The 57,671-nt window shown below is 72.3% G+C and carries 48 protein-coding genes, 1 pseudogene and 1 riboswitch (1 of these 50 running past the window's edge); of the genes and pseudogenes, 32 read left to right on the top strand and 17 right to left on the bottom strand.

All coding sequences use genetic code 11. The features are described from left to right. Nucleotides 1-295, top strand: partial view of an ROK family transcriptional regulator gene (locus HNQ79_RS13330; RefSeq protein ID WP_185030496.1) — the final stretch only. 869 nt of this gene lie to the left of the window's left edge; the window shows 295 of its 1,164 coding nt (coding positions 870-1,164); the start codon falls outside the window, past its left edge; it ends in the stop codon at nt 293-295. Between the two features lie 151 nt (nt 296-446). On the opposite strand, the gene HNQ79_RS13325 is transcribed toward HNQ79_RS13330, so the two are convergent. Continuing rightward, entirely contained in the window at nt 447-2,831 is a 2,385-nt protein-coding gene (locus HNQ79_RS13325) for a chitinase C-terminal domain-containing protein (protein ID WP_229923565.1), read from the bottom strand. A gap of 249 nt (nt 2,832-3,080) precedes the next feature. Continuing rightward, nucleotides 3,081-3,211, top strand: a riboswitch (FMN riboswitch). Nucleotides 3,212-3,431: 220 nt separating this feature from the next. Here HNQ79_RS13325 and ribD point away from each other — a divergent pair. The 10 genes from ribD to HNQ79_RS13275 all read left to right on the top strand — a co-directional run bounded on the left by ribD (nt 3,432) and on the right by HNQ79_RS13275 (nt 12,123). Continuing rightward, complete coding sequence (ribD, locus tag HNQ79_RS13320; RefSeq protein ID WP_185031082.1) at nt 3,432-4,499, top strand: bifunctional diaminohydroxyphosphoribosylaminopyrimidine deaminase/5-amino-6-(5-phosphoribosylamino)uracil reductase RibD; 1,068 nt, start codon at nt 3,432-3,434, stop codon at nt 4,497-4,499. 2 nt (nt 4,500-4,501) lie between these two features. After that, nucleotides 4,502-5,119, top strand: coding sequence for a riboflavin synthase (locus HNQ79_RS13315; protein ID WP_185030493.1), 618 nt, complete (start codon nt 4,502-4,504; stop codon nt 5,117-5,119). After that, a complete protein-coding gene (locus tag HNQ79_RS13310; protein ID WP_185030490.1) occupies nt 5,116-5,772 on the top strand; it encodes a nicotinamide mononucleotide transporter family protein in 657 nt (218 codons plus the stop codon). Before HNQ79_RS13315 ends, HNQ79_RS13310 begins: the two co-directional genes overlap by 4 nt. Then, nucleotides 5,769-7,145 (top strand): bifunctional 3,4-dihydroxy-2-butanone-4-phosphate synthase/GTP cyclohydrolase II, encoded by a 1,377-nt coding sequence (locus HNQ79_RS13305; RefSeq protein ID WP_185030487.1) that lies wholly within the window; start codon nt 5,769-5,771, stop codon nt 7,143-7,145. Before HNQ79_RS13310 ends, HNQ79_RS13305 begins: the two co-directional genes overlap by 4 nt. 51 nt (nt 7,146-7,196) lie before the next feature. Beyond that, complete coding sequence (ribH, locus tag HNQ79_RS13300) at nt 7,197-7,682, top strand: 6,7-dimethyl-8-ribityllumazine synthase (RefSeq protein ID WP_185030485.1); 486 nt, start codon at nt 7,197-7,199, stop codon at nt 7,680-7,682. Nucleotides 7,683-7,717: 35 nt separating this feature from the next. After that, complete coding sequence (locus tag HNQ79_RS13295; protein ID WP_185030482.1) at nt 7,718-7,990, top strand: phosphoribosyl-ATP diphosphatase; 273 nt, start codon at nt 7,718-7,720, stop codon at nt 7,988-7,990. A 56-nt stretch (nt 7,991-8,046) separates the two neighbouring features. Next, nucleotides 8,047-8,895, top strand: a complete 849-nt coding sequence (gene hisG, locus HNQ79_RS13290; RefSeq protein ID WP_185030479.1) for an ATP phosphoribosyltransferase — start codon at nt 8,047-8,049, stop codon at nt 8,893-8,895. Nucleotides 8,896-8,946: 51 nt separating this feature from the next. Continuing rightward, nucleotides 8,947-9,405 carry a PH domain-containing protein gene (locus tag HNQ79_RS13285; RefSeq protein WP_185030476.1) on the top strand — a complete coding sequence of 153 codons (459 nt, stop codon included), beginning with the start codon at nt 8,947-8,949 and terminating at the stop codon, nt 9,403-9,405. A gap of 214 nt (nt 9,406-9,619) precedes the next feature. Beyond that, the gene (locus HNQ79_RS13280) at nt 9,620-11,017 is read left to right on the top strand and encodes a hemolysin family protein (protein ID WP_185030474.1); all 1,398 of its coding nucleotides are present in this window, start codon (nt 9,620-9,622) and stop codon (nt 11,015-11,017) included. Next, a complete protein-coding gene (locus HNQ79_RS13275; RefSeq protein ID WP_185030471.1) occupies nt 11,014-12,123 on the top strand; it encodes a hemolysin family protein in 1,110 nt (369 codons plus the stop codon). The genes HNQ79_RS13280 and HNQ79_RS13275 overlap by 4 nt, the downstream gene beginning before the upstream one ends. A 200-nt stretch (nt 12,124-12,323) precedes the next feature. Here the strand turns inward: HNQ79_RS13275 and HNQ79_RS13270 are convergent, their stop codons facing one another. Then, nucleotides 12,324-14,210 carry an AAA family ATPase gene (locus HNQ79_RS13270; RefSeq protein WP_185030468.1) on the bottom strand — a complete coding sequence of 629 codons (1,887 nt, stop codon included), beginning with the start codon at nt 14,208-14,210 and terminating at the stop codon, nt 12,324-12,326. A 424-nt stretch (nt 14,211-14,634) separates the two neighbouring features. After that, the gene (locus HNQ79_RS13265) at nt 14,635-15,219 is read right to left on the bottom strand and encodes a uridine kinase family protein (RefSeq protein ID WP_185030465.1); all 585 of its coding nucleotides are present in this window, start codon (nt 15,217-15,219) and stop codon (nt 14,635-14,637) included. Nucleotides 15,220-15,768: 549 nt separating this feature from the next. On the opposite strand from HNQ79_RS13265, the gene HNQ79_RS13260 reads away from it, so the two are divergent. The 4 genes from HNQ79_RS13260 (at nt 15,769) to HNQ79_RS13245 (ending at nt 19,254) form a co-directional block, all read left to right on the top strand. Further along, on the top strand, nt 15,769-17,022 hold the full coding sequence (locus HNQ79_RS13260) for a C39 family peptidase (RefSeq protein WP_229923564.1): 1,254 nt from the start codon (nt 15,769-15,771) through the stop codon (nt 17,020-17,022). 111 nt (nt 17,023-17,133) lie between these two features. Beyond that, nucleotides 17,134-17,286, top strand: coding sequence for an SCO1431 family membrane protein (locus HNQ79_RS13255; RefSeq protein ID WP_185030462.1), 153 nt, complete (start codon nt 17,134-17,136; stop codon nt 17,284-17,286). 493 nt (nt 17,287-17,779) lie between these two features. Further along, a complete protein-coding gene (locus HNQ79_RS13250; RefSeq protein WP_185030459.1) occupies nt 17,780-17,923 on the top strand; it encodes a hypothetical protein in 144 nt (47 codons plus the stop codon). A gap of 158 nt (nt 17,924-18,081) precedes the next feature. Further along, nucleotides 18,082-19,254 carry an acyl-CoA dehydrogenase family protein gene (locus HNQ79_RS13245; RefSeq protein WP_185030456.1) on the top strand — a complete coding sequence of 391 codons (1,173 nt, stop codon included), beginning with the start codon at nt 18,082-18,084 and terminating at the stop codon, nt 19,252-19,254. A gap of 62 nt (nt 19,255-19,316) precedes the next feature. Here HNQ79_RS13245 and HNQ79_RS13240 read toward each other — a convergent pair whose 3' ends face one another. Continuing rightward, a complete protein-coding gene (locus HNQ79_RS13240; protein WP_185030453.1) occupies nt 19,317-19,751 on the bottom strand; it encodes a hypothetical protein in 435 nt (144 codons plus the stop codon). Nucleotides 19,752-20,039: 288 nt separating this feature from the next. On the opposite strand from HNQ79_RS13240, the gene HNQ79_RS13235 reads away from it, so the two are divergent. From HNQ79_RS13235 to fxsA, 4 genes are all read left to right on the top strand, one after another. Continuing rightward, nucleotides 20,040-20,480, top strand: coding sequence for an Lrp/AsnC family transcriptional regulator (locus tag HNQ79_RS13235; protein WP_185030450.1), 441 nt, complete (start codon nt 20,040-20,042; stop codon nt 20,478-20,480). A gap of 89 nt (nt 20,481-20,569) precedes the next feature. Further along, nucleotides 20,570-22,228 (top strand): amidohydrolase, encoded by a 1,659-nt coding sequence (locus tag HNQ79_RS13230; RefSeq protein WP_185030447.1) that lies wholly within the window; start codon nt 20,570-20,572, stop codon nt 22,226-22,228. A gap of 475 nt (nt 22,229-22,703) precedes the next feature. Next, nucleotides 22,704-23,471 carry a polyprenol monophosphomannose synthase gene (locus HNQ79_RS13225; protein WP_185030445.1) on the top strand — a complete coding sequence of 256 codons (768 nt, stop codon included), beginning with the start codon at nt 22,704-22,706 and terminating at the stop codon, nt 23,469-23,471. A 115-nt stretch (nt 23,472-23,586) separates the two neighbouring features. Beyond that, nucleotides 23,587-24,201 (top strand): FxsA family membrane protein, encoded by a 615-nt coding sequence (gene fxsA / locus HNQ79_RS13220; protein ID WP_185030441.1) that lies wholly within the window; start codon nt 23,587-23,589, stop codon nt 24,199-24,201. 125 nt (nt 24,202-24,326) lie between these two features. Here fxsA and HNQ79_RS13215 read toward each other — a convergent pair whose 3' ends face one another. From HNQ79_RS13215 to yczE, 3 genes and pseudogenes are all read right to left on the bottom strand, one after another. Next, the gene (locus HNQ79_RS13215; RefSeq protein ID WP_142215978.1) at nt 24,327-24,701 is read right to left on the bottom strand and encodes an RNA polymerase-binding protein RbpA; all 375 of its coding nucleotides are present in this window, start codon (nt 24,699-24,701) and stop codon (nt 24,327-24,329) included. A gap of 422 nt (nt 24,702-25,123) precedes the next feature. Next, nucleotides 25,124-25,861 (bottom strand): annotated as a pseudogene (locus HNQ79_RS13210) (glycerophosphodiester phosphodiesterase family protein); the annotation flags it as partial. Nucleotides 25,862-25,889: 28 nt separating this feature from the next. Then, complete coding sequence (gene yczE / locus HNQ79_RS13205; protein WP_185030438.1) at nt 25,890-26,603, bottom strand: membrane protein YczE; 714 nt, start codon at nt 26,601-26,603, stop codon at nt 25,890-25,892. Nucleotides 26,604-26,666: 63 nt separating this feature from the next. Between yczE and HNQ79_RS13200 the strand changes: the two genes are divergently transcribed. Then, nucleotides 26,667-28,166 carry an SCO1417 family PLP biosynthesis transcription factor gene (locus HNQ79_RS13200; RefSeq protein ID WP_185030436.1) on the top strand — a complete coding sequence of 500 codons (1,500 nt, stop codon included), beginning with the start codon at nt 26,667-26,669 and terminating at the stop codon, nt 28,164-28,166. Here the strand turns inward: HNQ79_RS13200 and HNQ79_RS13195 are convergent, their stop codons facing one another. Next, nucleotides 28,167-29,813: a hypothetical protein gene (locus HNQ79_RS13195; protein WP_185030434.1), complete on the bottom strand. Its 1,647-nt coding sequence runs from the start codon at nt 29,811-29,813 to the stop codon at nt 28,167-28,169. 37 nt (nt 29,814-29,850) lie between these two features. Next, complete coding sequence (locus HNQ79_RS13190) at nt 29,851-30,045, bottom strand: hypothetical protein (RefSeq protein ID WP_018534760.1); 195 nt, start codon at nt 30,043-30,045, stop codon at nt 29,851-29,853. A gap of 260 nt (nt 30,046-30,305) precedes the next feature. On the opposite strand from HNQ79_RS13190, the gene HNQ79_RS13185 reads away from it, so the two are divergent. The 5 genes from HNQ79_RS13185 (at nt 30,306) to HNQ79_RS13165 (ending at nt 40,090) form a co-directional block, all read left to right on the top strand. Continuing rightward, a complete protein-coding gene (locus HNQ79_RS13185) occupies nt 30,306-30,698 on the top strand; it encodes an ankyrin repeat domain-containing protein (protein WP_185030431.1) in 393 nt (130 codons plus the stop codon). A 280-nt stretch (nt 30,699-30,978) separates the two neighbouring features. Beyond that, on the top strand, nt 30,979-32,397 hold the full coding sequence (locus tag HNQ79_RS13180) for a HEAT repeat domain-containing protein (protein ID WP_185030430.1): 1,419 nt from the start codon (nt 30,979-30,981) through the stop codon (nt 32,395-32,397). A gap of 137 nt (nt 32,398-32,534) precedes the next feature. Next, nucleotides 32,535-34,067, top strand: coding sequence for a hypothetical protein (locus HNQ79_RS13175; RefSeq protein WP_185030427.1), 1,533 nt, complete (start codon nt 32,535-32,537; stop codon nt 34,065-34,067). 58 nt (nt 34,068-34,125) lie between these two features. Continuing rightward, nucleotides 34,126-35,016: a hypothetical protein gene (locus tag HNQ79_RS13170; protein WP_185030424.1), complete on the top strand. Its 891-nt coding sequence runs from the start codon at nt 34,126-34,128 to the stop codon at nt 35,014-35,016. A 37-nt stretch (nt 35,017-35,053) separates the two neighbouring features. Beyond that, complete coding sequence (locus tag HNQ79_RS13165) at nt 35,054-40,090, top strand: coiled-coil domain-containing protein (protein WP_229923563.1); 5,037 nt, start codon at nt 35,054-35,056, stop codon at nt 40,088-40,090. Between the two features lie 128 nt (nt 40,091-40,218). Here the strand turns inward: HNQ79_RS13165 and HNQ79_RS13160 are convergent, their stop codons facing one another. After that, complete coding sequence (locus HNQ79_RS13160; protein WP_373312577.1) at nt 40,219-40,851, bottom strand: hypothetical protein; 633 nt, start codon at nt 40,849-40,851, stop codon at nt 40,219-40,221. A gap of 243 nt (nt 40,852-41,094) precedes the next feature. On the opposite strand from HNQ79_RS13160, the gene HNQ79_RS13155 reads away from it, so the two are divergent. From HNQ79_RS13155 to HNQ79_RS13140, 4 genes are all read left to right on the top strand, one after another. Then, on the top strand, nt 41,095-44,022 hold the full coding sequence (locus HNQ79_RS13155; RefSeq protein WP_185030421.1) for a nitrate- and nitrite sensing domain-containing protein: 2,928 nt from the start codon (nt 41,095-41,097) through the stop codon (nt 44,020-44,022). After that, the gene (locus HNQ79_RS13150; RefSeq protein WP_185030418.1) at nt 44,019-44,459 is read left to right on the top strand and encodes a roadblock/LC7 domain-containing protein; all 441 of its coding nucleotides are present in this window, start codon (nt 44,019-44,021) and stop codon (nt 44,457-44,459) included. The genes HNQ79_RS13155 and HNQ79_RS13150 overlap by 4 nt, the downstream gene beginning before the upstream one ends. Before the next feature lie 149 nt (nt 44,460-44,608). Then, nucleotides 44,609-45,025, top strand: a complete 417-nt coding sequence (locus HNQ79_RS13145; RefSeq protein WP_229923585.1) for a DUF742 domain-containing protein — start codon at nt 44,609-44,611, stop codon at nt 45,023-45,025. 119 nt (nt 45,026-45,144) lie between these two features. Continuing rightward, nucleotides 45,145-45,759, top strand: a complete 615-nt coding sequence (locus tag HNQ79_RS13140) for a GTP-binding protein (RefSeq protein ID WP_185030412.1) — start codon at nt 45,145-45,147, stop codon at nt 45,757-45,759. A gap of 160 nt (nt 45,760-45,919) precedes the next feature. Here the strand turns inward: HNQ79_RS13140 and glpK are convergent, their stop codons facing one another. The 4 genes from glpK to HNQ79_RS13120 all read right to left on the bottom strand — a co-directional run bounded on the left by glpK (nt 45,920) and on the right by HNQ79_RS13120 (nt 49,807). Continuing rightward, complete coding sequence (gene glpK / locus HNQ79_RS13135; protein ID WP_185030409.1) at nt 45,920-47,440, bottom strand: glycerol kinase GlpK; 1,521 nt, start codon at nt 47,438-47,440, stop codon at nt 45,920-45,922. 66 nt (nt 47,441-47,506) lie between these two features. Continuing rightward, nucleotides 47,507-48,241 (bottom strand): MIP/aquaporin family protein, encoded by a 735-nt coding sequence (locus HNQ79_RS13130; RefSeq protein ID WP_185030407.1) that lies wholly within the window; start codon nt 48,239-48,241, stop codon nt 47,507-47,509. 216 nt (nt 48,242-48,457) lie between these two features. Then, entirely contained in the window at nt 48,458-48,802 is a 345-nt protein-coding gene (locus tag HNQ79_RS13125; protein WP_185030404.1) for an Mpo1-like protein, read from the bottom strand. A gap of 183 nt (nt 48,803-48,985) precedes the next feature. After that, the gene (locus HNQ79_RS13120; RefSeq protein ID WP_185030401.1) at nt 48,986-49,807 is read right to left on the bottom strand and encodes a M15 family metallopeptidase; all 822 of its coding nucleotides are present in this window, start codon (nt 49,805-49,807) and stop codon (nt 48,986-48,988) included. A gap of 639 nt (nt 49,808-50,446) precedes the next feature. Here HNQ79_RS13120 and HNQ79_RS13115 point away from each other — a divergent pair. From HNQ79_RS13115 to HNQ79_RS13105, 3 genes are all read left to right on the top strand, one after another. Beyond that, nucleotides 50,447-50,947 carry an NUDIX domain-containing protein gene (locus HNQ79_RS13115; protein WP_229923561.1) on the top strand — a complete coding sequence of 167 codons (501 nt, stop codon included), beginning with the start codon at nt 50,447-50,449 and terminating at the stop codon, nt 50,945-50,947. A gap of 891 nt (nt 50,948-51,838) precedes the next feature. Then, the gene (locus tag HNQ79_RS13110; protein WP_185030395.1) at nt 51,839-53,845 is read left to right on the top strand and encodes an acetoacetate--CoA ligase; all 2,007 of its coding nucleotides are present in this window, start codon (nt 51,839-51,841) and stop codon (nt 53,843-53,845) included. Nucleotides 53,846-53,923: 78 nt separating this feature from the next. Next, entirely contained in the window at nt 53,924-54,853 is a 930-nt protein-coding gene (locus HNQ79_RS13105) for a DUF8829 domain-containing protein (protein ID WP_185030392.1), read from the top strand. Between the two features lie 69 nt (nt 54,854-54,922). Here HNQ79_RS13105 and ptsP read toward each other — a convergent pair whose 3' ends face one another. The 3 genes from ptsP to HNQ79_RS33225 form a co-directional block, all read right to left on the bottom strand. Further along, a complete protein-coding gene (gene ptsP / locus HNQ79_RS13100; protein WP_185030389.1) occupies nt 54,923-56,593 on the bottom strand; it encodes a phosphoenolpyruvate--protein phosphotransferase in 1,671 nt (556 codons plus the stop codon). Between the two features lie 77 nt (nt 56,594-56,670). After that, the gene (locus tag HNQ79_RS13095; RefSeq protein ID WP_185030386.1) at nt 56,671-57,120 is read right to left on the bottom strand and encodes a PTS sugar transporter subunit IIA; all 450 of its coding nucleotides are present in this window, start codon (nt 57,118-57,120) and stop codon (nt 56,671-56,673) included. Nucleotides 57,121-57,410: 290 nt separating this feature from the next. Further along, nucleotides 57,411-57,671: hypothetical protein (locus HNQ79_RS33225; protein WP_221507679.1), on the bottom strand; the 261-nt coding region annotated here is incomplete at its 5' end.

Raw genomic sequence — 57,671 nt, 5'->3', positions numbered from 1 at the left:
CCTGGGGGCGGGCGAACGTGCGGAGCCGTTCCTGGACGCCCTCACCGAACGGCTGGCGCTGGGCGCCGCGTCGGTGGCCGCCGTCCTCGACCCGGGATGCGTGGTGCTGGGCGGCGAGCTGGGGCTGGCGGGCGGCAAGGTCCTCGCGGCGCGGGTCGAGGCGCGTCTCGCGCAGCTCTCCCCGCTGCGCACCGAGGTGCGGGCCGGGGAACTGGGCGGCGGCGCCGTGCTGGGCGGCGCGCTGCTCGTCGCCCGCGAGGCGGCCCAGGACGAACTGTTCGCCCCCGCACGCTAGCCGGGCGCGAAAGGCTCCCGGGCCCGGCCGGCCGGGGCGCGAAAGACTTCCTTCCCGACTCCCCACCCCCGGCGGGGGCACGGGAAACACCTCCGCCCCGGCTCCCTCCGCGAGAGGGGGGAACCGGGGCGGAGCGGGTGGGCGCGGTGCGTCAGCAGGCGCCGAGGTCCTGCCACACCCCCCATTCACCGGTGGTGCCGGGTTCCGCGCCTTGCGTCCACCACTTGGCCTTCCACTGGCGGCCCTTGTGCGACACGGTCGCCCCGCCGCCGTACGCGGTGGCCGCGACGTAGGCGGGCGCGGCGCACGCACCCGGGGTGGGCGTGGGGGTGGGAGTGGGCGTCGGGTCGGGGCCCGGACCCGGGCCCGGGCCCGGCTCCACCTGCTCCGTGCCGCGCGCCAGGTCACCGGCGAGGGCGTACGACGTGCCGCCGATGTTCACCGTCCAGTTCCACGGCGTGGACACCGGCAGGTAGTAGTTGAAGGACAGCTCGACGGATGCGCCGGGCGCCAGCGACTGCCAGGCCGGGAGCTTCAACGAGGCCCGGTGGAAGTCACCCTTCAGACCGCCGATGTTGCTGCCGGTGTGATCGCTGCTGATCACCTTGGTGCCGAAGCCCGACTGGTCGGACGCGTTGGCCGGGGCCGACGTCGAGTAGTCGAACTGGAACTCCGTGCCGCCCGGGAGGGCCGTCTTCGTACGGTTGGTGATCTTCAGCTTCGGAGTGATCGGGTAGTTGGAGTCGCCCAGCTTGAAGTCGCCGAACTCCACACCGATGTCGACGGTCTTCTTCGGCAGCGGCTTGTTCGACACGGCCGCGCCGTACGGCTTCGCCGCCTTGAACTTGTCGTACATCAGCGAGGTCAGCGTGGAACCGGGGTCGTACTGGCCCTTGGCCGCGTTCCAGCCGTAGTCGCCCGCCAGCTCCCAGATCATGGTGCCGCCGATGCCCCGGTCCACCACGTAGTCGGCCTTGGCGCCCACCGACTGCTCGTCCTCCGTCGACAGGAAGACCTTCTTCTCCGCGTTCCACAGCCACGGCGCGACCAGCGTCGAGTCGTACTTGCGGACGTAGGCGCCCGTCAGCCTGGTGCCGGTCGGGAAGCCGTAGGTGGTGACGTAGTCGCCGACGATCCCCTTCTCCAGGTTCTTCGCGTGCCACATCGGGTTGGAGCCCGCCGGGGACTCCTGGCCGTTGTCGTCCTTGTCGTGCCACAGGTTGTCGATGCCGACCGCGCCGTCGCCGCACTTGGTGAGGCCCGACCCGGCCGGACAGGAGGTGGCGGCGGCCTTGCCCCACAGCCCGTCCGTACCGCCCTGCACGTTCTTGTGTCCCCGGGTGTAGTACGGCAGGCCCACGTTGATGCGTCCCGCGGGCATCGAGCCGCGGAAGTAGTGGTACGCCCAGTCGGTGTTCAGGTAACCGATCCCGCCGTACTGCGCGCTGCCGTAGACGTTGGCGGCGGCCAGTTCGCCGTCCTTGCCGTTGTCGAAGAGCGCGGCGTTCGGGCCGACGTGCTCGTTCCAGGCGCCGTGCAGGTCGTACGACATGATGTTGACGTAGTCCAGGTACTTCTGGACCTGGAAGGTCTCCATGCCGCGCAGCAGGTAGCCGGAGGAGGGGGCGGCGACGGTGAGCAGGTAGTGCTTGCCGTCGGCGGCGCCCGCCCGGTCGAGCTTCTCGCGCAGCGACTTCATCAGCACCGCGTAGCCCTTGACCAGACCGCCGCGCCGCGCGTTGGAGATCGGGAAGTCCGCCGGGTGTCCCGCGTCCTTCATCGACGTGGGGTATTCGTAGTCGATGTCGAGGCCGTTGAAGCCGTACTTCTTGATGAAGGCGACGGCGGAGTCGGCGAAGGTGTTGATGCCGGCCTGGTTCACCGATCCGTCGGCGTTGGTGGCCATCGTGTAGAAGCCGCCGGAGCCGACGCGCTTGCCGTCCTCGCCGAAGTAGCCCCCGGACTCCGCCCAGCCGCCCACCGAGACGAGGGTCTTGACGTCCGGGTGCTTCTTCTTGAACTTGTTCAGCTGGTTGAAGTGGCCCTTGTACGGAAGCGCGGGGTCCATCTCGGAGCCCGCCACGCCGGGCCAGGTCATGCCGGTGGCGGCGTTCTTCTCGCCGTCCGCGCCGACCGAGATCCTGTTGTCGCCGCCGATGTGCGCGAACGCGTAGTTGAGGTGGGTGACCTTGTCCCAGGGGATGTCGGACGCCAGGTAGGACGGCAGGCCGTCCTTGCCGGTGCGCCAGCCGGTGAAGTAGCCGATGATGCGGCGCTGGTGGTCGGCGCCCATCTTCTCGCGGCCCTCGGTGTCGTAGACCGAGCAGTACGGGACGTCCACGCCCGGTGTCCTGTGGAGCCCGTCGGGCCTGCAGGTCTCGTGGTCCACGGCGGCGGGGGCGGCCGGTGCGGCGTGCGCGGCGAGGGTGCCGGCGAGCAGCGCGGCGACGGCCGCGGTCGCGGTGCCCGCGGCGATCAGGGAGCCCCGGGCGCGCGGGGCGCGGGAGCGGCGGGTGGGTCTTGTGGGGGACAGCACGTCAGGTCCTCCTGGGGAGGCTCGGCGTCACACGAGGGGACGGGGGATGGTCCGTGTTGCGTGCCCGGGGTGTGCGCACACCGGCGGGCTGTCTCCGGGAGGTGACGCAGACGTTAAGAGGACTAGACCAGCGCGTCAATAGGTCTGGACCTTTAAATGTGATCCGGCCCACAGGTGCTGTGAGTCAATCCACAGGTCCCTCCGGCCCACGCCGCGGCCGGGCGTGGCACACTTGCCGTGTACCAGCAGCAGCGCACTCCGGGGTCGGTGTAATTCCGAACCGGCGGTTATAGTCCGCGACCCGGTCACCTCCAGTGACCGGTTGACCAGGTGTAATTCCTGGACCGACGGTGAAAGTCCGGATGGGAGGCAGTGCGCGGCGGGCCGTCACAGGTCGTTTGGTACGCCGCCGTCGGCGGGTGGTCCGTGCAGGCACATGACGTGCGCGCGCGGAACGACCCTCTGTTCCGGCCCGGCGTGGCCGTGCTTCCGCATCCCGTGACGTGTGCCCGCTTCCTCTGTCGTCATCGACAGGCCCCGGAGTCCGTGCCCGAAGAGGCAGGAGACCCGGTGGCAACCGCCGCAGCAGACCGGACCGCGATGCGCCGAGCGATCACGCTCGCAGCGCGCGGCCTCGGCGCCACCAGCCCCAACCCGGTCGTCGGATGCGTTCTCACGGACGCCTCGGGCCGGATCGTCGGCGAAGGCTTTCACCAGCGGGCCGGCGGCCCGCACGCCGAGGTCCACGCCCTGCGGGACGCGGGGGACAGGGCACGGGGCGCCACCGCCTTCGTCACCCTGGAGCCCTGCAACCACACCGGCCGCACCGGCCCCTGCGCGCAGGCCCTCCTGGACGCCGGAGTCGCCCGCGTCGTCTACGCCGTCGCCGACCCGAACCCGCAGGCCACCGGCGGAGCGGACACCCTCCGCGCCGCCGGGATCCAGGTCGAGCAGGGACTCCTCGAAGCGGAGGCCGCCGAAGGGAACGCCGCCTGGCTCACCTCGGTGCACCGGGGCCGCCCGTACGTCCTGTGGAAGTACGCGGCCACGCTCGACGGCCGGATCGCCGCCGCCGACGGCACCAGCCGCTGGATCTCCTGCGCCGAGTCCCGCGCCGATGTCCACCGGCTGCGCGCCGAGGCCGACGCCGTGGTGGTCGGTTCCGGGACGATGCGTGCGGACGATCCGCACCTCGCCGTACGCGGCGTCGACGGCGCCGTTCAGCCGTTGCGCGTGGTCCTCGACACGGACGCGCGGGCGGTCGGGCCCGGTGCGCGGGTCCTGGACGACGCCGCACCGACCCTCGTCGCGGTCGCCGAGGACGCGCGGACCGACCTCGCCGACGTCGTACGCGTGCCCCGCGCCGACGGCGGACTCGACGTCCGCGCCCTGCTCGCCGAGCTGTACGCGCGCGGCGTGCGCTCCGTACTGCTGGAGGGCGGACCGACCCTCGCGGGCGCGTTCGTCGCTGCCGGAGCCGTCGACAAGGTGGTCGGCTACCTCGCCCCCGTCCTGCTGGGCGCCGGCCCCGCCGCCCTCGGCGACGCCGGAATCAGCACCCTCTCCGACGCGTTGCGCCTCGATGTGACCGAGACGGTCCGCATCGGTTCCGACCTCCGCATCACCGCCGTCCCCACCGTCACCCCCGCCGCAACGAAGGAGCGCTGAGCGTGTTCACCGGAATCGTCGAAGAACTGGGTGAGGTCACCGCCGTCGAGAACCTCGGCGACTCCTCCCGCTTCCGTCTGCGCGGCCCCCTCGTCACCGAGGACGCCAAGCACGGCGACTCGATCGCCGTCAACGGCGTCTGCCTGACCGTCGTCGACACCGCGGACGGCGAGTTCACCGCCGACGTGATGGCCGAGACCCTCAACCGCTCCAGCCTCGGCGCCCTCGTCGTCGGCTCGCGCGTCAACCTGGAGCGCCCCATGGCGCTCGGCGGACGCCTCGGCGGCCACCTCGTCCAGGGCCACGTCGACGGCACCGGCACCATCGTCGACCGCAAGCCCTCCGAGCACTGGGAGATCGTCAAGGTCGCCCTCCCCGAGGGGCTGTCCCGGTACGTCGTAGAGAAGGGCTCGATCACGGTCGACGGCGTGAGCCTCACCGTCGTCGACGCGGGCGACGACCACTTCACCATCAGCCTCATCCCCACCACCCTCGCGCTGACCACGCTCGGCATCAAGCAGGCCGGAGACCCGGTCAACCTCGAAGTCGACGTCCTCGCCAAGTACGTCGAGCGCCTGCTCGGCACCCGCGCCGCCACCCCCGAGGAGACCGTGAAGTGAGCGCCTTCGCCTGGCTCAACGCCGAAGCCTTCACGGCCTTCGGGCAGCACATCCTGTGGTCCGACATGATCGGCAACACCGTCGGTCTGCTGGCCCTCGCCCTCGGCTGGCGGCGCTCCATATGGACCTGGCCCGCCCAGCTCGCCTCCGGTGTCATCCTGGTCGCCGCCTACGCGTCCGTGCAGCTCAGCGGCGGGGTCGGGAAGCAGCTGCTGGTCATCGGCGTCGCCCTGTGGGGCTGGCGGCAGTGGCAGCGCGGCAAGCAGCAGGCCCAGGACGGGACGATCGCCGTCCGCTTCGCCACCTGGCGCGAACGCGGCCTGCTGATCGGCGGCGCGGTGCTCGGCACCCTCGCCGTCGGCGGCCTCTTCACCCTCTACCCGAACCTGTCCTGGAGCCCGTGGGCCGACGCGTACATCTTCGTCGGCACGCTCGCCGCGATGGTGGCCCAGGCACGCGGTCTGGTCGAGTTCTGGTTCGCCTGGCTGCTGGTCGACCTCGTCGGTGTCCCGCTCGCCTTCAGCAGCGGACTCGCCTTCTCCGGATTCGTGTACGTCATCTACCTCGTCCTCGTCCTGTGGGGGATGCGGGACTGGTGGCTGCGCTCCCGCGCCGCCGTCGCCCCGCCCGCACTCGAAGGAGCCTCGGCATGACCACCGCTCTGACCCCCGTCGACACCGTCCCGACCCCCGCCCCCTACGACAGCCGGGAGGCACTCGTGAGCCACGACAGCCACGAAGACCTGCGCCTCGACCCGGTCGAGCAGGCGATCCGCGACATCGCGGCCGGCCGCCCGATCGTCGTCGTCGACGACGAGGACCGCGAGAACGAGGGCGATCTGATCGTCGCCGCCGAGAAGATCACACCCGAGATCGTCGCGTTCATGATGAGCGAGTGCCGCGGCCTGATCTGCGCCCCCATGGAGGGCCCGGAGCTGGACCGGCTCGCCCTGCCGCAGATGGTCGAGCACAACACCGAGTTGATGCGCACCGCCTTCACCGTCTCCGTCGACGCCTCCGGCGCACACGGCGTCACCACCGGAATCTCCGCCTCCGACCGCGCCACCACGCTGCGGCTGCTGGCCTCCGGCGACAGCACCCCGGTCGACTTCGTCCGGCCCGGCCACATCTTCCCGCTGCGCGCCCGTCCCGGCGGCGTCCTGGTCCGCAACGGCCACACCGAGGCCGCCGTCGACCTGGCACGCCTCGCGGGACTGCGGCCGGCCGGGGCCATCGTGGAGATCGCGGACGAGGACGGCGTCATGCTGCGGCTGCCCGAACTGGTCCCGTTCGCCCGCAAGCACGGCCTGACGATCATCTCCATCGAGGACCTGGCCGCCCACCGCCGCGCCACCGAGTTCGCTCCGGCCCCGACGGTCGCCGAGGAGACGGACGCACCCGTCGTCCGCCGCGAGGCCGAAGTGCACCTGCCCACCACGTTCGGCGAGTTCACCGCGTACGGCTACCGCGCGCTCGCCGACGGCGTCGAGCACGTCGCGCTCGTCCACGGCGACCTCGGCGACGGCGAGGACGTCCTGGTCCGCGTCCACTCCGAGTGCCTCACCGGCGACATCTTCCACTCCCAGCGCTGCGACTGCGGCCCCCAGCTGGACGCCTCCATGCGCCGCGTCACCGAGGAGGGCCGCGGCGTCGTCGTCTACCTGCGCGGACACGAGGGGCGCGGCATCGGCCTGCTGTCCAAGCTCAGGGCCTACGAACTCCAGGAGCGCGGCGTCGACACCCTCGACGCCAACCTCGAACTGGGCCTGCCCGCCGACGCCCGGGACTACGCGGCCGGTGCGCGGATCCTCGCCGACCTCGGCGTGCGCAGTCTGCGTCTGATGACGAACAACCCGGACAAGATCACCGCGCTCGTCCGGCACGGACTCGTCGTCGGCGGACGCGAGGCCATGCCCGTACAGGCCGGCGAGCACAACCTCCGGTACCTGCGCACCAAGCGGGACCGGATGGGCCACGACCTGCCCTGGCTGGACGGCGCCGCCGCCCCCACCTGCGGCAACCAGTAACACCTCCGGACCACCACACAGACGTACACCACCACACAGAGGAGAGAGCGCGTGAGCGGCAAGGGTGCACCCGAACTGAGCGTGAAGAACTGCAACGACCTGCGGGTGGCGGTCATCGCGGCCCAGTGGCACGAGAAGATCATGGACGGCCTCGTCGACGGCGCCCTGCGCGCCCTGCACGAGCTCGGCATCGACGAGCCGACGCTGCTCAGGGTCCCCGGCAGCTACGAGCTGCCCGTCGTCGCCAAGGTCCTCGCGGGCCGCGGCTACGACGCGATCGTCGCCCTCGGGGTCGTCATCCGCGGCGGCACCCCCCACTTCGAGTACGTGTGCCAGGGCGTCACCCACGGCCTCACCCAGGTCTCCGTCGACACCGGCGTCCCCATCGGCTTCGGCGTACTGACCTGCGACACCGAGGAGCAGGCCCTGGACCGGGCCGGGCTGGACGGCTCCACCGAGGACAAGGGGCACGAGGCCGTCACCGCCGCCGTCGCCACCGCCACGACGCTGCGCACGGTCGCCGAACCCTGGCGCTGAGTGCCGGAGCGGCACCCCGTACTCTAAGGACCATCATGGCCAACAAGACTTTCGAAGAGCTCTTCACCGAGCTCCAGCTCAAGGCCGCCAACGGCGACCCCACCACCTCCCGCACCGCCGAGCTGGTGGAAAAGGGCGTCCATGCCATCGGCAAGAAGGTCGTCGAGGAGGCCGCCGAAGTCTGGATGGCCGCCGAGTACGAGGGCAAGGAAGCCGCCGCCGAGGAGATCTCGCAGCTGCTGTACCACGTCCAGGTGATGATGGTCGCGCGCGGGATCTCGCTCGACGACGTCTACGCACACCTCTGAGCCCACGCCCCACCCCACCCTCCGCTGTTCCCTTCGCACCAAAGGAAGCTGACCTCATGCTGCGCATCGCCATCCCGAACAAGGGCTCCCTCTCCGGACCTGCGTCGGCGATGCTCCATGAGGCCGGCTACCAGCAGCGCAAGGAGTCCAAGGAACTCGTCCTGGTCGACCCGGAGAACGAGGTCGAGTTCTTCTACCTCCGCCCCCGCGACATCGCCATCTACGTCAGCTCCGGCAAGCTCGACATCGGCATCACCGGGCGCGACCTGCTGCTCGACTCCGGGGCCAGCGCCGAGGAGATCCTCCAGCTCGGCTTCGCCCGCTCCACCTTCCGCTACGCGACGCGCCCGGGCACCGCGACCGGCGTCCAGGACTTCGGCGGGATGACGGTGGCCACCTCGTACGAGGGCATCGTCGCCAAGCACCTCGCCGACGAGGGCATCGACGCCTCCGTCGTCCACCTCGACGGCGCGGTGGAGACCGCCATCGAGCTGGGCGTCGCCCAGATCATCGCGGACGTCGTCGAGACCGGGACCTCGCTGCGCAACGCGGGCCTGGAAGTCATCGGCGAACCCATCATGAAGTCCGAGGCCGTCGTCATCCGCCGCACCGGCGCCCCCGCGGACGACCCCAAGGTGCAGCAGTTCCTGCGCCGCCTGCAGGGCGTCCTGGTGGCCCGCTCGTACGTGATGATGGACTACGACTGCCGGGTCGAGCACCTGGAGAAGGCCGTCGCGCTGACCCCCGGCCTGGAGTCCCCGACGATCTCCCCGCTGCACCACGAGGGCTGGGTCGCGGTCCGCTCCATGGTCGCCGCCAAGGAGGCCCAGCGGATCATGGACGACCTGTACGCGCTGGGCGCCCGGGCCATCCTCACCACGGCCATCCACGCCTGCCGTCTCTGACTCCGTCCGGACCCGTCCGGTCCGTTCAGTTCCCCGTACGTACGCAGAAGGATGCAGTCCGCCGTGTCGCAGCCCGAACTCCCCGCCCTGCCGGTCACCTTCAGGCCCAACCGCACCCGTGCGGTCCTGCTGACCATAGGGGTGCTGATGTTCGCCGTGATCTCGGCGGTCGGCCTCCTGCTGGAGACGCTCAGCCCGGGGGAGCGCGCCAGCTTCGTCTTCACCGGCGCGCTCATGTTCGGTGTGCTGCTGCTGCTCAGCCGGCCCAAGGTGGTCGCCGAGGAGTCCGGTGTCACGGTGGTGAACCTCACCACCAGGCGCCGGCTCGCCTGGGCGGAGATCCTCCAGGTGAACCTGCGACCCGGCGACGCCTGGGTCTTCCTGGACCTCAGCGACGGCACCAGCCTGCCCGCCCTCGGCATCCAGCCCGGCATCGCCAAGGAGAAGGCCATCCGCGACGCCCGCGCCCTGCGCGCCCTCGTCGAGGCCCACGGCACGCACGCCGACTGACGCCTGCCCCGCCCGCGCCGGGGGGCCGGGCCCCGGCCCGCCGACGGGCCGTCCTGTCTACTCTGTGGGGCGGAGGGCCCGTGCCCTCCGCCCCGCACGTACAGCCCTCGTGGCCCGCGGGGTCGCACCTTCGACCCAAGGAGTGACTCCCTCCAGCAATGGACGGATCGTCCGGCAGTACCCGCGCCGCCCTCTTCCTCCACGAGGCGGCGGCATGACCGTTCCGCTTCTGCTGCTCGCCGCAGCGTTCCTCCTCATCCTCGCCAACGGCTTCTTCGTGGCGGCCGAGTTCGGCCTCGTCACCGTGGAGCGCCCCGACGCCGAACGAGCCGCCGCCACCGGCGACAAGCGCGCCGGCCGGGTCGTGCAGTCCCTGCGCGAGCTGTCCTTCCAGCTCTCCGGCACCCAGCTCGGCATCACTGTCACCTCGCTCGTCGTCGGCATGCTCGCCCAGCCCGCGCTCGCACAGCTCCTGCACGGGCCGCTGACCGCGACGGGCATACCGGCGGGCGCCGTCCCGGGCGTCGGCGTCGTCACCGGCATGCTGCTCGCCTCCGCCGTGCAGATGGTGATCGGCGAACTGGTGCCCAAGAACTGGGCGGTGTCCAGGCCGCTCCAGGTCGCCCGCTTCGTGGCGGGCCCGCAGCACCTCTTCGCGACCGCCCTGCGCCCGGTGATCATCTTTCTCAACCGGGTGGCCAACCGTCTCGTGCGGGCCCTGGGCGTGGAACCGACGGACGAACTCGCCTCCGCCCGCACCCCCGTCGAACTCGTCTCACTGGCCCGGCACTCGGCGCGGGCGGGGACACTGGAACAGGACACCGCCGACCTGTTCGTACGGACGCTGTCGCTGGGCCACCTCACGGCCCAGCACGTGATGACGCCGCGCGTGAAGGTCATCTCCCTCCAGTCGTCGGCGACCGCCGCCGACGTGATCAACCTGACCCGGGCGACCGGGTTCTCGCGCTTCCCCGTCCACCGGGAGCGCATCGACGAGATCGTCGGCGTGGTGCACCTCAAGGCCGCGCTGGCGGTGCCCGCGCACGAACGCATCCGGGTGCCCGTGGGCCGGATCGCCGTTCCGCCGCTCCTGGTGCCCGGGACGCTGCCGGTACAGCCGCTGCTGGAGCGGCTGCGCGGCGAACAGCCGATGGCCGTCGTGGTCGACGAGTACGGGGGCACCGCGGGCGTCGTCACTCTGGAGGACATCGTCGAGGAGCTCGTCGGCGAGGTCCGCGACGAGCACGACGCCGTCGGCGCCGACCGGCCCGAACTGCTCCCGCTCGCCCCCGAGGACGGCAGCCCCGCCTGGGAGGCCGACGGCAGCTGCCGGGTACTCACCCTGCACCGGATAGGACTCGACGTCCCGGACGGCCCGTACGAGACGGTGGCGGGCCTGGTGGCCGATCTGCTGGGCCGCATCCCCGCCCCCGGTGACCGAGCCGAACTGCCCGGCTGGAAGCTGACCGTACGGCAGGTCGACCACTACCGCGCGGAGCGCGTGCGGCTGGTGCACGTAGCCGGTGCGGGAACCGTCGGCCGGCCCGTCGAGGACGCCCGGCGCACAAGGGACGTGCACCGCACCCAGCAGCTCGTGGAGGCGGCCCGATGAGCGCCCTGCAACTCCTCGTCGCCCTCCTGCTGGTTCTGGCCAACGGCTTCTTCGTCGGTGCCGAGTTCGCCCTGGTGTCCGTACGGCGCAGCCAGATCGAGCCCCTCGCGGCAGCCGGTTCGGCCCGCGCCGGGCAGGTCGTGCACGGGCTCGAACACCTCCCGCAGATGATGGCGGCGGCCCAGCTCGGCATCACTGTCTGCTCGTTGACGCTGGGCGCGGTCGCGGAACCGACCGTCGCACGCCTCCTGGAGCCCGTCTTCCAGGCGGCGCGCGTTCCCGACGGCCTGATCCATCCCCTCGGCTATGCGATCGCCCTCGCCGTCGTGGTCTTCCTGCACCTCGTCGTCGGCGAGATGGTGCCCAAGAACCTGGCGATGGCCGCCCCGGAGAAGACTGCCCTGTGGTTCGGCCCCGGCCTCGTGGCCTTCGCACGGCTGTCCCGGCCCGTCACGGCGGCGCTGGGCTGGTGCGCACGTCTCGTGCTGGGACTCTTCCGGGTCGAGTCCCGTGAGGAGGTCGCGTCCGTCTTCACGAGCGAACAGCTCAACCGGCTGGTCGGGGACTCCGGCCAGGCGGGTCTGCTGGAACCCGGCGAGCAGGAACGGCTCGAAGACGCACTGGGGCTGGGCAGCCGTCCCCTCACCGACGTCCTGCTCGGCAGGTCGGCACTGGTGACCGTCGACCCGTCGGTCACCCCCCGCCGGATCGAGGAGCTGACGGTACGCACCGGCTTCTCGCGCTTCCCGGTCTGCGCCCCCGGCCCCGCTGGGGCCTTCATGGGATACATCCACGTCAAGGACGTGCTGGACCTGGACGACGCCGAGGGGGCGGTGCCGCATCAGGTGTGGCGCCCGATGACGACGCTGCGGGCCGAACTGGCCCTCGACGACGCCCTGTCGGTGATGCGGCGGGCGGGAACGCACCTGGCGCAGGTGGCGGACGGATCGGGGCGGGTGCTGGGGCTGGTCGCGCTGGAGGACGTGCTGGAGATGCTGGTGGGCGAGGTGCGCGACCCCGCGCACCGGGTCGTCCCGCTCGTCGCGGTACGAACCCGCCCGACCCGCCCCCGCCCCGAAACCCACCCCCAGGCCCTCACCGGCTGACCCCCGTCGGCCACCGGGGCGGGACGGGGCGGAAGGGCGCGGTGCACGTCCGGCGGGGGCCGCCCCCTTGCCCGCCCGTTCCGCCCCCGGGGGCCCCGCCGCCCAGGAAGGTTGACGTGGGGACGTCCCGCCGCCCCAAGGGCTGACGTAGGGGCGGCCCTGCCGCCCGAGCGAACGCGGCCCCCACCGGACGCCGCCTCCTACATCCCTCCCCCCACCGGCCCCCGCCCCGACAGCACCTCCCCGTACGCCTGCATCAGATCCGGCAACCGCAACGTCGCCAACTCGTCCCGCGTCGGCGTCGACGCGTACCCCGACAGCCGCAGATCGCGGTACGCGCAGCTCTTCTCGTACAGCGTCCGCAGGAACCGCCCGTTGCCCAGCTCGTCGATCCATCCCTGCTCGACGACGTGCGCGCTGATGCTCCGCAGCTCCTCCAGCGCCTCCTCGTCCCAGGCGTCCCCGTTGTCCCCGGCCAGTACCTCGCCGATGCTCGTCAGTTCGAGCGGGCGGTAGCTCGGGAAGTCGACCCGGGTGGTGAACCTCGACGAGAGCCCCGGGTTGACGGCCAGCAGCCGGTCCATCCCCTCCGGGTACCCTGCGAGGATCACCACCAGGTGGTCCCGGTTGTCCTCGGCCCGTTTCAGCAGGACCTGAAGGGCCTCGTCGCCGTACGCGTCGCCCTTGCTGTAGCCGGAGTTGGCGAGACTGTAGGCCTCGTCGACGAAGAGGACACCGCCCATCGCCGAGTCGATCAGCTCGTTCGCCTTCACGGCGGTCTGGCCGAGGAACTCACCGACCAGATCCGCCCGTTGCGCCTCCACCAGGTGGTCCCCGCCCAGCAGCCCCAGGGCGTAGAAGACCCGCCCCAGGATCCGGGCGACCGTGGTCTTCCCCGTCCCGGAGGGGCCCGAGAAGACAAAGTGACGTTTCGGCGGCTGGACGGGCAGTCCCTGGCCGGCCCGCAGCCGGGCCATGTTCAACTGCGCGGACAGCGCGCGCACCTGGCGCTTCACCGGTTCCATGCCGACCATCCGGTCCAGTTCCCCGAGCGCCTGCTCCAGGAGCGCCGGATCGGACGGCCCGGCCGGGAAGGGCGGCAGCCCGGCGGGCAGCGGCGGTCCCGGCTTCTCCCGTACCCCGGTGGGTGGCCCCGGCGGTACGGCCCCGCCGAACGGGAGCTGTCCGTCTCCCCCCAGCCGCAGATCACCGCCGTCCGGCGGATCCGCGTCGCCCTGGGCTTCGGCCGCCTCCTGACTGTTCCCGGCGCCCGCCCTCGACACCGCGGCGAGTCCGGCCGCCGTCTCGTCGTAGCCGTCCAGACCGTCGCCCTCGGAGATCGCCGCCAGCCGCGCGGCGGTGTCCATGAAAGCCGGGTCCACCCGGTGCACCGACCGGTACAGGGGGAGTGCTGCGGCGCTGCGGCCCGTGCCCTCGTGCGCCCGCGCCAGCCAGTAGCGCAGCTCCTTGCGCTGCGGCTGCTCACTTCGGCAGCGCATCAGGGAGGCCGCGAGCAGCGGCTCGGCCTGCCCGAACATCTCCAGCCTCACCCGTGCCATCCCGCCGAAGAGACCGGACTCGATGCCCAGGAGCGGGTCGTCGACGAGGGGGTCCGTGTGCCGGACCAGCTGCTCCCAGTCCTTGACCAGATACGCCCGGCACGCGTAGAGGAACCTGACGTGGCTGTCGGTGTCCACCGGCGGCAGTCCCGCCAACGCCCGGTCCAGCTCCGGGACATGACGCCCGTCCAGCCAGTGCGAGGCGTGGGCGAGCAGCAGGTCGCGGGGGCTCTCCAGCACCGGCTGCACCCACCAGCCGAGCCAGTACCAGGAGTTGAGCGTCCTGCGGTGCCTGGCACGCTGCTCGCCGAACCGGTCCCGGTGACGGTGCATGCGCAGGAGAGCCGTCGTCGTGTCGATGCGCAGGGCGTGCAGGCCGAGCCAGCCGTCCGCCATGCCGGGGTCCAGCCGTACCGCCGTCCGGAATTCCTCCTCGGCCTGTGGGTACGCCCCCATCGTGTAGGCGTCCACGCCGCGCAGCCAGGCGAGGTCGGCCGGGGCGTGCGTGCCCTGCGTGCCGAAGTCCATCACGTCCCCCACAGACCGTGCCCCCCGCGATGTGCTGTCGGGCGTGCACCGAAGGCCTGATGCCGTTGGCACTTGCCTGAACCGCTCTGTCCCGGACGGGAATTGACCGCACCGAAGAGCATCGTACCTGGGCATGTGGCAGGTGAATAAGGGTGCAACGAGTCCCGCACGGATGGTGACCCTGGGTGAGCGAACCGGGTTGCCGTGCGGTCGGGGGAGGTGGCTGAGGGCAGAACGAAGCCCCCGATCACGGGGGAACAACCGGGGGCTTCGTGTCTGCGGGCGGCTTCGAAAAGCCGCACATTGAGAACGTAAGACCTGTACGCCCCCTGGGTCAAGCACAGTTGAGGCACTCGCGTGCGCGGTTTTCGCCGTCCTGCGCGACACTCGCCGGGCGGTCACACAGGGTGATGGATCGGTTCGCTCACGCGGTCGTGCGGAGTCCCGGGCGCCACTCGTACCCCTCCCGTCCCTGCCGTACCAGAGTGTCGGCGAACGGACGGGAAGGATCCGACGAGAAATGCCGGGCCTCCGCCGCAGTCCAGCCGTCCCAGAAAGCGGACTGCTCCGTTCCGTCCCGTTCCCGGCCGCGCCGCCAGGATCGTGCGGCCGACAGATCCATCCAGAAGAGGTGGGCAAGGAAGGGGCGCAGTGCGCGCCGGCCCGCACCCACGCCCTCCATGAGCACGACCGGGGCGGGCGGCAGCTCGTACAGGGCCGGCCCGAACCGGCGGCGCGTCCAGTCGTACGGCGCGAACCGCGCGCACTCGCCGCGGGACAGCGGGCCGGTCACCCCCGAGCGCAGCCGGCCGGTCCAGTCGAACAGCTCCTCGTGACTGGCCAGGTCGTCCAGATGCAGTACGGGGGCCGCGCCCAGCGCGTCGGACAGGCGCGCGGCGAAGGTGCTCTTGCCGGAACCCGCGTGCCCGTCCACGGCGACCAGACGCACCGGACCGCAGGACGGTGGCAGGGCGCGGAGCCGGGCGGCGAGGGGATCGAGGCTGTTCACCCGCGCCACCCTACGAGGGATGGCTCGCGGCCGGATCGGCGCACGGTTCCCGCGTGCCGTCGCGGGCGCGGGGGCGGGCCGGTCGCAGTATGGGCGGTCCGGGGTGCCGGGAAGTTCCGCCGGGACAGGCACAGCGCCTGCCCGGACCGCGCTCGCCGGACCGCCTTCACGGGCTCGCACGCTCGGCCCGTGCCGATCCGCAACGACAGGGGGTCCCCGACCTTGACCAGCCCCGACCACACCCCGCCGGACCCGGCGGCACCCGCTTCGACGCACGGCGACCCGGCGGGCCCAGCCCAGACGGGTCCGGAACCGGCACCCTCCGCCCCGGCGCGCCGCGACGCGGAAGGTCCCGCCCCGGGAGGACCCGCTCCCACGTGCTCCGTCCCGACGGCTGCGGACCCGGCATCCCGCGCCCCGGCGGACCCCGGCCTCCCGTCCGCCGCGCGCAGAACCGTCCTGGCCGCCGCGCTCGCCGCCACCGTGCCGTTGCTTCCCGCCGCCCCTGCGGCGGCGGCACGCGCCGCCGCAGGACAACGGGAGCCCCGCATGTCTCCATCGCCCCGGCAGCCCCGCCCGGTCGACAACCATTTCTGGACCACGTACGCCGACTGGCGCTCCGGCACCGGGGACGGGACCCGCGCCGTCGGTGGCGGCCGCCCCGGCCTGGTCATCGGCGCACCGGACGGGCTGACGGCCCACCGCGACCCGCACACCGGGCGTACCGGGACCTACGAGTACGCGGTGTGGACCTCGCCCCTGTACCGCACCGGCGTCCCCGCCACCGAGATCGTCGCCTCCTGGAACGCCGACACCCCGCCCGGCACCTGGCTCGCCGTCGAGCTGTGCGCCCTGTACACCGACGGGTCCCGCAGCCCCTGGTACGTGATGGGCCGCTGGGCCGCCGCCGACACCGACATCCGGCGCAGCTCCGTCGACGGCCAGTCCGACGGCCGCAGCAGCGTCTCCACCGACACCCTCGCCGTCGCCGACCCGGCGTCCGGCATCCGCCTCACCGGACACCGGCTGCGCGTCACCCTCCACCGGCTGCCGGGCTCGGGGCACACACCGACGCTGTGGCGGCTCGGGGCGATGGCCTCCGACGTGCCGGACAGGTTCACCGTCCCGGCGTCCGCGCCGCGCCGTACGGGGGAGCTGCGGGTGCCGTGCCTCTCGCAGGAGATCCACGTGGGCCAGTATCCGGAGTACGACAACGGGGGAGAGGCGTGGTGCAGCCCCACCTCCACGACCATGGTCCTGGAGTACTGGGGGCGCGGGCCGGCCCCCCAGGAGCTGGCCTGGGTGGACCCTTCGTACGCCGACCCCCAGGTGTGCCACGCGGCCCGCCACACCTACGACCACCAGTACAAGGGCTGCGGCAACTGGCCGTTCAACGCCGCGTACGCCGCCTCGTACCCGGACATGAACGCGGTGGTCACCCGCCTGGGGTCGCTGGAGGACCTGGCGGTCCTCATCCGTGCCGGCATCCCCGTCACGACCTCGCAGTCCTTTCGCAAGGAGGAGCTGTCGGGCGCGGGCTACGGCACCTCGGGCCATCTGCTGACGGTCGTCGGCTTCACCGACGCGGGCGACGTGATCGCGAACGACCCGGCCGCGCCCACGAACGAGGCCGTCCGCCGCGTCTACCGCAGGCGGGAGTTCGAGAACGTCTGGCTGCGCACCAAGCGGTACGACGCGCGCGGAAACGTGGCGTCCGGCACAGGGGGCATCTGCTACCTCTACTGGCCCCTGGACGCCACGCCCGCCCAGCGCAAGGCTCTCGCGGCGGTCGGAGTGCGCTGAGGCCGCCCGCCGGCTCCGGGACAGTGACCAACGTCATCTGTCCCGGAGCCGGACCCGCTGGCAATGTGGAAGCGACCGTTCCGCATGTTCCCCACGTACTGCGAGCTTCCGATGACTGCAGCCTCCGCCGCCCTCTCCGCCCGCCTCCGCACCCGTACGGGCGGCCCCGACGACCTCGACGGGCCGACGCTTTTCGAGCACGTGCTCGGCTGGACCCTGGTGATCGTCGTCGCCATGTTCGTGACGGGCGCGGGCCTGCTGTAGTCCGGCTCCCGGCGCCTTCCGCGCGCCCACCGGGACTGGGCGGTGCGCAGCGCAGGAGCGCGGAGAGCGGTCCGCGCCATACTGCGGCCAACCTTCCGGTGACACACGGCACCGCCGAGGGCCTGATCCACTACCACTGCACGAACGAGCGGGGCTGTCGCCCGGCCGCCGTGGAGGGCTCCCTCGCGGACCTCGTCGCGTGCGCCGCCGGCCGCCCCGAACTCCCGTGCGCCCAACGGGTCCTGCGCACCGCGACTGCCCTCCGCTGCGCGCAGCAGCACCGGGCCGTGTACCGCACCGTCGTGACCGGCGGCGGACAGATGCAGACGATCCGAGACGGCGTCCGCGCACAACTGCTCGCCACCCCGGCCGAGAGCGCGTACGGCCGTACGGACATCCCACGGCGGCCGGACCCGCCCTGCTCGGCCGGCCGGCGGGCTTCGAAGGCATCATCCCCGACTGGCTCAAGCACCCTGTGCCGTCCCGGGAGGAGGTGGCGGACCTCGTCGTGGCGCTGCCGCACGGGACTCCGGAAGCCATCGCCGGACTCGTTCCCCGGTGCCCCGCCCCGCCGCTGGACGACGCAGTCGCCCAACACCGCCCCGCCCGGCCCGGCCTGCGCATTTCCGACGCGTGACGGAACGGGGGTGATCGGGCATACTCAGCCGCCACAGCCCCGGACAGTCCACTTCCGTAACCCGGAGGGGTCCTTCAGGCTGGCAGTAGTGAGACCCGGCGGCGCCGCCACACCCTGCGCGTGCGCCTGCCGCCGCGCCCGACAGGGAGGACGCCGCAATGCCCGACCGCGCTCCGCAGCCGGTGGAACGACAGCTGCCCACCGAGGAGTCCCGTGACCTTCTCGCGCTCGTGCGCGACATGGTCCAGCGGGAGATCGCTGCGCAGGCCGCAGCCGAGGAGGACAGCGGGCGCTTCCCCCGCGAGGTCTTCTCGCTCCTCTCCGAGTCCGGCCTGCTCGGCCTGCCCTACGACTCGGAACACGGGGGCGGTGACCAGCCGTACGAGGTCTACCTCCAGGTGCTCGAAGAACTCGCGGCGGCCCGGCTGACCGTCGGCCTCGGCGTGAGCGTGCACAGCCTCGCCTGCCACGCACTGGCCGGATACGGCACCAAGGAGCAGCAGGCCGCCCACCTGCCGGCCATGCTCGGCGGCGGTCTCCTCGGCGCGTACTGCCTCTCCGAGCCGGCCTCCGGCTCCGACGCGGCCTCGCTCCGCACCAAGGCCGTCCGCGAGGGCGATGACTGGATCGTCACCGGCACCAAGGCGTGGATCACCCACGGCGGCATCGCCGACTTCTACACGGTCCTCGCCCGGACGGGAGGCGAAGGCGCCCGCGGCATCACGGCGTTCCTCGTGCCCGGCGACGCGCCCGGCCTGAGCGCCGCCGCACCCGAGAGGAAGATGGGCATGAAGGGTTCGCCCACCGCCCAGCTCCACTTCGACGGCGTACGCGTCCCCGACACGCGCCGCATCGGCGAGGAGGGTCAGGGCTTCGCCATCGCCCTTTCCGCCCTCGACTCCGGGCGGCTGGGCATCGCCGCGTGCGCGATCGGCGTCGCCCAGGCGGCCCTCGACGAAGCGCTCGCCTACGCCACCGGGCGCCGGCAGTTCGGCCGCCCCATCGCCGACTTCCAGGGTCTGCGCTTCATGCTCGCCGACATGGCCACCCAGATCGAGGCGGGCCGCGCGCTCTACCTCTCGGCGGCCCGGCTGCGCGACGCCGGCCGTCCCTTCTCCCGTCAGGCGGCCATGGCGAAGCTCTTCTGCACCGACGCCGCGATGAAGGTCACCACGGACGCCGTACAGGTGCTCGGCGGCTACGGCTACACGGCCGACTTCCCGGTCGAACGCTTCATGCGCGAGGCGAAGGTCCTGCAGATCGTCGAAGGCACGAATCAGATCCAACGCATGGTCATCGCCCGCCACTTGGTGGGCCCGGAGTCCCGCTGAGCCGTGCCGGACCCCGCACGGCCCCGTTTCCCGTCAGGGAACGGGGCCGCCGCAGGGGCCTGTCAGGCGGCCCGCTGCCGCGGCACCTTCAGCGGCCGCGAGCCCGGGCCCCCGACGTGCGAGAACGGCTGCGTCCGCCAGTCGAGTCCCTGAGGGAGCGTCAGCAGCAGTGCGGTGTCCTGCTCCTGGACCGCCAGGCTCTCGTCGGCCGGCTTCGCGTCGGCGGCCGGCCGCCCGGTACCGGCGCAGGCGGTCAGCCCGAAGGGGTTCCACGGGGTGGGGCACTTCGCGTGCTCCGGGAGGACGTCCTCGTCCGCGAGCAGAGCGATCGGCTGCGCACAGTCCGGGCAGACCACCCGGTACATCTCGAAGGTGTCGTACGAGTCGTCGCCGGCGTCCCCGGCGGAAGGGAAGGAAGCGACATCGGTGACGTCGGCGACGTCCGCGATGTCAGGGAGCTCCGGCTCGGTGCGTCCGGTGCGCTTCAGGTTCTGCATGGAGACTCTCCCCCTAAAGGTGGGCCGACAAGGCGCTGCGGCCTCGACCACACCAAGCACTTCCCTCTGCGCCTGCGCGATAACCCCACAACGGGGAAGGACACGGCCACAGGTGTGTGGCCTTCGTCACATGGTCGCCGCAGTGTGTCCGGTCCACCCGTCCGGAACGGTTTCCCGGGGGCGGTTCGTGAAGATGCGCGCGCCCTCCGCGGCCCCCTGCGTTCCAGCAGGCAAGACGCAGGCCGCACAGGTGCCGCACGAGCCCCCGGCCCTGTAGGTTCTCCGTCCATGGAGGAGTTGGATCGTCACATCGTGGACCTGCTCGTCAAGGACGGGCGGATGAGCTACACCGACCTGGGAAAGGCCACCGGCCTGTCCACCTCGGCGGTGCACCAGCGCGTCCGCAGGCTGGAACAGCGCGGAGTGATCCGCGGGTACGCCGCGGTCGTGGACCCCGAGGCGGTCGGGCTGCCGCTCACCGCGTTCATCTCGGTGGCGCCCTTCGACCCCAGTGCTCCGGACGACATCGCGGAACGCCTGGCCGGCATCGACGAGATCGAGGCCTGCCACAGCGTCGCCGGCGACGAGAACTACATCCTCAAGGTCCGGGTGGCCACCCCCCTGGAACTCGAGCACCTGCTCACCAGGATCCGCACCCTGGCCGGCGTCTCCACCCGTACGACCGTCGTCCTGTCCACCCCGTACGAGGCCCGCCCGCCCCGCATCTAGGCCTCGCCCTCCCTGTCCGGGCCCCGTCCGGCAGCCGGTACCGGGCCCCCTGGTCATCCGGGTCCCGGGGGCTGCGCGAGACTGTTGCCATGACCGAGCGCACCGCCCCCTCCTCCCCTTCTTCTCCCGCCTCCGCGGACCGCACCGTGCTGCTGCGCGGCGGTGAGGTCCACAGTCCCGCCGACCCCTTCGCCACCGCGATGGTCGTCGAGCGCGGGCACGTCGCCTGGGTGGGCTCGGAGGGAGCGGCCGACGCCTTCGCGAGCGGCGTCGACGAGGTGCTCGACCTGGACGGCGCGCTCGTCACCCCGGCGTTCACGGATGCACACGTGCACACCACCGCGACCGGTCTCGCCCTCACCGGTCTTGACCTGGCCGCCGCCCGCACCCTGGACGAGGCGCTCGTGCTCGTACGCGAGCACGCCGCCGCCCGCCCGGCCGGCGAGGTCCTCCTCGGCGGCGGCTGGGACAGCTCCCGCTGGCCCGGGCAGCGCCACCCCTCGCGCGCCGAACTCGACGCCGCGGCCGGCGGGCGCCCGCTCTACCTGCCCCGTGTCGACGTGCACTCGGCGGTCGTCAGCACCGCCCTCCTCGCTCTCGTGCCCGGTGTCACGGGCCTGAAGGGTTACGCCCCGGACGCCCCCCTCACCGGGGCCGCCCACCACGCGGTGCGCGCCGCCGCGCACCGGGCCGTCAGCCCCGCGCAGCGCCGTGCCGCCCAGCGCGCCGCCCTCGCACGGGCCGCCTCGCTCGGCATCGGCACCGTCCACGAGTGCGCCGGACCCGACATCTCCGACGAGGAGGACCTGACCGGTCTGCTGGAACTGGCCGCCGAGCGGCCCGGCCCGCGGGTCTTCGGCTACTGGGCCCAACAGGTCGCGCATGCGAAGGATGCCAGGCGCATCCGCGAACTCGGCGCGATCGGCGCCGCGGGAGACCTTTTCGTCGACGGCTCGCTCGGCTCGCACACCGCCTGCCTGCACCAGCCGTACACCGACGCCCCGCACACCGGCACCGCGCACCTCGACGCCGCGGCGATCGCCGCCCACGTCGCCGCGTGCACCGAGGAAGGCCTCCAGGCGGGGTTCCACGCCATCGGCGACGCCGCCCTGACCGCCGTCGTCGACGGGGTCCGGGCCGCCGCCGAGAAGGTCGGCCTGGCCCGCGTGCGCGCCGCCCGCCACCGGGTGGAGCACGCCGAGATGCTCACCCCGCAGACCATCGCCGCCTTCGCGGACCTCGGCCTCACCGCCTCCGTACAGCCCGCCTTCGACGCCGCCTGGGGCGGCGACGACGGCATGTACGCCCAGCGTCTCGGCACCGAGCGCGCCCGCACCCTCAACCCGTACGCCGCCATGCTCAAGGCCGGCGTCCCGCTCGCCTTCGGCTCCGACAGCCCCGTCACCCCGCTCGACCCGTGGGGCACCGTCCGGGCCGCCGCCTTCCACCGCACCCCCGCACACCGGGTCTCCGTACGCGCCGCCTTCACCGCCCACACCCGCGGCGGCTGGCGGGCGGTCGGCCGCGACGACGCGGGCGTCCTGGTGCCCGGCGCGCCCGCCGACTACGCGATCTGGCGCACCGGCGACCTCGTGGTCCAGGCCCCCGACGACCGGGTGGCCCGCTGGTCCACCGACCCGCGCTCCGGCACGCCCGGACTCCCCGACCTCGCGCCGGGCGCGCAGCTCCCGGTGTGCCTGCGCACCGTGGTGGCCGGGCAGACCGTCCACGTACGGCCGAACGCGTGACGCCCGGTGGGCCGCGTACCGCCGATCGGTGAGCCCCTGGCGGCCGGCGGGTTCTTCGCGCCGTCGGCACTGACCTGCTGATTCGGCGAATCGCCGCAGGTCGCACAGGTGTTGACAGAAAGCGGCCACCGGCGGGTAGGTTCGGCCGGGTCCACCACGAAACGTCCGGCCGGAAATCCTCCACGCAGTCGTCGAACGCCGCTGGGTCATGGGGGCGGAAGTGCCGCACCGGCACCGCCGCCCCGGGAACCAGGTTCAGCGCCCGCGCCTCGGGGGCGAGGGAAGGTTTTTTCGGCCGCCGGTGCGACACGGGTAGGGCCCCGGCGTTCAGTAGACAACGGCGAGGATGTCCGCAGCCGGCGGGCACCTGGTCGGCCCGAAGGACGCCGGGCCCCCATCCGTAGCCCCTCAACCCCTCGCCCGCGCGCGCTCGCTATGGTGGGTCCTCTGTGTTCGGGCATGAAAAGGGGCAGCAGTGAACGACGGCGGACAGAAGCGTTATGGCCCGCTCGGCAGTGCTTTGGTGATCATCCCGACCTACAACGAGGCCGAGAACATCAAGCCGATCGTCGCGCGAGTCCGGGAATCCGTTCCCGAGGCGCACGTTCTCGTCGCCGACGACAACAGCCCCGACGGCACCGGCAAGCTCGCCGACGAGCTCGCGGCGGCCGACGACCAGGTCCACGTCCTGCACCGCAAGGGCAAGGAGGGCCTCGGCGCCGCCTACATGGCGGGCTTCCGCTGGGGCATCGACCACGGGTACGGCGTCCTCGTCGAGATGGACGCCGACGGCTCCCACCAGCCCGAGGAACTGCCCCGCCTGCTGACCGCCCTCAAGGGCGCCGACCTCGTCCTCGGCTCGCGCTGGGTGCCCGGCGGCCGCGTCGTGAACTGGCCGAAGTCCCGCGAGTTCCTCTCCCGCGGCGGCAGCCTCTACTCCCGTACGCTGCTGGGCGTGCCGATCCGCGACATCACCGGCGGCTACCGCGCCTTCCGCGTCGAGACGCTGCAGGGGCTGGGCCTGGACGAGGTCGCCTCGCAGGGCTACTGCTTCCAGGTCGACCTGGCCCGGCGCGCGGTCGAGGCCGGCTTCCGCGTCGTGGAGGTCCCGATCACCTTCGTCGAGCGGGAGATCGGCGAGTCGAAGATGAGCAACGACATCGTCGTCGAGGCCCTGTGGCGGGTCACCGCGTGGGGTGTCGGCTCACGCACCGGCAAGATCCTGGGCCGCAAGCCCTCCTGACTTCGGCCCGCTGACCTCTGCGGCCCTGACAACCCGCCTGCCGCGCTTGAAGGGTCACCGGCCTCCTCACGTCCTCTTTACGCCGTTCAGGCACCCTGCCAGGCACACTGGGAACATGACGACCGGCACCCCGCCCCCGCCCGCTGCCACGAGCGCCCGCAAGCGCTCCCGTGCCCGCACGTTCGTACCTCTCGGCCTCGCCGTCTGGCTGGTGCTGGAGATCTGGCTGCTGACCCTCGTGGCCGACGCGGCCGGAGGGCTCACCGTCTTCCTGCTGCTGGTCGGCGGCGCGGTGCTCGGCGGCGCCGTGATCAAGCGGGCCGGCCGCCGCGCGTTCAAGAACCTCAGCGAGACGATCCAGCGCCAGCAGCAGAGCGGCGGCGCCTACGACCCGGCCGCCGAACGGCAGGGCCGCAAGGGTTCCGGCAACGGCTTCGTGATGCTTGCCGGGCTCCTGCTGATCCTGCCCGGTCTGCTCTCCGACGCCCTCGGCCTGCTGGTCCTGCTGCCGCCGGTGCGCGCGGCTCTCGGCAAGTACACGGAGACGTCGCTGGAGCGGCGCATGAACGCCGCGCAGCAGCCCGGCAGCCTCGGCGACGCGTTCCAGCAGGCGCGCATGCACCGTCCGGACGGCAAGGTCGTGCAGGGAGAGGTCATCCGCGACGACGGCCCGTCGTCGGCCCACCCGCCGCGCCGCGAAGACGGACCCCGGACGCCACTGACGCCCTGACCGCCCCGGCACTGATCACAAGAGCCGCGCACGACAAGAGCCGCGGGGCTCCGGCACACACTCGGTGTGCCGGAACCCCGCGGCTCTTGCGCTGTACTTCTCCAGTGCCTGGATGCCCGAGGGCGTCAGGCGGACTTGCGGCTGTCCCGCGGATGCACCGCGATGTTCATGGCGCCGGAACGCAGTACCGCGAGCCTTTCGGCCAGGACCTCTTCGAGTTCCTCGCGGGTGCGCCGTTCCATGAGCATGTCCCAGTGCGTGCGCGCGGGCTTGCCCTTCTTCTCCTCCGGCCCATCGCCGTCCACCAGAAGTGCCTGGGTCCCACAGACCTTGCACTCCCACTCCGGCGGAATTTCCGCTTCCACGGAGAAGGGCATCTCAAAGCGATGTCCCTTCTCGCATGCGTACTCCACCGCCTGGCGCGGGGCCAGATCGATGCCGCGGTCCGTCTCGTAGCTGGTCACCACGAGCCGCGTACCGCGGAGAGCTCGCTCACTCATGAATCGTGCCTCCCGGGCTTGTCGCCCACAGGACAGGTATTTGTCGCTGTCGTCGTCATCCGGTCAACGTCCGGTCGGCGGTAAAGATTCCCGTTGCGGGTCAGTGCGTCGCCCGTCGTGCCGCCCTTGTTGTACCCACCAGTGACCGCTTTGTCACATCTGTCAGTAGATGTCACCCAAGCATTTTCCTGCGCAAGCACGCAGTAACGGTCCGCCCGGCAGGCCAAAGGCGTACACTACCGGCCTTTTACTTCAAGGTCTAAATTCTTTCCGGTACGGAGTTTCCTGCCGCCTCACCGGCCTTCCGCACGGGTACCCGCGCGACCGGAATGAATCCCCCCGCGGAGAACACCGGCCCGGGGCACGTCCTTCTCGTGGGTGCCGACCGTTCCCGGCGCGAGGCGCGAAGGGGAGGCGCGGAATCAGGCCCAAACGCCCCGTTCGGTCAGCACCGACCGCAGCGTCGCGATCCGGTCCGTCATGATGCCATCCACCCCCAGGTCGACGAGCGCGGCCATCCGGTCGGCGTCGTTGACCGTCCACACGTGCACCTTGAGGCCCCGTGCGTGCGCCGCCGCGACGAAGCGGCGGTCGACCACCCGTACGCCGTTCCGGGCCTCCGGCACCTGGACGCACACCGCGCCCCGGCGCAGCGGAGCCCAGACGCCCAGGGAGCGCAGCCGCAGAGCCAGTACGCCCCGCACTCCGTACGACGTCGCCAGGCGGGGTCCGGCGAGACGCTGCGCCCTGGCCACGCGGCTCTCGTTGAACGATCCGACACAGACGCGGTCCCAGGAGCGGGTGCGGCGGATCAGGTCGACCAGGGGCAGCAGGGCGGCCTCCGCCTTGAGGTCCACGTTCCGGCGGGCCTCGGGAAACTCCTCCAGCAGCTCCTCGAAGAGCGGGAGCGGCACGGAACCCGCCACCCGGGCCTCGCGCACCCGGCTCCAGGGCAGTTCGGCGATCCGGCCGCCGGAGTCCGTCACCCGGTCCAGGGTCGCGTCGTGGAAGGCGATCAGCCTGCCGTCGGCCGTGGCGTGCATGTCCGTCTCGAAGTAGCGGTAGCCCTCATCGGCGGCCCGGCGGAAGGCGGCCGCGGTGTTCTCCAGGCCGTCGGCCGCCCCGCCGCGGTGGGCGAACGGAACAACCGGTGCCGGATGTCCAGATAGCTGTGCTGAAGAGCGCGGTTCACCCGGGCAGTATCGCCCGCCCCTGCTCCGGATCGCGCGGGACGTCCCGGGCGGCGGACCCGGCCGGGGCGGGCGCGGGCGTGGCGAACACGCGGAGGAAGAACTGTGCGAGCGGACCGATGGCCAGGGCGTACAGCACCGTGCCCGCGCCCACGGTCCCGCCGAGCACGAACCCGGTGACGACGACCGCGACCTCGACGCAGGTACGGGAGAGCCGCACCGATCGCCCGGTCGCCGCGTGCAGGCCGGTCATCAGGCCGTCGCGCGGCCCGGGACCGAACCGGGCAGCGATGTAGAGCCCGGTCGCCGCCCCGTTGACCACGATCCCGCCGACCAGCAGTGCGATCCTTCCGGCCGGCCCGTGCACCTCCGGCACGAGGGCCAGTGTGCCGTCCATCGCGAGGCCGACGACGACGACGTTGGAGACCGTGCCCAGGCCGGGCCGCTGCCGCAGCGGTATCCAGAGCAGCAGCACCACCGCCCCGACGATGATCGAGACGACCCCAATGGTGAGCCCGGTGCGTTCCGCAAGCCCCTGATGCAGCACCCCCCAGGGTTCGAGGCCCAGCCCCGCGCGTACCAGCGCCGCCGAACTCGCCCCGTACAGGGCGAGGCCGACGTACAGCTGTGCCAGCCGCCGGTAGAGATCCGTGGACCGTGATGACCCGGACAAGTGGTGCCCCCCTGGGGTGGTGATGGTGGACTGATGCATGACACTCTGTGGCCCGAAAGGATGAGCCATCCATGGCCAATCCGGGGAAGGTGGACTGAAATCATGGCGCAGTGGACTTCGGCGGTGGGTGCGGCGCAGCTCGCCCGACAGCTCGGCTCCCAGCAGTCCCGGTCGGCGGGCCCCCAGTCGCGCAAGCCGCCCGCCTACCGCGCGCTCGCCGACGGGGTGCGGCTGCTCGTCCTGGAAGGCCGTGTTCCGGTCGCGGCCCGGCTGCCCGCCGAGCGGGAACTCGCCATGGCGCTCTCCGTCAGCCGCACCACCGTGGCCGCCGCCTACGAAGCGCTGCGCGCGGAGGGTTTCCTGGAGTCCCGCAGGGGAGCGGGGAGCTGGACCGCCGTACCGGCGGGGAACCCGCTGCCCGCCCGCGGTCTGGAGCCGCTGCCGCCCGAGGCCCTGGGCTCCGTCATCGACCTCGGCACGGCCGCCCTGCCCGCCCCCGAACCGTGGCTCACCCGGGCCGTGCAGGGGGCACTCGAAGAGCTGCCGCCGTACGCCCACACGCACGGCGACTACCCGGCGGGGCTGCCCGCCCTGCGCCAGATGCTCGCCGACCGCTACACCGCGCAGGGCATCCCCACGATGCCCGAACAGATCATGGTCACCACCGGCGCGATGGGCGCCATGGACGCCATCTGCCACCTCTTCGCGGGACGCGGCGAACGCATCGCCGTCGAGTCCCCCTCGTACGCGAACATCCTCCAGCTCATGCGCGAGGCCGGAGCCCGTCTGGTGCCCGTCGCCATGGCGGAGGGGCTGACCGGCTGGGACCTGCCGCGCTGGCGCCAGGTGCTGCGTGACGCGGCCCCGCGGCTCGCGTACGTCGTGGCGGACTTCCACAACCCCACCGGCGCCCTGGCGAGCGAGGACCAGCGCCGCGCGCTGGTCGAGGCGGCCCGCTCGGCGGGCACCGTCCTGGTCGTCGACGAGACCATGACGGAACTGCCTCTGGACGAAGGGCTGGAGATGCCGCGCCAGGTCTGCTCCTTCGACCCGTCGGGCAGCACCGTCCTGACGGTCGGCTCGGCCAGCAAGGCGTTCTGGGCGGGCATGCGCATCGGCTGGGTCAGGGCCGCCCCGGAGGTCGTCCGCAGCCTGGTCTCGGCACGCGCGTACGCCGACCTCGGCACCCCCGTACTGGAGCAGCTCGCCATCAACTGGCTGATGAGCACGGGGGGCTGGGAGCAGGCGGTGGAGGTCCGGCGCGGCCAGGCGCGGGAGAACCGGGACGCGCTTGTGGCCGCCGTGCGCCGGGAGCTGCCGGACTGGGAGTTCGACGTACCGGGCGGCGGGCTCACCCTGTGGGTGCGCACCGGCGGTCTCTCCGGGTCGCGGATCGCGGCGGTGGGGGAGCGGGTCGGCGTACGGGTGCCGTCCGGGCCGAGGTTCGGGGTCGACGGGGCCTTCGAGGGTTACGTGCGGCTGCCGTTCACCGTGGGCGGGCCGGTGGCGGAGGAGGCCGCGGTGCGCCTGGCCGCGGCGGCACGGCTCGTCGAGACCGGCGCGGGGTCGGGGGCGGAAGGGCCGCGGACGTCCGTGGCGTGATCACCCGGGCGTCCGCACCGGATCGGCATCCCGGTCGGCATCGCGGCGGGGGGCGTGTGCCGGGTCGCGGGCGGGATCGGGCTCCGGGGCGGGCTCGGGGCGAAGGACGGGGCCGGGATCGGGGTCGGTGTCCTCCAGCGGAACGGCGCGCTCCGGCAGCAGTTCCAGTACGGCCTGCCGGTGCGCCTCGCTCGTGGCGTCGTCGTACGGGTCGGGGGTGGCCGGTACCTGGAGGCGCATCACCGGACCCGCACCGAGCCGCGCGTAGCCCCGCCCCGGCGGGACGTCGGGCGTGGGCGTGGTGTGCGGCGGGGCACCCAGCACGGACGCCACCTCCTGCGCGGACGCGGGCCCGAGGACGGCACGCGCGCGGGTGTGCGCGCGTACCGAATCGCTGAGGGTGTCCAGGGCGTCGAACTGTTCGGCCACCACCACCGTGACGTGGGCCGCCCTGCCGTGCCGCAGCGGCACCTGGAGCAGCTGTTGGGGGTCGACGCGGCCGTCGGCCGCCGCCAGGTGTCCGAGGACGCTCGGCCGGTCGAGCAGGATCCACAGCGGACGCCGGGTGTCCTCGGGCGCGGGGCGGCCCGCCTGCCTGGCCCGGTTGGCGGAGAGCAACCGCCGCTCGGTTTCCGCCGCGGCCCACTCCAGACTCGCCAGCGCGCCGGTCACGCCGCACTCGACGGCCAGCACGCCGCTGCGGCCGGCGAGGCAGGCGTACTCGCCGGTGCCGCTGCCCTCGGCGATCAGTACGTCGCCGTTCTGGAGCGCCTGGAGGGCGACGGAGCGCAGCAGACTCGTCGTCCCGCTGCCGGGCTGGCCCACGACCAGCAGGTGAGGCTCGGTGGAGCGCGGTCCGGTCCGCCAGATCACCGGGGTGGCGTCGTAGGACTCGTCGCCGGCCCGGACGGGGACCGTGCGGGGCGCCGCGTCCTCGTCGGTGAAGCCGAGGACCGTCTCGCCGGGCGCGGTGACGAAGTGCTGGGCCGCGATCGTCGTCGGAAGCGCGTCGAGCACCGCCATGACGAGCTCGTTGCCCTCCTGGTCCCAGTCGAAGCGGTACTCCCGGCCACGCCCCGACTTGGCGTGCAGCAACTGTTCGATGCGGGCCCGGGAGGAGGCCTCGCCGTCGGGGAAGTAGGCGGGGTAGTGGATCAGCAGCCGCGACAGCCGGCCGGTGTCGTCGAACTCGTGGTCGCCGAAGGCCCTGTCCCACGCGCCGCCGTGCGCGAAGAGCGGATCGGGGTCGTCGGGCACGGAGAAGTACGGCACCAGCGCCTCGTAGAGGGACTGGAGCCGCTCCGTCTCCGCCGGGGATGGACCGGTCTGAACGGGGGCACGTTCATGACCCTTCCAGGCGGCCGCGGCCATCACCGTGACGAGGACGAGCAGCGGTCCGTACGGGATGAGCGCGACCACCAGGACGACGGAACCCACCAGGAACAGCGCGGGACCGCGCCTCTCCTTGGGGGTGGCGCACCATCTGTCCCGGCCGGCCGCGGCGAGCTTGCGCAGGCCGCGGCCGATCGTGATGAGCGGATGGAGCACGTCCGTGGCGCTGTCGGCGGCAGTGCGCGCCAGTTCGCGGCTGCGGGCCAGCGACACACTGCTGCTGCTCAGAATGCGGGGGAGGGGACGCCGGGCCACGTCGGGACTCCTGAAGTGAGAGTGGATGGACGCGGGGTCAGAACTTGATCCCGCCCAAAAGGCTGGCGAGGCTCGCGCCTCCGGCCTTGATGCTCGGGGCGATGGCGGTGCCCGCGAGGTAGAAGCCGAAGAGCGCGCAGACCAGGGCGTGGGACGCCTTGAGTCCGTCCTTGCGGAAGAACAGGAAGACGATGATGCCGAGCAGCACGACACCCGAGATGGACAGGATCATGTGGGTTCTCCTGGTCGATGGGGACAGTCACCATGAGTTCTTCCAGGCTCACAGAAAGTACCAATACCGCAAATCGTGCAATCGAGTTACTTTTCATCTTTTTCACCGGACTGGCCGATCCCGCCGCACACGTGATGATCTTTGCCGCCGGGAGGCCGGGTCATGTCGCCCGGCGGGCAGTACCCTGACGATTCACTCGTACGGCCCCCGCGCCGTGCGCTCCTGGTCACGGCATGTGTGTGAAAGGCAGGCTGCCCGCGATGAGCGAAGCTCCCGACCCCGAGGTCGTCGAACTCGCGACCAAGATCTTCGACCTCGCCCGGCAGGGTGACGCCGAGGCGCTCGCCGCGTACGTCGACGCGGGCGTCTCGCCGAACCTCACCAACGAGCAGGGGCAGACCCTGGTGATGCTCGCCGCCTATCACGGGCACGCGGGTGCGGTGGAGGCCCTCCTGAAGCGCGGGGCGGACGCGAACCGGGCCAACGACCGCGGGCAGACGCCGCTCGCCGGCGCCGTCTTCAAGGGTGAGGACGAGGTGGTCCGGGTACTGGTCGCCGGCGGGGCGGACCCCGCCGCGGGCACGCCCTCCGCCGTGGACACCGCCCGGATGTTCGACAAGAAGGAGCTGCTGGAGCTGTTCGGCGCCCACTGAGGGCCCGCAGCGGGGAGTCCCGGGGGGACGTCGTAAATGTGGTCGCGGTGGCGAAATGCCTGGGCCATCATGACGTCGGATTCACAAACACCAGGTGCGGGCAGGAGTCGCCGCATTACGGATATGTGGAACGGGCCCACTCCGGGCCACCGATGAGAGGCAGAGGAAGATGGTCTACAGCAAGCAGAAGACTGTGACGGGCGGCCGAGCAAGTTGTCGCACGGCGTAGGCACGGCATGAATCCCGGATGCGTCGACAGCTTGATGTGAGGCTTTTCCCCATGTTTGAACCAGTCATAGCGCCGAGCGGCACCCTGCTCGGCCTCCTGCAAAGGGGCAGGGGTGACGGCACGCTGCACGCGCTCGCCGCACCCCGCCCCGAAGCCCTTGCGGCCCTCGACCACTGCGTGCTCCACGACCCCCGCCACGACTGGCAGGTCGAGAACCGCTCGCTCTACTACGCACGCCTTTACCTCGACCTCGACGGCGGCCTCGACGCGATCGAACACCACCTCTTCGACGTCGAGGACGTCCTCGACACGGACGAGAACCGGACCGGGCTCGCGCTCGCCGTACTCGGCCACCTCGCCTCGTACGGCAGGGACGACGCCCTCATCCTGCTGCGCCGGTACGCCAGGACCGGCACCAACTGGACCTGGGCGCTCGACGAACTCGCCCTGCGCGACGACGACGCCGGCCTGCGCGCGCTGTCCGGCCCGGTGCTCGCGCGCTTCGCGAACACACCCGAGGGCGACGCCGAACTCGCCGCCGCCGTGCGCGACGCCTTCGAGCCCAGGCCCTGGCGGCTGTGGGCGGAGGATCCGCGCGACACGGTCGGCGGCCGGGTGCGCGCGGCCCGCGAACAGGGATCCTTCGACCGCTGGCAGCGCCAGATGCGACCCGCCGGGCCCCGGCCCGGGTGGAGCGTGGAAGCCGTCCTCGACTGGGCGCAGGACGGGCTGGAACGGGGCGCCGCCCTGCACGTGCCCGCCGCCCGGTGCCTGACCGCGGTCGCCGGACCGGAAGACCGCCCCACCATCCTCCGGGCGGCCCACGAGGGCTCCGACGGGGCGCGCTGCACGGCGCTGCACTACCTCGCCGAGTCGCGCGACCCCGCCGTCCTCGGCCTGATAGAGGCAGCGGCGGCGAGTCCGTCGCGGTCGGTCGCGGACGCCGCCGTCGCCGCGTTCGAGCGGATGTGCGGCCCGGAAGCGGTCGACTCCGCCCGCGGCTGGGTCCACCGCCCCGACGCCCTCGGGGCCTCCGCCGCGGGCGTGCTGGCCTGCCGCGGAGGGGCACAGGACGCGCCCCTGGTCCTCGGAGCGCTGCGCGAGACCGTGCGCACCGAAGGCCCCGACGCCCCGCTGCTGTGGACGCTGGTGGACGGCGCGGGCCGTCTCGGGATCTGTGCGGCGGCACCCGTACTGCGGCACGTCTACCGCGAGACCACCTCCTCCCACCTGCGGCAGCGCGCGGCAGGCGCCCTCGCCGCCACCGATCCGTCCTTCGCCTCCGGCTTCGCCGTCGAGTGCCTGTGGGACTGCGAGGAGACGACGCGGGAAGTCGCCGCCCGGCACGCCGAGACCGCCGACGCACGGGTCGCCGACCGGCTGCGGCGACTGGCCGCCGACCCGGCCGAGGAGGCCGAGGTGCAGACCGCCGTACGCAGCAGGTTCGGGCCGGACGCGACCGCTGCCTGAACCCCTCGGGCGGCGCGCACCGGAACGCTCCGGGGCGCGCCGCCCGCCCGCGGTTCCACGGGCGGCGTCCGCCGCGGCAAGCGTTCCCATCTGGGCCGTTTCGACCGTTGTCAGTGCGAGGACCTAATCTGTGCCACGTGACTTCGCCTGCCTCGACGGAATTCGTTCCGCCCCAGCTCAGCGCGGGGCCGCGGCCCGCCCAGGGCCCGGCCGCCGACGAAGGGCTCGCGCGGCGCCTTCGGGCGCTCGCCTGCACCGCCCCGCTCCACGACCTCGACGTGCGCAAGGCCAACCTGGCCGGCGAATACACGGTCTACGCGATGGCCGAGGTCGCCCTCGCCGCGATCGACCTCATCACGCTCAACATGGACTTCGACACCGGCGCCGACCACGAGCAGATCGTCTCCCGGCTGCTGCCGCGCGTCGCCGCCCAGGCCCCGAGCCGCCCCGCCGCCGAGCACGAACGGGTCGCCCGCTGGGTGCTGGAGAACCTGGTCAACGTCGGCAGCGTCGACCGCGGCTTCCGCGCCGTCTACGGCACCTTCTCCGCCGACGGCGTGTACACCCGCCGCGACTACGACTTCAAACTCGTCGAAGAAGTCGCCGGATACGGCGGCGGAGTCTTCCTGCGCACCACCGACGAGGCCGTCAACGTCCTGGTCGGCGCCCTCGACACCGACGTCACCAGCGCCCAGATCGCCGCCGAGGTCAAACTCGAGGTCCTGATCAACCGCGGCCGCCTCGCCGACGCCCAGCTCGCCGCCGAACAGGCCCGCTACCGGACCGTCCAGTACGCCGAGACGCTGCGCCGCACCCTGGAGGCCACCCGGCGCAACGTCCGCGCGGTCGACTGGCTCAACGCCGTCCCCGACATGATCGCCGAGGCCCTCGACCACGTCGCCGACCGCTACCGGCACGAGAACGCGATCCTCACCAACATCCGCAAGGCCCGCGACGAGTCCGAGGAACCCGAGCAGAAGCGCCGCGCCGCCGAACTCGTGGACATCGTCAAGGACTGCATCCGCCGCCACACCCAGCTCCAGTCCCGCCTCCTGGAGGCCGGACCGCTGTTCCGCGCCGAGCAGGACCGGCAGGCCTTCGCACCCGTCAGCGCCCATGCGGGGCTCGACCTGTACGGGCAGCTGGTCGCCCCCGTGCTTCCGCTGCCCCTGGAGAAGGCGATCCGTGTCACCGACGCCTTCTTCGCCCACGGCGCGGGGCTGCGCACCCCCACCTCCGTACGGGTCGGCGACCTGGTCGACATACTGCTCAGCCCACCGGTGGAACGCGAACACCTGGGCGTCGAGATGCCCGAACCCGACCTGATCGCCACCCCCGACGACAGCCGCTTCAGCGAGGAGCAGCTCGCCGACGCCCAAGACCTGCTCGACCTCCCGCACGACGCCCCCCGCCGGCTCTCCGGGCTGCTCGCCGAGGCCCGCCGCCGGGCCCCCGGCACCGAACTGCCCTACCTCGTCGCCCTGCTCGCGGTGCACGCCGCCAGCCCGCCCGTCGGTACGGCGTACCGCCAGGGCGAGGAACGCCTGCTGTTCGCCGTCGACGACGGCACGCCGCTGCACGACCCCGAGTTCGGCGGCGCCGACCTCGTCGTGGGCACCGCCCTGCTCGACGCCGCCGGCATGGCGACCGGCCGGGCGGAGGCCTCGTGACCCAGGCCCGCCCCACCACCCGCGTACCCCTGGACACCCCCACCGAGGAGCAGCAGCCGTGAGCGAGACCCACGCAGAGCACAGCGCGTGGAGCAGCGACGCCGTCGACGCGCCCGCCGCCCCCGCAGCGGTCACCCCCGCCGACGCGGCCGACGCCGCCCGCCTCGTCTCCTTCGGCCTCCAGCCCAAGCTGCTGCCCGCCCGCGACGCCGAGTACGCCGAACTGCTGCGCCGCTACCGCGAGGAGAGCGCTTTCGCACGGCTCGCCGACGCCGTCGCCACCGGCCTCGGGCTCGTCGTCCTGGAGGTGTCCACGCGCGCCGGGATGGCCGTCTCGGCGGGGGAGGACTCGGTCTTCGCCGTACGGATGGGGGACTACGCCCGCCGCGCCTCGGCCGAGTCCGCCGACCGCTTCCTGCACGGACTCGCCCATCTCGCCGTCGCCGCCATGGCCTTTCCCCGCCCCGAGGACCTCGCCGACGACGGCTACATCGGCCGCCTCACCGTCAACGGCGTGGACGCCTTCGTGCGGCAGGCCTGCCGACGGCTGGAGGAGCGAGCCGAGGAGGCGGGAGAGAACACCGACCCCGCCACCGAGGCCCCCGGCCTGGAGTCCGCCTGGCGGATCTACTCCCGGCGCAGCGCCACCGGCGCCACCAAGGACGCCCGGCGCCTGGCCGGCTCCACCACCGGCATCGTCGGCAAGGCCGTCGCCTTCCTCACCGACTCCGGTTTCCTCCAGCGCACCGGGGACGACGCGGGCGGCTCCTACCGCACCACCGCCCGCTACCAGTTGCAGGTCCGCGACATGGCGGGCAGTGCCGCCCTGACCGAACTCCTGGAACTGGGCGTCGTCCCCGTCACGGACGGCACGGCCACTCTCGTCCCGCCGTCCGGGACCGACGACCTCGAACTGGCCGCCGACGCCGGCCTGCCCTTTCACGCGTAATTCCGCCGAGACGACTTAAGACTGAGAGTCCGCCGCCATGTACGAGTTGTCCCGGGTCCGCCTCTACTCCATCGGGCCCGCCGGAGCGCGCTACGCCGACACCGTCCTCGACCTGCGCGGAGTGGGCGCACCGGTACCCCGGCCGGCGCCCACCCAGGCGGAGTTCTTCGAGGACGAGCCGGCCGGGCCGCCCCGCCGCCCGGCGCCCGCAGGCGTGCTCTTCCTGGAGAACGGCGGCGGCAAGTCCGTCCTCCTCAAGCTGATCTTCTCGGTCATGCTGCCCGGTCACCGCAACACCCTGGGCGGCGCCAGCTCCGGTGTGCTCCGCAAGTTCCTGCTCGCCGACGACTGCGGGCACGTCGCCCTGGAGTGGCAGCACACCCTGACCGGCGAGTGCGTCGTCGTCGGCAAGGTCAGCGAGTGGCGCGGCCGACAGGTCTCCCACGACCCCCGCAAGTTCGCCGAGGCTTGGTACTCCTTCCGCCCGGGCCCCGGGCTGAGCCTGGACTCCCTGCCGGTCGCCGAGTCCACCGCGGTACGACGCCCGCTTGAGGGCGCGTCGGGCGCGCACGGCCGCCGCCGCACCATGAAGGGGTTCCGCGACGCACTCACCGAGGCGGGCAAGTCCTACCCCCACCTCGACATCCACTGGGAAGAGATCCACGACCGCTGGAACGAGCACCTCACCGAGCTCGGCCTCGACCCGGAACTCTTCCGCTACCAGCGTGAGATGAACGCCGACGAGGGCGAGGCGGCGGGCCTCTTCGCGGTCAAGAAGGACTCGGACTTCACCGACCTGCTGCTGCGCGCCGTCACCGACACCCGGGACACCGACGGCCTCGCCGACCTGGTGCACGGCTTCGGCAGCAAACTGGGCCGCCGTGCCGAACTGATGGCCGAACGCGAGTTCACCGCCGGATCCGTCGACCTCCTCGGCCGGATCGTCGACGCCGCCGACACCCGCGCCCGCGCCCGCGACATCCACACCGGCGCCGAGCGCCGCACCCGTACCCTCTCCCGGCGGCTCTCCGCCCGCGCCGCCCAGGAGCGGGGCCGCACCGCGGAACTCGCCCAGCGGGTCGCCACCGCCGCGCACACCGTCACCGAGGCGGAGACCGCCCGCGGCCACAGTGCCCTGATCTCCGCCGAACTCGCCTACCGGCACGCCTCCCTGGCCCTCGCAGCCGCCGAGAAGAGCGCCGCCGCCCAGCGCCGCGAGCTGGCCGACGCCCGCACCCTGCACTCGGCGTGGCAGGCCGCCGAGGTCGTGCTGCGCCACCGCGCCGCCGCCGACCGCTCCGCGCGCGTGGCCGTCGCCATCCGTGAGGCGGAACGGGACGCGGCCCCGGCGCTCGCCGCCCGCGCCACGGCCGCCACCGACCTCGTACGTGCCCTGCACAGCGCCGCCGAGGACGGCGAGCGCGTCGCGGCCGAACAGGAGGAGCGTTCCGCCGCCCTTCAGGAGACGGGCGAGGCCGCGCACCGTGACGCCACCGTCGCCGCCACCGAGGCACAGCGCGCCCGCAGCGAGATCGGCCACCTCCGCCAGCGCCTGGCCGAGGTCGAAGCCGAAACGGCCGAAGCGGTACGGGCGGGCTGGCTCGACGACACCGCCCCCGACGCCGACCCGGCCCGCGCCGCGCTGGCGGCCTCCGACGCCGAGAAGACCGCCGTCGCCGCCTGGGACACCGCCCGCGAAGCCGCCCGAACGACAGCGGACAGAGCACGCGAAGCGGCCGCGGCAGACGCCCGCGCCGAACTGGGCGCCGCCCGCGCGGCAGACGCGGCACGCGCCGCCACCGCCGCCCACGAGGCGGAGCACCGCGCGGCGGCCTCGATCGCCGCCGAGGAACGTCTCGCGGAGCTGCTGAGCCTGCCGACGGCCGCCACGTCCGGCCTCCCGCAACCCCGCAGCGGCGAAGGACCGGCCGCGTACGGAACCGACGCCGGCGGCCCGGAACACGGCGAGCAGTCCGCACGGCGCACCGCGATCCCCGGCGCGCACGGCACGGCCGGCACAGGCAGCGGAGACGCCCCGCACACCGGCGGTGCGCAGACCACGCAGGGTCCGGAGCAGGCCCGTACCCCCGGCACCGTCGGCCCCCCGCGCCACTCTGACACCCCCGCGGCATCCGACGGCCACCGCCGTACGGGCAGCACCGCCACCGTCGCCCACGCCCGCCGCGGCCCCCGCTCCGGCACCGACGGCCCGCTCAGCGTCGAGGAGCTGGACCGCAACGCCGAGGACCTCCTCGCCCTCCTGGAACAGGGCGTCGCCTCCGCCGAGCGCCAGCTCTTCGACCTGCGCACCGCAGCCGCCGACGACTCGCGCATCCTCGGCGCCCTCGGCGACGGCGGCCTCCTGCCGCCCAGCCCCGACGTCCTGACCACCGTGGAGTACCTGGGCGAGCACGGCATCCCGGCCCTCCCCGGCTGGCGCTACCTCGCCCAGGCCGTCGACCCCGCCGACCACGCCGCGGTCCTCGCCGCCCGGCCCGAACTCGTCGACGGCGTCGTCATCACCGACCCCGACTCGCACGCACGCGCACGTGACGTCCTCGCGGGCGCCGCACTGCTGCCGCGTTCCGCCGTCGCGGTCGGCACCGCCGCCGCGCTCCTCGCGCCCGTTCCCGGACCGGGCGGCGGCGACGGCACCGGCCAGGGCGCCGTCTTCCTCGTACCGCCGAACCCCGCCATGCACGACGAGCACGCCGCCGACGAGGAACGGCAGGCACTGCGCGCCCGCGCCACCGCCCGCGACGAGGAGATCCGCGCCCTCTCCGCGCGGCTCACCGGGGACCGCACCCTCGCCGCCAGGCTGGGCTCCTGGCGCGCGGACTGCCCGCCCGGCAGGCTCGCCGAACTGGCCGAGGCCGCCGCAATCGCACGCGAGGCGGCCGAAGCGGCCGAAGCCGTGCACGCGGAGGCCCGTACGGTACGCGCCGAGGCCGACGAGGCGGCGGCCGACGCCGCCCGGGTGCGCGACGAACGACAGGAAGCCGCCCAGCGCGCCCGCCGGGCCGCCGACGTCCTCGCCGGACTCGCCCACCGGCTGCGCGAACGCGCCGGCTGGCAGGCCCGGCTCCGCGAACTCGCCGACGAGGCGGCCGAGTCGGAGGCCCGCGCCGCCACCCTTCTGGAACGTGCCAAGGCCGCCGACGAGGACCGCCGCACCGCCCAGCGCACCGCCGACGACGCCCACCGCACCTCGCGCACCCTGCGTGCCGAGCGGGCCGAGATCGCGGGCGCGCCCGAGACGGTTCCCGACCTCCCCGAAGGCGCGCCGCGCCAGGCGCTGCCCACCCTGCGCGAGGCCTACCGAGCCGCCTCCCAGCTCTACGAGAAGGTCGGCGTCGGCGCGGACCTGCGTGCCGAACAGGCCCGCGCCGAGAGCGACGAGAGCGCTGCCCTCGCCGAGCTGAACCGCCTCAGCAACAAGGTCCGCAACCGGGCGGGCCAGCTCCTGGAGAGCAACGACGGTGCCGACGGCCCGTCCCGCCAGGCAGCCGCCGCCCGCGCCGAGTCGCTCGTACAGACGCTGGAGACCAGGGCGTCGGCCGCGAGCGAGCAACTGGGCCGTCTGCGCGGCGAGGCGGAGCGCCTGGCACCCGAGGACGGCGAGGCGCACACCGTCCTGGCCGAGGACCTGGTGCCCGCCGACGCCGAGCACGCCCAGACCCTGCTGCGCACCGCCACCGCCGAACTCGGCTCCCGCACCGAGGCGCTGGAGACGGCCCGCGCCGCGCACGCCGAACTGCTGCTCGCACACCGCGCCGCCGAGGACGCGGCCGGAGGCTTCGATGAGACGGCCGCGCTGCTGCGAGACCTGCTGCGCGACCACCAGGACGAGGACCAGGAGGTCCACGAGCCCTACCCCGGCACGCTGATGGAGGCCCGCAACTCGGCGGCGGAGGCCCGCCGTTCACTGCGCGGCTGCGCGGGCGACCTGTCGTCGGCGGAAGCGGCGGTGCGCGAGGCGAGCGATGTGCTCGTACGCCACGCCAACTCCACCCGGTACGAACAGGTACGCACCCCCGCCCGGCAGCAGATCCGGGAGCTGCCCGCCGCTTCGCTTCCCGAGCACGCGGCGGCCTGGGCGGCGGCCTTCGCGCCCCGACTGCGCGTTCTCACCGATGAGTTGGCGCAGCTTGAGCGCAATCGCGACAGCATCGTCGACCGGCTGCGCGGGCTCGTGGAGTCCGCGCTGGCCACCCTGCGTTCCGCGCAGCGCCTGTCCCGGCTGCCGGAGGGGCTGGGGGAGTGGTCGGGGCAGGAGTTCCTGCGGATCCGTTTCGAGGAACCCGACCAGGCCACCCTCGTCGAACGGCTCGGCGAAGTCGTCGACGAGGCGACCCGGGCCGCCGTGAAGAAGAACACCGACATGCGCCGCGACGGAATGTCCCTGCTGCTGCACGGGGTGCAGGCGGCACTGGAACCCAGGGGCATCGCGGTGGAGATCCTCAAGCCGGACGCGGTGCTGCGTGCCGAGCGGGTGCCGGTCGGGCAGATGGGCGACGTCTTCTCCGGCGGCCAACTGCTCACCGCTGCGATCGCCCTGTACTGCACGATGGCCGCCCTGCGCAGCAACGACCGGGGCCGCGACAAGCACCGGCACGCGGGCACGCTGTTCCTGGACAACCCGATCGGTCGCGCCAACGCGACGTACCTGCTCGAACTCCAGCGGGCGGTCTCCGATGCGCTCGGCGTCCAGCTTCTCTACACGACCGGTCTGTTCGACACGACCGCGCTCGCCGAGTTCCCGCTCGTCATCCGGCTGCGCAACGACGCGGACCTGAGGGCGGGCCTGAAGTACATCAGCGTCGAGGAGCACCTGCGCCCCGGACTGCCGCAGCAGAGCACCGGGGGCGAGACGATCCACGGCGAGATCACCGCGACCCGCATGTTCCGCCGGGCGGCGGACGAGGCGCCAGGATCCCCGGCGGCGGACGGGAGCACAGGTGCCCCGGCGGCGGACGTGACGGAAGAGTCGCCGACGACGGATACGTCGCAGGCTGCGCATGCGGCACCCGAGGTCCGGCCGGCCCGTACCGGCTTGCCCGGGGCCACCGGGTAACCGCCGGCACCGGCGCGTGTGAGGGCTTCCGTACTTCCCGTACAGCGGTCTCGCGTGGGGAGCCCGTGTGCAGCGGCCCCCAGTACGGAAGGGGTACGGAAGCACTCGCGCCGCTCGCACGGAAGCTCTCAGGCCTGCGAGAGCCGGCCCGGCCCCGGGCGGCTCTGCCGCCGGCCCTGTATTCGCGCGTCCTTGTGCGCCTCGCGCCGCGCCTGACGGCGTTCGCGCCGCAACTGCCGTGCCGTGCTGCTCGGTACGGACACCACGCCGTTGCGCTGGTTCCATACCTGCCGGGTGATCCACACGTCCAGTACGCCCCAGGTCGCCGCGACCGTGCTCGCCACGCTGCTGAGCACCATCGGAAAGGCCAGCCAGGACCCGGCCAGCGTGCACAGGTAGGCCACCACCGCCTGAATCAGCGTCAGCGCCAGTATGAGCACCGCCCGTACCGCGGACGTGCGCACCGGATCCGGCAGCCGCCGTCGCACGGCCGGCTCTTCCACCCACAGCTGCCTCGGCGGTGCCGCGTCCGCCGAAAACTCCTCCGTCGTCATGTTCCCACTCCCCACTCCCCACCACTCAGCCAAGGCCCGTTGCGAGGGGCCTCTCAGCTGTGCCTGCCCGTCCTGTGCCGCCCTACGCAGACACCGCTTCGCCGTTCGTCCACTCGGCGTGTCCCCCGGATCTCCCCGTACAAAAGGACGAACGGCGGATCCGAAAGATTCCCGTGCCTCGGAGGGGGAGCGAACAGTTCCAGCCATCCCCCCGGGTGCCGTACTTTGCCCCCGGGCGGGTTTCCTGTACCGCGGGTACGATTATCAACTCCCGTGATTCCGGGACAAGTCATGATCGGCTCCCGGCCCGTCGGCCGAAAATCGACCGGACGTGTCTTCGAGTTGCCGGTGGGGCAGTAGTAGGCTCACGCCGCTTGTCGACGAAATGCGTTGACGGCTCAACGAGACGGAACATCACCGCCGCCGAGCGGGGGCGAGCTGGGGGAGGCCATGCGCTTTCGCGGGAAGTCCATCCGCCGGAAGATCGTGGCGTTGCTGCTGGTGCCGCTCGTCTCCCTCACCGCACTGTGGGGTTTCGCGACCGTACTGACCGGCCGCGAGGCAAGCGAGCTCCTGGACATCGCCCACGTCGTCGAAAAGATCGGCTCGCCGGTCGAGGACGCCGTGCAGGTGGTCCAGAAGGAGCGCCGCCAGACCCTGGTCTACCTCGCGGACCAGCGAAGTTCCGAGGCCTTTCCCGAGCTTCGCAAACACCGCGGCGCCACCGACGCGGCAGTGGCCAAGATCCGCAGGCACTCCCAGGACCCCGATGTCACGGACGAGCTGAAACCGGCGGCCAACCAGCGTCTGGCCTCACTCCTCAAGGAGTTCGACGGCCTCTCCGCGCTGCGCCGTTCCGTCGACCAGAACACGATCACCCGCAGCGACGCCCTCGCCCACTACAGCCGGCTCGTCGACCCCTGCCACACCTTCCTGGCGAACCTGCACGTGCTGCGCGACGTCGAGATGGACAAGCAGGGCCGCGCCCTCGTCGGTGTCACCAGGGCCCGCGAACTCCTGGCGCGTGAGGACGCGTTGGTTGCCTCCGCACTGGTCGCTCGTCAGTTCACCGGCGACGAACTGCGCTCCCTCACGGGTCTGATCGCGAGCCGCAAGGTCCTCTACGACACCAGCCTGGAACAGCTCCCGGCCGCCGACCGGCAGCGCTACGGGCAACTCCTGAGCGGCCCCGAGGCCGCGGCCCTGCGCGTCGCCGAGGACAAGATCCTCGACCAGGGACCCACGCGCCGCCCGACCGCCGTCAGCGCCGAAGCCTGGCAGGAGATCGCCCCCCCGGCCCTCGACCGGCTCGCCACGCAGGGCGCCGAGGCCGGCGACAACTACCAGGCCCGCGTCGAACCCGTCGCCTTCGGCGTTCTCCTCGAAGCGGGAGCGGCCGGCGTCCTCGGCTTCCTCGCCCTGATCGTGTCCGTCGTCGTCTCCGTACGGATCGGGCGTGAACTCGTCCGCGACCTGAACCGGCTCCGCAAAGAGGCGCACGAGGCCTCCGGCGTACGCCTCCCCGGCGTGATGCGCCGCCTCGCCGCGGGCGAGAACCTCGACGTGGAGACCGAGGCCCCGCGCCTGGAATACCCCAAGGACGAGATGGGCCAGGTGGGCCAGGCCCTCAACACCCTCCAACGGGCCGCCGTCGAGTCCGCCGTACGCCAGGCCGACATGCGGCGCGGCGTCTCCGAGGTCTTCGTCAACCTCGCCCGCCGCAACCAGGTGCTGCTGCACCGCCAGTTGACGCTCCTGGACGCCATGGAGCGCCGCACCGAGGACACCGACGAACTCGCCGACCTCTTCCGGCTCGACCACCTCACCACCCGCATGCGACGGCACGCCGAAGGCCTGGTGATCCTTTCCGGAGCAGCCCCCTCCCGGCAGTGGCGCAAGCCGGTCCAGCTGATGGACGTCGTGCGGGCTGCCGTCGCCGAGGTCGAGGACTACGAGCGCATCGAGGTGCGCCGACTGCCGCGCATCGGCGTCGGCGGACCCGCCGTCGCCGACCTCACCCACCTGATCGCGGAACTCCTGGAGAACGCCACGGTGTTCTCGCCCCCGCACACCGCGGTGCAGGTGCTCGGCGAACGCGTCGCCAACGGCTTCACCCTGGAGATCCACGACCGCGGCCTCGGCATGGCCCCCGACGTCCTCCTCGACGCCAACCTCCGGCTCGCGGAGACCCCCGAGTTCGAACTCTCCGACACCGACCGTCTCGGCCTCTTCGTGGTGAGCCGGCTCGCCCAGCGGCAGAACGTGCGGGTCTCCCTCCAGCAGTCCCCCTACGGCGGCACCACGGCCGTCGTCTTCATCCCGGCGGCCCTCCTCACCGAGGCCCCCGACACCGACGGCAGCGGCTTCCGCGTGGAGCACGAGAGCGCCCGGGGCCGGGGGCTCACGGGCGAACCCGCCCCCACCGGCCCCGGCGGGCGCCGGCACAACCTCACCGCCCTCGGCCGTACGACGCCGGGACGGTCGGTACTGGACGGCCCCGTCGAGCTCGAACCGCCGCTGGGCACCCTCGGGCTGGAGCCCGCGCCCGCCCTGGGGACCGCCCCGGGGGGCCTCGTCGGCGACCTGGAGGAGACCGAGAGCGAGCGCGGCGCCATCTTCCGCGCTCGCGGGGTGGACAAGCCCCGCAGAGTGGACAAACCCCGCGGCCGGGACGCCCTGCGCGGCCCGGGCGACCTGCGGCGCGGCCCGAACGACGGCGCGGGCGCAGGCCGTGCGGGCAGTGCCAGGGGCCGCGTCTCCGACGCCGCCCGCGTACAGCACCAGCAGGCCGCCGACCTCGCACGGGACGACACCGACGTCGCCCGCCCCGGCGGCCCCGTGCCGCTGCCCCGGCGCAAGCCGGCCCTGGTGGCCGAGCACGGTCGCCGCATCGGCCAGCAGCCCCGGCAGACCCAGGAGCCCCAGCGGTCCCGCCGGTTCGACCCGTCCCACGGCCAGGACGAGCCGCAGGACGCACCGACCGCCTCCGGCCAGGGACCCGGCGACGCGGCCGGGGACGGAATCCCCGCGCTCGGCGGTCTCCCGCGCCGAGTGCGTCAGGCGAGCCTCGCCCCGCAGCTGAAGAAGGAAGCCGAGGCGGCCCGTGCCGCCGAGACCGTGCGCCCGGCACCCGTGGCGGAGCCGGACCGGGACGCCGACGAGGTACGCAGCCGGATGGCCTCCCTCCAGCGCGGCTGGCAACGCGGACGCCGCGAGAACGAGGACGGCGCCCCCCGGCCCGCCCCCACCGCCGGCCGGGCATCCGGCACCGCGACCACCGACGAATCAGCTGCCGACACCACCGGGCCACGCCCGGGGAACGACGCCACGACGGCCGAGACAGCACCAGGAACGACAGCAGAGGGGGACGGTCGATGACCGCACCGAACGCCGCATCACACAATGCCACGGGCCGGGGGTCCGGCGAACTCAACTGGCTTCTCGACGAGTTGGTCGAGCGGGTCGGCAGTATCCGCAAGGCGCTGGTGCTCTCCAGCGACGGGCTCCCCACCGGGGCCTCGCGCAGCCTCACCCGGGAGGACGGAGAGCACCTCGCCGCCGTCGCCTCCGGATTCCACAGCCTTGCCAAGGGCGTCGGGCGCCACTTCGAGGCGGGCAACGTCCGGCAGACCGTCGTCGAGCTCGACGAGGCGTTCCTCTTCGTCACCGCGGCGGGCGACGGCAGCTGCCTGGCCGTGCTGTCCGACGCCGACTCCGACGTGGGGCAGGTGGCGTACGAGATGACGCTCATGGTCAAGCGCGTCGGCGCCCACCTCAGGACGGCGCCGCGGACCGGCCTGACCGCCGGAGGGTGAACGGGGACGGCATGAGCGACGCAGGTACGGAGGCCACGGGCACGGACGCCGGCCGGGCCGCGGGCGGGGAACCGCAGCCCACCCCGTGGACGCCGCGGGACACCTGGCCGAGGACCGCCGCCGCGCCGCGGCAGGACGACGGTCCACGCGTGCCCGCCGCACCGCACGCGGCCGCCGCCCGGCCGCAGCCGCCCCCGCACTGGTTCGACGACGACGCGGGCCCCGTCGTACGCCCGTACGCGATGACCAGGGGCCGTACGAGCAGCGCGACCCGGCACCGGCTCGACCTGATCGCCATCGTCATCCCGGAACCGGCGGCGGACGAGCCGGACCGCGACCACACGCTCGCGCCCGAGCATGTCGAGATCGTCGAGCTCTGCCACGAGAGCCCGCAGTCGATCGCCGAACTGGCCGCGACCCTCGACCTCCCCGTGGGCGTCGTCCGCGTCCTGGTCGGAGACCTGGTCGACGAGCAACTCGTGCACGTCACACGCCCGGTGGAGCCGGCCGAGCTGCCGGACGAAAGCCTGCTGCGCGAAGTGATCGACGGCCTCAGAGCCCTCTGATCCCCGCCCGCGCCGGCGCCCGCCCACACCCCCGCCCCACGAGCATCACACCCTCCAGCACCGCCCAGTACCGAGCGGAAGACAGCCCTCCGCGCAGCGAGATCGGGAGAACCCAAACGATGGTCTTCGGGCGTTCCAGCCGCAAGAAGCGGCCCGTGGAGCCGGTGACGCTGAAGATTCTGGTCGCCGGCGGATTCGGGGTGGGCAAGACGACCCTGGTCGGCGCGGTCAGCGAGATCAGGCCGCTGCGCACCGAGGAGACCCTCAGCGAGGCGGGCCGTCCGGTCGACGACACCCACGGGGTCGAGGCCAAGACCACCACCACCGTCGCCATGGACTTCGGCCGCATCACCCTCAGAGAGGACCTGGTGCTCTACCTCTTCGGCACCCCCGGCCAGGACCGCTTCTGGTTCCTCTGGGACGAGCTGGCGCAGGGCGCGCTCGGCGCGGTCGTCCTCGCCGACACCCGGCGCCTGGAGGACTGCTTCGCCGCCGTCGACTACTTCGAGCGCCGCAACATTCCCTTCACGGTCGCCGTCAACTGCTTCGACGGCGCTCCGCGGCACCCCGTCGAGACGATCGCCGCCGCCCTCGATCTCGACCCGGACGTGCCGGTCCTGCTGTGCGACGCCCGGGGCCGGGAGTCGGTGAAGGAGGTTCTGATCGCGGTGGTGGAACACGCGCTGGCGCTCTCCGAGAGCCGCCGCAGGGCAGCCACCGCCGCCGCCACCTGACGGGCTCCCGCCCCGGCGAAGCGGCCCGCACCCCCGCCGACTGGGGTGCGGGCCGCGGCCGTTGCCCCTCCCGCGCGACGCGTGCGGCACGGCCTGCCGACGGCGTGAGCCGACGACGCGGGCGCACCGGGCAACGCGACGCCTGACGATCGTAGTGCCGTTACTCCTCCCCGTCCCCCTGCCAGCCGAAGCTGCGTTCCACGGCCTTGCGCCAGTTCCGGTACTCGCGGTCGCGCTCCGGCGCGCCCATCCGCGGCGTCCACTCCGCGTCCCGCTGCCAGTGTGCCTTCAGCTCGTCCAGGTCCGACCACACACCCGTCGCCAGCCCTGCCGCGTACGCCGCGCCCAGGCACGTCGTCTCGGCGACCCTCGGCCGGATCACCGGCACGTCCAGCACGTCCGCCTGATGCTGCATCAGGAGGTTGTTGCCGGTCATCCCGCCGTCGACCTTGAGGGTGCTGATCCGCACGCCGGAGTCCTGGTACATGGCGTCGACGACCTCACGCGTCTGCCAGCTCGTCGCCTCCAGCACCGCCCGTGCCAGATGCGCCTTGGTGACGTAGCGGGTCAGCCCGGTGATGACGCCGCGCGCGTCCGCACGCCAGTAGGGCGCGTACAGGCCGGAGAAGGCCGGCACGATGTACGCGCCGCCGTTGTCCTCCACGCTCGCCGCGAGCGGTTCGATCTCGTCCGCGCTGCGGATGATCCCCAGCTGGTCGCGGAACCACTGCACCAGCGCGCCCGTGATCGCGATCGACCCCTCCAGGCAGTAGACGGGGGCCTCGCCGCCGATCTTGTAGCCCACCGTGGTGATCAGGCCGTTCTTCGACGGGACCGGCCGGGTGCCGGTGTTCAGCAGCAGGAAACTGCCCGTCCCGTACGTGTTCTTGGCCGTACCCGTCTCGTAGCACGCCTGCCCGAACACGGCCGCCTGCTGGTCGCCCAGCGCGGACGCGACCGGCACCCCGGCGAGCTGCCCGACAGCGGTGCCGTACACCTCCGCCGACGACTTGATCTCCGGCAGCACGGCCTCCGGCACCCGCATCGCGGAGAGGATCGCCGGATCCCACTCCAGCGTCTCCAGATTCATCAGCATGGTCCGCCCGGCATTGGTCACGTCCGTCACGTGCACGCCGCCCTGGGTGCCGCCGGTGAGGTTCCAGATCAGCCAGGAGTCGATCGTGCCGAAGGCGATCTCGCCGCGTTCGGCCCGGGTCCGCAACCCGGGGACGTTGTCGAGCAGCCAGGCCGCCTTGGGCCCGGAGAAGTAGCTCGCCAGCGGCAGTCCCGTCCGGTCGCGGAAACGGTCCTGCCCGTCGGTTCCGCCGAGTTCCGTGCACAGGGCGGAGGTGCGGGTGTCCTGCCAGACGATCGCGTTGTGCACCGGCTTGCCCGTCGCCCGGTCCCACAGAACGGTCGTCTCGCGCTGGTTGGTGATGCCGAGCGCGCTGAGCTGGTCGGCGCGCATGCCCGCCTTGGCGAGCGCCCCCGCGACGACCGCCTGAACCTTCGACCAGATCTCCGTGGCGTCGTGCTCCACCCAGCCCGGCTTCGGGAAGATCTGCCGGTGCTCCCGCTGATCTACGGCCACGATCGCACCGCCGTGGTCGAAGATGATGCAGCGGCTGGACGTGGTGCCCTGGTCGATCGCCGCGACGAACTTCTCGCTGTGGTCGCTCATGGAATCCCCTCGCTGTGAGAGCTGCTGGCGGAACGGGCCCGGAAGCGGGACCCGGGAGGGCCGGGACTAGAAGGCCATGGTGTAGACGAGGCCGCCGAGGGCACCGCCGACGAGCGGGCCGACCACCGGAACCCAGGCGTAACCCCAGTCGGACGTCCCCTTGTGGGGGATGGGCAGTACGGCGTGCACCAGGCGCGGACCGAGGTCGCGGGCGGGGTTGATGGCGTAACCGGTGGGCCCGCCGAGGGACAGACCGATGCCGACCACCAGGAACGCCACGATGAGGGTCTGGGTACCGGAGGTCCCCAGGCCCTTCGTCAGCCCGAACGCCAGGATGGGCAGGACCAGGGCGAAGGTGGCGATCACTTCGGTGAGGAGGTTGGCTACCGGGTTCCTGATCTCGGGGATCGTGGAGAAGACGCCCAGCGTGGCGACGGCGGTCTCCTTCTCCCGGTTGGCGTCGAACTGGGCGTAGTAGACGAGCCAGGCGAGCACGGCACCGGCCATCGCCCCCACCAGCTGTCCGAGCACGTACACCCAGACCTGGCTCCACACGCCGGTGTCGACCGCGATGCCGAGGGTGACCGCCGGATTGAGGTGGCCGCTGGAGAGCGGCGCGGCGGTGTACGCCCCGGCCAGCACCCCGAAGCCCCAGCCGAAGGCGATGACGACCCACCCGGCCGCCTTCGCCTTGGAGAACCTCAGGGTCACGGCGGCGCACACGCCCACCCCGAAGAGGACGAGGATCGAGGTACCGATCAACTCACCGCGGAAGACTTCCCAGTTGCTCCAAGTGCTCATGAGAGGGCGGCTCCTAGGGCCTCGCCGGGGCGGGTCCCGGTCCTTGACTGGGCAGGGCGGGGCGACCTCAACGGCCGTACATTGCAGGCCAGTTGACATGGCGGCGCGGACCGACACCGGGAAGTGTTCACCGGCCGAGATCGGGCGTCAAGGAGCTGGACGGCAACGGCGGCAGGGGCTCCGCCAGGGCGCCCCGGGACCGGGGCGCCCGACCCCTCAGCGGTTCTCCGCGAGCCACTTCTCGGTGGTCTCCGCGAGCTCACGGTCGCGTCCCGCCAGCATCGTCCGGATCATCTGGACGTCTCCGCGCAGCGACCAGGCGGGGTGGCCGAAGGTGGCGGGATTGTTCTTCTCGATCAGGAAGTGGGCGGGCCACGCCGTCCCGTAGCCGATGAGCGGCAGCGCCGCCGCGTAGCGCCGGCGGCCACGAGCCAGACCGTACGCGCTGACGGCGAGACCGGTGAGGGTGCCGGTCAGATGCAGCCAGCGGGTGGCGGCGCGGGAGTGCATCGCGACGTAGTAGGGCCAGAACTCCTCGTACGAATCAAACGTCTGCTCCATGAGGGCACGGTAGGCGCTCGCCGGCGAACGGAACACGGAGCCGACCGCAAAAAACCACACACGAAGAACGGGATACGGAGAACCGTACGCGGAGATTCGGCGTCCGGTAGGAGAGAACGGGCTGCCGGGGCCGACGGGGGTGGTCCTGGCAGCCCGTTCGGTTGCCCGCCCCGGGAAGGGCCCTCAGCGACCGGCGACGGACCGGCGCGCCACGGGGAAATCGAAGTACGTGTCCGGGAAGAGCTCGGGCTTGTACGTGAAGTGCCACCATTCCTCGGGCAGATTCGTGAAACCCTGGGCGGCGAGCGTGTTCTTCAACAGCTGCCGGTTCGACCGCTGCACGCCCCGGATCCGTGGGTCGTCGGTGTGCGAGAGGGTGTCGAAACAGTCGTAACCCGTCCCCATGTCCACGGAATTGTCCCTGAACCGCTCATCCTGCGGGGCGTAGCACGGTACGAGCTTTTCACCCGGTACGTACGGCCTGGTCGGCCACGCCGGGAGCTTCACGAGCGTCAGGTCCACGGTGCTGCCCCTGCTGTGCCCGGACTTCTCGGCGATGTAACCGTCCGTGAACAGCCGCGACTTGTCGACGCGCGGATAGAACGCAGGCTTCATCGCCGTGTCGCCGAGGTCCTTCGCCCAGCGTACGAAGTGGTCGACCGCCCGCTGCGGCCGGTAGCAGTCGTACACCTTGAGCGTGTACCCCGAGCGGAGCAGCACGCGCTGCGCCCTCGCCAGCGCCTGCGCCGCGGGCCGGGTGAGCAGGCAGACGGGCTCCCGATAGCCGTCCACGCGCTCGCCGACGAAATTGTGGGCCGTGGTGTACCGCATGTCCTGAAGGACCGTCGGCGCGACCGACCGCAACGGAACGAAGGCGTCCGGAGCCGGGGGCGCCTCAGGGCGGCCCGGGCCGGGGGAGGGGGCAGCGGCCACGGAAAGAAGCGCGAGGACAACGGCCGCACATGCGCCGTACGACCGAAGATCTCTACCCAAACGTCGTCTCATGCGCCCCGTCTACCACCCACCCACCCCAGAAGGAACCCCACCGTCCCATCCCCGGCTCCGGCTTCTGTCAAGAACGGGCCGGTGGCCGGCCGCCGCGGCAGCCGCGGTGGTGGCGGTGCCGCTGCTGGTCATGTCGGAAACGAAGCGCTGGTGCACGCCGGGGTGGCCCCCGCTCCACCGCCCCGACGTCGGCCCCAGCGCTTGCCCCGAACCGGTCCACGATCCACCACCGGTGGGCCGGTCGCCCGACCGAACGTCCCGAGACCGGGCCCGCTCGGCCGTCCCCACGCCGGGCCCCCGACCAACCGCGCGCCGCTCGGGCTCCTTGCCACCTACGGGCTGCGCGTCGAGCATCCCCGCTCCGCCGGACCCGTGTCAGGCGTCTTGCCGCCCCGTTCCCGCGTCGGGCCCCTCCCCATCCGCCCGCGTCGGACTGGCTGCCACCCACCCTCCCCACATCGCTTCCCAACCACCGTCCCCATGCCGGCCCCCACCTCGCCACCGACCCCACGCCGGGACTCCGTCCAAACGCCCCCGCGTCCAGCTCCTGTCCACCCGCGCCGTGACGGGCTTCCTGCCACCCACCGGTTCCGCCCCGCTCCCTCCCCGCCCACCGAACCTAGGCTTACAGTCGGCGCCGTGACGTACACCCACTGTCCCCACTGCGGCACGCCGTATGCCGACGCCCACGGCTGGCCCCGCACCTGCGCCGCCTGCCACGAGAGCGTCTATCGCAATCCGCTGCCGGTGGCCGTCGCGCTGTTGCCCGTAAGGACGGCCGACGGCGTCGGGCTGCTCGTGATCACCCGTGCCATTGAGCCCCGATGCGGCGGCGTCGCGCTGCCGGGCGGCTTCATCGACCACGGTGAGGACTGGCGGGAGGCGACGGTCCGCGAACTCCGGGAGGAGACCGGCATCGTGGCCGCGGCCCGGGACGTCCGGCTGGCCGACGCGCTGAGCTCCCCGGCCGACCACCTACTCCTCTTCGGCCTGCTCCCCACCGTCGCCGCCACGTCCCTGCCCGTCGCGGCGCCCACCGCCGAAACCACGGGCTGGCACCTCCTGCACACACCGGCCGAACTGGCCTTCCCCCTGCACACCGAAGCGGCACGCGCCTGGTTCAACGGCTTCTACACCTGACCCGCCCCGACCACCCGAACCACAGGCCCACCGGGGCGCCCGTACGCCCGCCCCGTTCGCCGCCCTCGTACGCCGGTGCCCGACTCACTCGTCGGCGGGCGGGGGACAGTCGCCGCCACTCGTCGACGTACATCTGCCGCCCTTCACCCCCGGACGCGTACCTGTCACCGGCACCCCTGTGAGTCCCCGGAGCCACATCCACGCCCCTCCCGCCGCTCCGCGTCCATGTGTGCGCTCCCGGCCCACACGCGGCACGCGTTTGCGTTGGTCACCGCGAGGCCGGGCGGCTCACGCACACCACGAGTCGTCCCCGTCATCCCGCCGCCCCCGGGCCGGGCAGGGTCAGGGGCACGGGCTCTCGGCGTTGAGACACGACGGCGGCCGTAGCCCGTACCCATGAGCAACGCGGACGGCAGCACGGCGAGCCTCCTGTTCTCCCGTCCCCTGCCGCCCCGCGTCCGCGCCCACACGTCCACCCCACGCACCACAGGCCGAGCGCCGGATCCGTGGCAGTGCGGCAGGCCAAACGCTCGGCACCCCGCGGTACACGACCGCCTCCAGGCACCGCGACCGACCGCACACCCCCCAGACCGGGGAGCGGAAGGCCCAGCCCCGCACACCGACCGCTGAACCCGACCGGCAGCCGGTCACCCTGGTGTGGAAGTCGATCACGTGGCATCGTCCCCCTCAGCCCTGTTCGCGGCACCGCGCGCCGCGACGGGTCGGCCGGACACCGAGCCGAATTCCGACCTGCCAACCACGCCCGACGCCAGCCGGAGCCACGAGGACCTGCACGACCCGTACCAGCCCGCCCAGTGCCTTCCCCGCGGGACCGTCGAACGACGCAGCCGCACCACAGAACCCGCAGAGCCGCAGAACCCGGGAGCCCCCATGACCTCGACCGCAGCGACGAACTCCGCGTCCCAGCCCGAGCCGCCCCTCTGGCAGCCGGGCCCCGACCGCATCGCCGAGGCGGCGGTCACCCGCTTCCAGTCCTGGGCCGCAGAACTCCACGGCGCCCCCGCGGACGGCGGTTACGATGCCCTCCACCGCTGGTCGGTCACCGAGCTCGACACGTTCTGGAAGGCCGTCGCCGAGTGGTTCGACGTCCGCTTCTCCACCCCGTACGAGACGGTACTCGGCGACCGCACGATGCCCGGTGCGCAGTGGTTCCCAGGGGCCACGCTCAACTACGCCGAACATGCCCTGCGCACCGCGGAAGACCCCTCCCGCGCCGACGAGCCCGCCCTGCTGCACGTCGACGAGAGCCAACAGCCCGAGTCCGTCACCTGGGCCGGGCTCCGCCGTCAGGTCGGTTCCCTGGCCGCCGAACTACGCGCACTCGGTGTACGCCCAGGAGACCGCGTCAGCGGCTATCTCCCCAACATCCCCCAAGCCGTCACCGCCCTCCTCGCCACCGCCGCCGTCGGCGCCGTATGGACCTCCTGCGCCCCCGACTTCGGCGCCCGCAGCGTCCTCGACCGCTTCCAGCAGGTCGATCCCGTCGTCCTCTTCGCCGTCGACGGCTACCGCTACGGCGGCAAGACCCACGACCGCACGGACACCGTCGCCGAACTCCGCCGCGAACTCCCGACCCTCCGCGCGGTGATCCACATCCCGCTGCTCAACACACCCGCCCCCTCCGGCACCCTCGAATGGTCATCCCTCACTGAGAGTGACAACGAGCCGGTCTTCGAGCAAGTTCCCTTCGACCACCCCCTGTGGGTTCTCTACTCGTCGGGAACCACCGGCCTTCCGAAAGCAATCGTCCAGTCCCAGGGCGGCATCCTGCTCGAACACTTCAAGCAGCTCGGCCTGCACTGCGACCTCGGCCCCGAAGACCGCTTCTTCTGGTACACCTCCACCGGCTGGATGATGTGGAACTTCCTCGTCTCCGGTCTCCTCACGGGCACCACGGTCGTGCTGTACGACGGCAGTCCTGGCTTCCCCGACACGGGCGCCCAGTGGGCCGTCGCGGAGCGTACCGGCGCCACCCTCTTCGGCACCTCGGCCGCCTACGTCATGGCCTGCCGCAAAGCAGGGGTCCACCCCGCGGCCGGACACGACCTCTCCCGCGTCAGGTGCGTCGCCACGACCGGTTCCCCGCTCCCGCCCGACGGCTTCCGCTGGCTGCACGACGAATTCGCCGAAGCCGGCCACGACCTCTGGATCGCCTCCGTCAGCGGCGGCACCGACGTGTGCAGCTGCTTCGCAGGAGCCGTCCCCACCCTCCCGGTCCACATCGGCGAACTCCAGGCAGCCTGCCTCGGCACCGATCTCCAGGCATGGGACCCCCAGGGCAGACCCCTCACCGGAGAAGTCGGCGAACTCGTCGTCACCAACCCGATGCCGTCCATGCCCACCCGCTTCTGGAACGACCCCGACGGTGCCCGCTACCACGACAGCTACTTCGACACCTACCCCGACGTGTGGCGGCACGGTGACTGGATCACGATCACCGCACGCAACTCCGTGATCATCCACGGCCGCTCGGACTCCACCCTCAACCGCCAGGGCGTCCGCATGGGCTCCGCCGACATCTACGAGGCGGTCGAACGCCTCCCCGAGATCCGCGAGTCCCTCGTCATCGGCCTCGAAGAGCCGAACGGCGGCTACTGGATGCCGCTCTTCGTCCACCTCGCCGACGGCGCCGTGCTCGACGACGCGCTGCGCGCCCGCATCAAGAACACCATCAGGACCTCACTGTCACCCCGCCACGTCCCCGACGAGGTCATCGAGATCCCCGCCGTCCCCCACACCCTCACCGGCAAGCGCATCGAAGTTCCGGTAAAGCGCCTCCTCCAGGGAACCCCGCTGGCCAAGGCGGTCAACCCGGGCTCGGTCGACAACATCGACCTCCTCCACTTCTACGAGGAGCTGGCCCGTACCCGCCGCTGACCCGGCCCGTCCCACCCCCATTGTCAGTGCTCCCGGTTACTGTGAGTGAGCAATGATCGACAGCGCTCAGGGGGAGCCATGGAGCAGGCGCACAACCAACGGAAGCGGACCAGCCACACCCAGAACCGTCAGCACACGAAGGCGAGGCGCCGCGCTCTGCGTCGCGAAGTCCCCAGCACAGTGGGCCTTTTGGCCGACGAGCAGGACTTCGCGGCCATGACCGGCTACCGCACCTTCGCCTTCGACGACCACCCGACCTACCTCCAGCAGATCGACGACCTGCTCAAGACCCTGGCGGCCCAGGGCCTGCACACGAGCGTCACTCTCTTCGACCCGGAAGAATTCGGAGAGTTCTGCACGGCGGCGGGCCTGGACCCCGACAGGCCGGAAACCCGGGCCCGATTCACCGCGCACACCGCGGCCCGCGGCGTCTGCGTCCCTTACACGGGCCAGCGCGTCGACGCCCTGGTGCCCGTTCTCATCAACGAGGCGGTCCGCCAGGCCACCTGGGACTGCGCGACCCTCCTCCTCACCGACCTCGGCAACTGCGCCGAATGCGGCGAGGACATCGGCCGCGAAGCCTTCGAACGGTCCTCGCACCTACTGGTGGGCCTGCTGAAGGGAGCGGGCACCGGGATCCACCACCTCGTGTGCAGCGTCCCCGCCGACGAGGAACAACTGCTCGCCGTACTCCACGCCGAAACGGGCGATGACGCTGCCCCCGAACTGCAGGACGACGAGGGCGCGGAGTTCGTGACGGTCCTCGCCGCAGGTATCGCCCTGGGAAGCCCCGGGGGAGTGGTGCTGCGCACGAGCCGGGAAGGCGAACCCGACCGTGTGCACGGCTGGCGTCTCGACCACGGCGGCCTCGCCGCCCTGACCGCGGCCGAAGTCTTCAACGCCTACTGCACCGACGCCGAGACCGGGGAACCCGTCGCCCCGGAACCGGGCGTCGACTACTGCGCGGGCTACCCGATCACCGACATCTCTGGCGGCCCCGGACACTGAAAAGGTCCTGGGGGCCGCCGAAGGATCCGGCGGCCCCCAGGACCGGCAAGTACGTTCAACGCCGCCGGGTCACTCCCCGGACAGCACCGCCTGCGCTGCCAGGCGAGCCTCGTCGGCCGTGTCCACGGCACGCGCCGCGGCAGCCGCCCGCTCGCACTGCGCCAGCGTGTACTTCGCCAGCGTCGCCCGCACGTACGGGATCGCCTTGGCGCCCATCGACAGGGAGGTGACACCCAGACCGGTCAGCACACAGGCGAGCAGGGGATCGGCCGCGGCCTCGCCACACACCCCACAGCTCTTCCCCTCGGCCTTGGCCGCCTCGGCGGAGGCCGCCACCAGGTCGAGCAGCGCGGGCTGCCACGGGTCCTGCAGCCGCGACACCGCACCCACCTGACGGTCCGCCGCGAAGGTGTACTGCGCCAGGTCATTGGTACCCAGCGAGAGGAACTCGACCTCCTGGAGGATCGATCGGGCCCGCAGTGCGGCGGACGGAATCTCCACCATCGCGCCGAACTTCGCCTCCAGGCCGGCCTCACGGCACGCGTCCGCGAACGCCTTGGCGTCCGTACGGTCCGCGACCATGGGCGCCATGACCTCCAGATACACCGGCAGGCCCTCGGCAGCCCTCGCCAGCGAGGTCAACTGGGTGCGCAGCACCTCGGGGTGGTCCAGCAGCGAACGCAGTCCCCGTACGCCGAGCGCCGGGTTCGGCTCCTCGGCCGGAGTGAGGAAGTCGAGCGGCTTGTCCGCACCGGCATCCAGCACACGGACGACCACACGGCTCTCCGGGAAGGCCTCCAGCACCTGACGGTAGGCCTCGACCTGCGACTCCTCGGACGGCGCCTGCTTGCTGTCGTCCAGGAAGAGGAACTCGGTACGGAACAGCCCGACGCCCTCGGCACCGGCCTCCACCGCCGCCGGAACGTCCGCCGGCCCACCGATGTTGGCGAGCAGCGGCATCTTGTGCCCGTCCGACGTCGCACCCGGACCGGTCGACGCGGCCAGCGCCGCCTTGCGCGCAGCTGCCGCGGCCTCCAGCTCAGCCTGCTTCTCAAGACTCGGCTCGATGAAGACTTGGCCGGTGCTGCCGTCCACGGCCACCACGGTGCCCTCGGCCAGCTCACCTGCGCCCGGCAGCGCGACCACGGCGGGAACACCCAGCGCCCGCGCCAGGATCGCGCTGTGGCTGGTCGGCCCGCCCTCTTCGGTAACGAACCCGAGCACCAGAGCCGGGTCGAGCAGAGCGGTATCGGCGGGCGCCAGATCCCGCGCGATGAGTACGTACGGCTCGTCGCTGTCCGGTACTCCCGGCATCGGAACGCCCAGCAGGCGGGCGACGATACGATTCCGCACGTCATCGAGGTCTGCCACTCGCCCGGCCAGGTACTCGCCGGCACCGGCCAGCAGCGCCCGGTACGCGGCGAAGGCGTCGTACACGCCGCGCTCGGCCGTGCTCCCCACGGCGATCCGACGGTCCACGTCAGCCATCAGCTCAGGGTCCTGAGCCATGAGGGCCTGGGCCTCGAGTACGTCCTGGGCCTCGCCGCCCGCAAGATTGCCCCGAGCGATGAGGTCGGCCGCCACGGCTTCCACGGCCTGCCGGGCGCGCCCCTGTTCGCGCTCGGCGTCCTCCGCCGGAATCTGCTTGGCCGGCGGCTCCAGTACCGCTGTGCCCATGTGCCTGACCTCGCCGATCGCCACACCGTGGCTCACACCGACGCCTCGCAGCGTTGTCTCCATTTCACCGTCTCCGCTAGTTGCGACGGACTCCGCCGCCGCGATGGATGTGCTACCCGCCGTCGTCACGGCGCCGAGCTCTACTTCCAGGTGAAGAGAGCGTCGCCGGCCTTCACGTCGCCGTCCTCGACCAGGCCGGAGAGTGCGTCGGGGATGGCTTCCAGCGCCACCACGGGACAGATGGGCGACTTGCCGGCGGCCTCGACCGCGGCCGGGTTCCAGCGCACGACCTCCTGGCCGCGCGTCACGGTGTCCCCCTTGTTGACGAGCAGCTCGAAGCCCTCGCCGTTCAGCTGGACGGTGTCGATTCCCAGATGCGTCAGCACGCCGTGCCCTTCGCCGTCGACGACGACGAACGCGTGCGGGTGCAGGGAGACGACAACGCCGTCGACCGGTGCCACGGCCACGGACGGCTCGCGCACGGGGTCGATGGCGGTGCCGGGACCGACCATCGCGCCGGAGAACACGGGATCGGGGACTGCGGCGAGTCCGATGGCACGACCTTCAAGAGGGGACATCACGCTGGTCATGGGGCCTCCCAGGGGCGGAGTATGTGCGGCGCCGTCACTACCTGTCCTGGACGGCATACCTGGTTCAGAGGGTAAGTCATAAGAAGTCCCGGTTCCGCACGAGAGGTGCCACTTGGACGACCTTGAGATGCACCAGAAACGATTTGCCTCGACTAGCGGCGCCCTGTACTGTCGTACTCCTGCCTGACCCCAGCACGTACCCACTTCTCTTGTGGGCCGTGCGTCGGCAGCGTCTCGTTAATGTTGATCCTAACTCGAATTGCTGTTCCCGTATGCCGTGGAAACAGTGGTCACTGAGCCGGAAAAGCACTGATAGAGTCGGCACCGCTGGAAAGAGGAGAACGCGAGAGCGGGAAACCTGGAAAGCACCGAGGAAATCGGCACTGGAAACGGTCTGATAGAGTCGGAAACGCAACAACATAAAAGAAATACCGAACGAAAACGTCCGGAGGAAAACCCGCAGGGGTGAGTACGAAGGAAGCGTCCGTTCCTTGAGAACTCAACAGCGTGCCAAAAGTCAACGCCAAATATGTTGATACCCCGGCCACTTC

Source organism: Streptomyces candidus (assembly GCF_014207445.1).
Lineage (GTDB): Bacteria > Actinomycetota > Actinomycetes > Streptomycetales > Streptomycetaceae > Streptomyces > Streptomyces candidus.
The sequence above is the reverse complement of the archived record's forward strand: the minus strand, read 5'-3'. Positions and strand labels throughout refer to the sequence as shown.

Excerpts from the sequence above, each read along its gene's own strand:
- ribD (WP_185031082.1), top strand. The coding sequence starts at position 3,432 with ATGCGCCGAGCGATCACGCTCGCAGCGCGCGGCCTCGGCGCCACCAGC.
- HNQ79_RS13305 (WP_185030487.1), top strand. The coding sequence starts at position 5,769 with ATGACCACCGCTCTGACCCCCGTCGACACCGTCCCGACCCCCGCCCCC.
- HNQ79_RS13295 (WP_185030482.1), top strand. The coding sequence starts at position 7,718 with ATGGCCAACAAGACTTTCGAAGAGCTCTTCACCGAGCTCCAGCTCAAG.
- hisG (WP_185030479.1), top strand. The coding sequence starts at position 8,047 with ATGCTGCGCATCGCCATCCCGAACAAGGGCTCCCTCTCCGGACCTGCG.
- HNQ79_RS13285 (WP_185030476.1), top strand. The coding sequence starts at position 8,947 with ATGCAGTCCGCCGTGTCGCAGCCCGAACTCCCCGCCCTGCCGGTCACC.
- HNQ79_RS13280 (WP_185030474.1), top strand. The coding sequence starts at position 9,620 with ATGACCGTTCCGCTTCTGCTGCTCGCCGCAGCGTTCCTCCTCATCCTC.
- HNQ79_RS13275 (WP_185030471.1), top strand. The coding sequence starts at position 11,014 with ATGAGCGCCCTGCAACTCCTCGTCGCCCTCCTGCTGGTTCTGGCCAAC.
- HNQ79_RS13270 (WP_185030468.1), bottom strand. The coding sequence starts at position 14,210 with ATGGACTTCGGCACGCAGGGCACGCACGCCCCGGCCGACCTCGCCTGG.
- HNQ79_RS13260 (WP_229923564.1), top strand. The coding sequence starts at position 15,769 with ATGTCTCCATCGCCCCGGCAGCCCCGCCCGGTCGACAACCATTTCTGG.
- HNQ79_RS13255 (WP_185030462.1), top strand. The coding sequence starts at position 17,134 with ATGACTGCAGCCTCCGCCGCCCTCTCCGCCCGCCTCCGCACCCGTACG.
- HNQ79_RS13245 (WP_185030456.1), top strand. The coding sequence starts at position 18,082 with ATGCCCGACCGCGCTCCGCAGCCGGTGGAACGACAGCTGCCCACCGAG.
- HNQ79_RS13240 (WP_185030453.1), bottom strand. The coding sequence starts at position 19,751 with ATGCAGAACCTGAAGCGCACCGGACGCACCGAGCCGGAGCTCCCTGAC.
- HNQ79_RS13235 (WP_185030450.1), top strand. The coding sequence starts at position 20,040 with ATGGAGGAGTTGGATCGTCACATCGTGGACCTGCTCGTCAAGGACGGG.
- HNQ79_RS13230 (WP_185030447.1), top strand. The coding sequence starts at position 20,570 with ATGACCGAGCGCACCGCCCCCTCCTCCCCTTCTTCTCCCGCCTCCGCG.
- fxsA (WP_185030441.1), top strand. The coding sequence starts at position 23,587 with ATGACGACCGGCACCCCGCCCCCGCCCGCTGCCACGAGCGCCCGCAAG.
- HNQ79_RS13215 (WP_142215978.1), bottom strand. The coding sequence starts at position 24,701 with ATGAGTGAGCGAGCTCTCCGCGGTACGCGGCTCGTGGTGACCAGCTAC.
- yczE (WP_185030438.1), bottom strand. The coding sequence starts at position 26,603 with ATGCATCAGTCCACCATCACCACCCCAGGGGGGCACCACTTGTCCGGG.
- HNQ79_RS13200 (WP_185030436.1), top strand. The coding sequence starts at position 26,667 with ATGGCGCAGTGGACTTCGGCGGTGGGTGCGGCGCAGCTCGCCCGACAG.
- HNQ79_RS13190 (WP_018534760.1), bottom strand. The coding sequence starts at position 30,045 with ATGATCCTGTCCATCTCGGGTGTCGTGCTGCTCGGCATCATCGTCTTC.
- HNQ79_RS13185 (WP_185030431.1), top strand. The coding sequence starts at position 30,306 with ATGAGCGAAGCTCCCGACCCCGAGGTCGTCGAACTCGCGACCAAGATC.
- HNQ79_RS13180 (WP_185030430.1), top strand. The coding sequence starts at position 30,979 with ATGTTTGAACCAGTCATAGCGCCGAGCGGCACCCTGCTCGGCCTCCTG.
- HNQ79_RS13165 (WP_229923563.1), top strand. The coding sequence starts at position 35,054 with ATGTACGAGTTGTCCCGGGTCCGCCTCTACTCCATCGGGCCCGCCGGA.
- HNQ79_RS13160 (WP_373312577.1), bottom strand. The coding sequence starts at position 40,851 with ATGGCTGGAACTGTTCGCTCCCCCTCCGAGGCACGGGAATCTTTCGGA.
- HNQ79_RS13155 (WP_185030421.1), top strand. The coding sequence starts at position 41,095 with ATGCGCTTTCGCGGGAAGTCCATCCGCCGGAAGATCGTGGCGTTGCTG.
- HNQ79_RS13150 (WP_185030418.1), top strand. The coding sequence starts at position 44,019 with ATGACCGCACCGAACGCCGCATCACACAATGCCACGGGCCGGGGGTCC.
- HNQ79_RS13140 (WP_185030412.1), top strand. The coding sequence starts at position 45,145 with ATGGTCTTCGGGCGTTCCAGCCGCAAGAAGCGGCCCGTGGAGCCGGTG.
- glpK (WP_185030409.1), bottom strand. The coding sequence starts at position 47,440 with ATGAGCGACCACAGCGAGAAGTTCGTCGCGGCGATCGACCAGGGCACC.
- HNQ79_RS13130 (WP_185030407.1), bottom strand. The coding sequence starts at position 48,241 with ATGAGCACTTGGAGCAACTGGGAAGTCTTCCGCGGTGAGTTGATCGGT.
- HNQ79_RS13125 (WP_185030404.1), bottom strand. The coding sequence starts at position 48,802 with ATGGAGCAGACGTTTGATTCGTACGAGGAGTTCTGGCCCTACTACGTC.
- HNQ79_RS13120 (WP_185030401.1), bottom strand. The coding sequence starts at position 49,807 with ATGAGACGACGTTTGGGTAGAGATCTTCGGTCGTACGGCGCATGTGCG.
- HNQ79_RS13110 (WP_185030395.1), top strand. The coding sequence starts at position 51,839 with ATGACCTCGACCGCAGCGACGAACTCCGCGTCCCAGCCCGAGCCGCCC.
- HNQ79_RS13105 (WP_185030392.1), top strand. The coding sequence starts at position 53,924 with ATGGAGCAGGCGCACAACCAACGGAAGCGGACCAGCCACACCCAGAAC.
- ptsP (WP_185030389.1), bottom strand. The coding sequence starts at position 56,593 with ATGGAGACAACGCTGCGAGGCGTCGGTGTGAGCCACGGTGTGGCGATC.
- HNQ79_RS13095 (WP_185030386.1), bottom strand. The coding sequence starts at position 57,120 with ATGACCAGCGTGATGTCCCCTCTTGAAGGTCGTGCCATCGGACTCGCC.